This window comes from Arthrobacter sp. FW306-1B-G06A (genome assembly GCF_058781765.1).
On record NZ_JBYSXB010000035.1, the window covers coordinates 1 to 55826 of the forward strand.

Annotated in this window: 40 protein-coding genes and 1 pseudogene; 15 read left to right on the forward strand and 26 right to left on the reverse strand. The window is 60.2% G+C overall.

The window, feature by feature from the left end; all coding sequences use genetic code 11:
• Positions 1–287 precede the first annotated feature (287 nt).
• The 18 genes from AC3WJM_RS17185 to AC3WJM_RS17270 form a co-directional block, all read right to left on the reverse strand.
• Positions 288–1526, reverse strand: a complete 1239-nt coding sequence (locus tag AC3WJM_RS17185; protein WP_492272489.1) for an IS110 family RNA-guided transposase — start codon at positions 1524–1526, stop codon at positions 288–290.
• 517 nt (positions 1527–2043) lie between these two features.
• Positions 2044–2412 (reverse strand): type II toxin-antitoxin system death-on-curing family toxin, encoded by a 369-nt coding sequence (locus AC3WJM_RS17190; RefSeq protein WP_284990456.1) that lies wholly within the window; start codon positions 2410–2412, stop codon positions 2044–2046.
• Positions 2409–2615, reverse strand: a complete 207-nt coding sequence (locus tag AC3WJM_RS17195; RefSeq protein WP_492272481.1) for a ribbon-helix-helix protein, CopG family — start codon at positions 2613–2615, stop codon at positions 2409–2411. Before AC3WJM_RS17195 ends, AC3WJM_RS17190 begins: the two co-directional genes overlap by 4 nt.
• A 783-nt stretch (positions 2616–3398) precedes the next feature.
• Positions 3399–3653 carry a hypothetical protein gene (locus AC3WJM_RS17200; protein WP_492272490.1) on the reverse strand — a complete coding sequence of 85 codons (255 nt, stop codon included), beginning with the start codon at positions 3651–3653 and terminating at the stop codon, positions 3399–3401.
• A 356-nt stretch (positions 3654–4009) separates the two neighbouring features.
• A complete protein-coding gene (locus AC3WJM_RS17205) occupies positions 4010–4864 on the reverse strand; it encodes an enoyl-CoA hydratase/isomerase family protein (RefSeq protein ID WP_492260237.1) in 855 nt (284 codons plus the stop codon).
• Positions 4865–4878: 14 nt separating this feature from the next.
• A complete protein-coding gene (locus AC3WJM_RS17210; RefSeq protein WP_492272482.1) occupies positions 4879–6105 on the reverse strand; it encodes a CaiB/BaiF CoA transferase family protein in 1227 nt (408 codons plus the stop codon).
• Between the two features lies 1 nt (position 6106).
• A complete protein-coding gene (locus AC3WJM_RS17215; RefSeq protein ID WP_492260239.1) occupies positions 6107–7606 on the reverse strand; it encodes an aldehyde dehydrogenase family protein in 1500 nt (499 codons plus the stop codon).
• Positions 7607–7672: 66 nt separating this feature from the next.
• Positions 7673–8449: an enoyl-CoA hydratase gene (locus tag AC3WJM_RS17220; RefSeq protein WP_492260240.1), complete on the reverse strand. Its 777-nt coding sequence runs from the start codon at positions 8447–8449 to the stop codon at positions 7673–7675.
• The gene (gene mmsB, locus AC3WJM_RS17225; protein WP_492260241.1) at positions 8446–9363 is read right to left on the reverse strand and encodes a 3-hydroxyisobutyrate dehydrogenase; all 918 of its coding nucleotides are present in this window, start codon (positions 9361–9363) and stop codon (positions 8446–8448) included. Before mmsB ends, AC3WJM_RS17220 begins: the two co-directional genes overlap by 4 nt.
• Before the next feature lie 4 nt (positions 9364–9367).
• Positions 9368–10429, reverse strand: coding sequence for an enoyl-CoA hydratase/isomerase family protein (locus AC3WJM_RS17230; RefSeq protein WP_492260242.1), 1062 nt, complete (start codon positions 10427–10429; stop codon positions 9368–9370).
• Positions 10430–10431: 2 nt separating this feature from the next.
• A complete protein-coding gene (locus AC3WJM_RS17235; protein WP_492260243.1) occupies positions 10432–11568 on the reverse strand; it encodes an acyl-CoA dehydrogenase family protein in 1137 nt (378 codons plus the stop codon).
• 66 nt (positions 11569–11634) lie between these two features.
• Complete coding sequence (locus AC3WJM_RS17240; protein WP_492272483.1) at positions 11635–12567, reverse strand: cytochrome b/b6 domain-containing protein; 933 nt, start codon at positions 12565–12567, stop codon at positions 11635–11637.
• Between the two features lie 52 nt (positions 12568–12619).
• Positions 12620–13591, reverse strand: a complete 972-nt coding sequence (locus AC3WJM_RS17245) for an electron transfer flavoprotein subunit alpha/FixB family protein (RefSeq protein WP_492272484.1) — start codon at positions 13589–13591, stop codon at positions 12620–12622.
• Positions 13592–13610: 19 nt separating this feature from the next.
• On the reverse strand, positions 13611–14381 hold the full coding sequence (locus tag AC3WJM_RS17250; protein ID WP_492260246.1) for an electron transfer flavoprotein subunit beta/FixA family protein: 771 nt from the start codon (positions 14379–14381) through the stop codon (positions 13611–13613).
• Positions 14382–14714: 333 nt separating this feature from the next.
• A complete protein-coding gene (locus tag AC3WJM_RS17255; protein ID WP_492260247.1) occupies positions 14715–15035 on the reverse strand; it encodes a hypothetical protein in 321 nt (106 codons plus the stop codon).
• Positions 15032–16315 (reverse strand): dihydrolipoamide acetyltransferase family protein, encoded by a 1284-nt coding sequence (locus AC3WJM_RS17260; protein ID WP_492272485.1) that lies wholly within the window; start codon positions 16313–16315, stop codon positions 15032–15034. The genes AC3WJM_RS17255 and AC3WJM_RS17260 overlap by 4 nt, the downstream gene beginning before the upstream one ends.
• A 9-nt stretch (positions 16316–16324) precedes the next feature.
• Positions 16325–17299 carry an alpha-ketoacid dehydrogenase subunit beta gene (locus AC3WJM_RS17265; protein ID WP_492260249.1) on the reverse strand — a complete coding sequence of 325 codons (975 nt, stop codon included), beginning with the start codon at positions 17297–17299 and terminating at the stop codon, positions 16325–16327.
• Positions 17300–17302: 3 nt separating this feature from the next.
• Positions 17303–18460: a thiamine pyrophosphate-dependent enzyme gene (locus tag AC3WJM_RS17270; RefSeq protein WP_492260250.1), complete on the reverse strand. Its 1158-nt coding sequence runs from the start codon at positions 18458–18460 to the stop codon at positions 17303–17305.
• Between the two features lie 572 nt (positions 18461–19032).
• Between AC3WJM_RS17270 and AC3WJM_RS17275 the strand changes: the two genes are divergently transcribed.
• Entirely contained in the window at positions 19033–19542 is a 510-nt protein-coding gene (locus AC3WJM_RS17275; RefSeq protein ID WP_492260251.1) for an Lrp/AsnC family transcriptional regulator, read from the forward strand.
• 266 nt (positions 19543–19808) lie between these two features.
• On the opposite strand, the gene AC3WJM_RS17280 is transcribed toward AC3WJM_RS17275, so the two are convergent.
• Positions 19809–20921 carry a branched-chain amino acid aminotransferase gene (locus tag AC3WJM_RS17280; protein WP_492260252.1) on the reverse strand — a complete coding sequence of 371 codons (1113 nt, stop codon included), beginning with the start codon at positions 20919–20921 and terminating at the stop codon, positions 19809–19811.
• 564 nt (positions 20922–21485) lie between these two features.
• Here AC3WJM_RS17280 and AC3WJM_RS17285 point away from each other — a divergent pair.
• The 5 genes from AC3WJM_RS17285 (at position 21486) to AC3WJM_RS17305 (ending at position 29627) form a co-directional block, all read left to right on the forward strand.
• Positions 21486–24926 (forward strand): serine hydrolase, encoded by a 3441-nt coding sequence (locus AC3WJM_RS17285; RefSeq protein ID WP_492260253.1) that lies wholly within the window; start codon positions 21486–21488, stop codon positions 24924–24926.
• On the forward strand, positions 24919–26079 hold the full coding sequence (locus AC3WJM_RS17290; RefSeq protein WP_492260254.1) for a M20/M25/M40 family metallo-hydrolase: 1161 nt from the start codon (positions 24919–24921) through the stop codon (positions 26077–26079). Before AC3WJM_RS17285 ends, AC3WJM_RS17290 begins: the two co-directional genes overlap by 8 nt.
• Positions 26076–26864, forward strand: coding sequence for a GNAT family N-acetyltransferase (locus tag AC3WJM_RS17295; RefSeq protein ID WP_492260255.1), 789 nt, complete (start codon positions 26076–26078; stop codon positions 26862–26864). The genes AC3WJM_RS17290 and AC3WJM_RS17295 overlap by 4 nt, the downstream gene beginning before the upstream one ends.
• On the forward strand, positions 26861–28009 hold the full coding sequence (menC, locus tag AC3WJM_RS17300) for an o-succinylbenzoate synthase (protein ID WP_492260256.1): 1149 nt from the start codon (positions 26861–26863) through the stop codon (positions 28007–28009). The genes AC3WJM_RS17295 and menC overlap by 4 nt, the downstream gene beginning before the upstream one ends.
• Before the next feature lie 934 nt (positions 28010–28943).
• Positions 28944–29627, forward strand: coding sequence for a GntR family transcriptional regulator (locus AC3WJM_RS17305; protein WP_492260257.1), 684 nt, complete (start codon positions 28944–28946; stop codon positions 29625–29627).
• Positions 29628–29951: 324 nt separating this feature from the next.
• On the opposite strand, the gene AC3WJM_RS17310 is transcribed toward AC3WJM_RS17305, so the two are convergent.
• Both AC3WJM_RS17310 and AC3WJM_RS17315 read right to left on the reverse strand, forming a co-directional pair.
• The gene (locus AC3WJM_RS17310) at positions 29952–30347 is read right to left on the reverse strand and encodes an FCD domain-containing protein (protein ID WP_492260258.1); all 396 of its coding nucleotides are present in this window, start codon (positions 30345–30347) and stop codon (positions 29952–29954) included.
• 9 nt (positions 30348–30356) lie between these two features.
• Positions 30357–30641, reverse strand: coding sequence for a GntR family transcriptional regulator (locus AC3WJM_RS17315; RefSeq protein WP_492272486.1), 285 nt, complete (start codon positions 30639–30641; stop codon positions 30357–30359).
• Between the two features lie 403 nt (positions 30642–31044).
• Here AC3WJM_RS17315 and AC3WJM_RS17320 point away from each other — a divergent pair, with 403 nt between their 5' ends.
• The 9 genes from AC3WJM_RS17320 to AC3WJM_RS17360 all read left to right on the forward strand — a co-directional run bounded on the left by AC3WJM_RS17320 (position 31045) and on the right by AC3WJM_RS17360 (position 43609).
• Positions 31045–32685, forward strand: coding sequence for a peptide ABC transporter substrate-binding protein (locus AC3WJM_RS17320; RefSeq protein ID WP_492260260.1), 1641 nt, complete (start codon positions 31045–31047; stop codon positions 32683–32685).
• An 82-nt stretch (positions 32686–32767) separates the two neighbouring features.
• Positions 32768–33688 carry an ABC transporter permease gene (locus tag AC3WJM_RS17325; RefSeq protein ID WP_492260261.1) on the forward strand — a complete coding sequence of 307 codons (921 nt, stop codon included), beginning with the start codon at positions 32768–32770 and terminating at the stop codon, positions 33686–33688.
• Positions 33681–34610: an ABC transporter permease gene (locus AC3WJM_RS17330; RefSeq protein WP_492260262.1), complete on the forward strand. Its 930-nt coding sequence runs from the start codon at positions 33681–33683 to the stop codon at positions 34608–34610. The genes AC3WJM_RS17325 and AC3WJM_RS17330 overlap by 8 nt, the downstream gene beginning before the upstream one ends.
• Positions 34611–34671: 61 nt before the next feature.
• Positions 34672–35625 (forward strand): ABC transporter ATP-binding protein, encoded by a 954-nt coding sequence (locus AC3WJM_RS17335; RefSeq protein ID WP_492260263.1) that lies wholly within the window; start codon positions 34672–34674, stop codon positions 35623–35625.
• On the forward strand, positions 35612–36673 hold the full coding sequence (locus AC3WJM_RS17340) for an ABC transporter ATP-binding protein (RefSeq protein WP_492260264.1): 1062 nt from the start codon (positions 35612–35614) through the stop codon (positions 36671–36673). Before AC3WJM_RS17335 ends, AC3WJM_RS17340 begins: the two co-directional genes overlap by 14 nt.
• Before the next feature lie 38 nt (positions 36674–36711).
• The gene (locus tag AC3WJM_RS17345; RefSeq protein WP_492260265.1) at positions 36712–37698 is read left to right on the forward strand and encodes a dipeptidase; all 987 of its coding nucleotides are present in this window, start codon (positions 36712–36714) and stop codon (positions 37696–37698) included.
• Positions 37699–38196: 498 nt separating this feature from the next.
• On the forward strand, positions 38197–39441 hold the full coding sequence (locus AC3WJM_RS17350; RefSeq protein ID WP_492272487.1) for an NAD(P)/FAD-dependent oxidoreductase: 1245 nt from the start codon (positions 38197–38199) through the stop codon (positions 39439–39441).
• 1836 nt (positions 39442–41277) lie between these two features.
• Complete coding sequence (locus AC3WJM_RS17355; protein ID WP_492272488.1) at positions 41278–42237, forward strand: ornithine cyclodeaminase family protein; 960 nt, start codon at positions 41278–41280, stop codon at positions 42235–42237.
• 808 nt (positions 42238–43045) lie between these two features.
• Positions 43046–43609: a hypothetical protein gene (locus AC3WJM_RS17360; RefSeq protein ID WP_492260270.1), complete on the forward strand. Its 564-nt coding sequence runs from the start codon at positions 43046–43048 to the stop codon at positions 43607–43609.
• On the opposite strand, the pseudogene ppsA reads toward AC3WJM_RS17360, so the two are convergent.
• The 5 genes and pseudogenes from ppsA to AC3WJM_RS17385 form a co-directional block, all read right to left on the reverse strand.
• Positions 43602–45975 (reverse strand): annotated as a pseudogene (gene ppsA, locus AC3WJM_RS17365) (phosphoenolpyruvate synthase). The gene AC3WJM_RS17360 and the pseudogene ppsA sit on opposite strands and share 8 nt — an antisense overlap.
• Before the next feature lie 190 nt (positions 45976–46165).
• Positions 46166–47608, reverse strand: coding sequence for a Re/Si-specific NAD(P)(+) transhydrogenase subunit beta (pntB, locus tag AC3WJM_RS17370; RefSeq protein WP_492260271.1), 1443 nt, complete (start codon positions 47606–47608; stop codon positions 46166–46168).
• A gap of 29 nt (positions 47609–47637) precedes the next feature.
• Complete coding sequence (locus AC3WJM_RS17375) at positions 47638–49197, reverse strand: Re/Si-specific NAD(P)(+) transhydrogenase subunit alpha (protein ID WP_492260272.1); 1560 nt, start codon at positions 49195–49197, stop codon at positions 47638–47640.
• Positions 49198–50863: 1666 nt separating this feature from the next.
• Positions 50864–51025: a hypothetical protein gene (locus tag AC3WJM_RS17380; RefSeq protein ID WP_492260274.1), complete on the reverse strand. Its 162-nt coding sequence runs from the start codon at positions 51023–51025 to the stop codon at positions 50864–50866.
• A 167-nt stretch (positions 51026–51192) separates the two neighbouring features.
• A complete protein-coding gene (locus tag AC3WJM_RS17385; protein ID WP_492260275.1) occupies positions 51193–54771 on the reverse strand; it encodes a proline dehydrogenase family protein in 3579 nt (1192 codons plus the stop codon).
• Between the last annotated feature and the right edge of the window lie 1055 nt (positions 54772–55826).

The window sequence follows — 55826 nt, forward strand, 5'->3', positions numbered from 1 at the left end:
CCGCGCCCGGTCAATCACTTGCCGCCAACGGGCAACTCAACATGCCGCGCCCGGTCATTTCTAACTTGCCGTTGACAGAAGGTGATCCCCTCTTGTTTTCGCGTCTCGGGGTTACGCCAGCGGACCGTAAAAGATGACGATCCGTCCGATTTTTTGCGCTCCCAAATGCTGGCCATAGCCAAAATTCTAGGCTTCGTGTGCACAGAAAACGAGTTTCTGTGCACACTCACAAGCCTAAAACCGCTCTGACGCGAAGATTGAATTCGCGTCAGAGTCCGCTGCTGCGGTCAGCTAAAGCGGTCGAGGGTCACTTGGTAGCCCATGGTTTCGAGCTGGTGGACCGCCCGGCTCTTTGCCCGTTCCGGCTGTAAACGGGTGTAGAAATCGCTGCCGGGGTCCTCGTAGAGGGTCCCGTCCATGCCCATGTGCCATATCGAGACGAGCATTTTGTGCTGGATCGCGACGTTTGCCTTCTGCGGACCCCGCCGGGAAGCGATCCGACGGTATCGGGCGCCGAGGTAGGTTGTCGGGTTCTGTGCACAGGCCATTGCCGCGGCGCCAAGGGCTCCTTGGAGGTAGGGGTTGCCTGGACGGGTCCTGGTGGATTTGACCCGTCCAGCGGACTCGTTACTGCCCGGGGTCGTGCCGGCCCAGGATGCAAGGTGGCCGGGTGTGGGGAATCTGGACATGTCCCCTCCGATTTCGGCGATGATCACCTCGGCGGTCAAGACGCTGATGCCGGGAATGGTGGTGATCAGCTCTCGGAATCCTTGAAAGGGTTTGATCACCGCTTGGATACGCGCGGTGATGTCCTCGATCGCGGCCGAGTGCCGGTCGATCAGGTCCAAATGCACCTGGGCGAGGAACGCGTGGTGCTCGCTGAACTGGCCGGTCAGCGCCTCGATCAGCTCCGGGATCTTCGAGCGCAGCCGTCGCTTGGCCAGCTCCGCGAGGACGGAGGGGTCGCGCTGGCCCTCGATCAGGGACTCGAGCATCAGCCGTCCGGAAACACCGGTGATGTCGGAGGCCACCGCGGAGAGTTTGATCCCGGCGTCTTCGAGGAGTTTCTCGAGCCGCTGGATCTCACGGCCTCGTTCACGGGTGATCGCGGTCCGGGCCCTGGTCAGGTCCCGTAATCTACGGATCGGCTCCGGTGGAACAAACGAACCGCGCACCAGGCCGTGCGCACCGAGCTGAGCTAACCAGGTGGCGTCGGAGACATCGGTTTTGCGGCCTGGAAGATTCTTCACGCGCCGGGCGTTGACCAACATCACCTCGACGCCCGGCAGGTCTTCGAGCAGGTAGTAGAAGGGCTTCCAGTAGTCTCCGGTCGCTTCCATCACCACACAGGTGACCCTCTCAGCGGCAAGGTGTTCTCGCAATGCGAGGATCTGGTTGGTCATCGAGGCCCAGGTCGTCACTGTCTCGGTTGTTTTGCGACGCCCTGACGCGGCGATCCGGACACAGACCTTTGCGTCCCTCTTGGAGATGTCGAGCCCGGCACAACGGACATGGACCACTTCCATGGCTACTTCCTCCTCCATATCAAACAGGACCATCACTGATGTCCGTCGCGGGGAGGGCAGGGAGAAAAGGTAAGTCTGACGCTCGTGCTCGAAGGCAACAATCCACGGTTCCCGTGGAGCCCATCCACCACCATGCTGACCTACAGGCTCAGCGGCACTACAGAGCAATCGGGGTCGACCACGACGGACCCTTTCAGTGTGCGCCACGTAGGCGAGCAACGACCACAGACCAGCCGCTGCCAAATCTTCGCGCACCACGGCGCGCCCAGGAACGAAGGCGCCGCATTGCTGACCTGCGACAACATTGTGCCCGAGGTGGGACTCGAACCGCATTCCAGGCCGCGGAAACACAGGGAACTCCCGAAAACGTACCGAGTACGGCCCAATCCGACCGATATACGACCCAGTCCGACAGCAAAAGTGTTGACACTGTCAACAGCCCGCATCCGCCCCTAGGACTCCCCCGAACCAAACGCCAGAGAGTTCCAGCCATCAGCTTGGGACCGCTCCGCGGGACCTAGCGTCGAATCAGATGTTTTTCGATCACGATGGCGCTGCGCTGCAAATCGATCTCACCGGCGGCCACGCCCACCACCAGGTCGAAGCCCTCGTCGGAGTCGAAGTCGTGCCGGTAGCCGTTGATCCAGAGCAGGAGCACCATGAGTGTCCAGGCGGTGCGCTTGTTGCCGTCGATGAGCGGATGAAACCTGGCCACGGACTCCAGGAGCGCCGCGGCCTTCATGGCCAGTTGAGGATAGGCTTCAGTGCCCATGACCGTCGTAGCGGGGCGCGCTAGAGCGGAGGCGAGCAGCCCGATGTCACGGATATGGAACCCGTACCGGTCGATCACCTGCAATGCGTCCTCGATTTCGAGGTACAAACTCATGCATCCTCAAGGCGTTTGAGCAGCTCCGCGTCATGGCTCATCACGAAATCCAGACCCTCACTGATCTCGCGACGGCGGCCGTGCCGTTGCAGGACCAGCTCGGCTCCCTGGAGAAGCAGCGCGGACTTGGACGTATGCTCCTCGGCGGCAAGCTCATCGAGACGGCGGTCGAGGTCTTCGGGAACACGTAAATTCATAGCCATACCCCATGGTACCAAATCAGTACCAAAGAGGCTTGAGAAAAGGAGACTCGAACTCCTGACCTCTTCTCATGGAAGGGCATATTTCGCGTCCGCCAAAGGCTTGTGTTGGCTTGAGAATTCTCGGAATCTAGCGGTTTTCTCTGCGATGCTGAGCCTCTGACATGTCAGCGTTTTTCATCATTTCCGTGGGGTAAACGTGTGGCGGACAGTGCCGCCGATCATGCCATCGAAGTGTTCGGGTCGATACCCGCGTAAATGCGATCAGCTTCGTCATAACGCTCAACGTCTCGTAACTAATGGTTAGCACGACTTTTCAACCCCAGAGGTTCAACACATGCTTGTGAGAATCGCCGGCTCGCTTCGCTCCGCTGCTCCTTCCCGACACGAGAACGCGACCGTCGAGACGCCTCGGACCCATAGGGATACAAGACGTCCGTCAATCATCCTTGGAAAGCGTGTAATCCCAGCTTTAGTTGCGAGCGCCCCTGCGGGCCTGGAATCTGGTCGCTTCCCCGAATTCTAGGGGTTTTTGCAGTCAACGACAGGCGATGATTTGTCGTTTTGCAGTTGATTCAGGTGAGTTAAAGGTGAGCCGGTTGCAATGACCGTAGATGACCGGTAAACGAACATCCAAGCGCGGAGCGGAACTGGCGATGGCGGATGCTACGTTAACATAGGTCGATACTCCCATTTCCTGTCGATCAGAAATGACCAGGTAACCCGACCTGCCAGGACCCCTAGTCAACGGATTCTGCCTCCATGTGGATGGGGCCAGATGCGAGACTACGAAGCGGCGGTCGACGACAGGTTTTGGTTGGCGGCCTGCCGCAGCAGGCACTGGAGAGAGCAAGCATCAGCCTGAACGTGACGTTTTTCACCCAAGGCGGGTGAATTGGTCTCCGTGTTTTCCGGGTCGCCGCGATGGATGGGAGTCGCTGCGGCGTTCCCGATCAAGGGGTCGAGGAGGGCGATCGTGGAGGCCATGTCGACCGTGGGATCCAGAAGCCATTGGATCTGCAGTCCATCGAACGCCGCCACCCTCACCGCCCAGGAGAACCGGGCCCGCGAGGTCATCGAGGGACAGAAGACGGCCCGGACCCCTCGTTTCGTCAAGACCACAGGCGGGAAACCCAGCCTGGATGAGGCATCGCTGGCACGGGCCAGGGGGACGCGACAGCGTCTAGAGGAAGCGGGAGCCCCTCCGACCAATGGAAGGGCTCCCCTTTTGTCCAGATTTCGGAGGCCGGTCGTCGCGTCACTGTAGCCGCATCCAAAGATTTGAATGCACGGGTGCCTGCCGCACTGGCTTTTCGGGATTGCTTCGAAAGCTTTGACAGGTTCTCGTCTGGGTGCCGGCTATTTGACGACGAAGAGCCCCGTCAGAACCATTTCGACTACCGCCGCAGGTAGGTGCTCGGCTGGGTGTCATGACCGTGGCGTGAGGACAAGACTGCGGTAAGAGGCCTGGCCCATTTGAAGTTCGGGACCTGCTTTGCCAAGAAGGCCTCAATGCCGATCTCTGGTTCCCCGCTGGTGGCCATTTCTCGCTGCCAAGCTTCGTTGATTTCCGTCAGGTTGCCGCTTTGTTCTGCTATGACGTCGACAATTTCTTTCATCGCCTGGATTGATAGCTGTGAGCGTGATGCTAGACGCTGCGCGAGACCGGTGACCTGGGTACAAAACTCCCCCTGTGGCACGACCTTAGACAGAAGGCCTAGATCCAGGGCTTCCGCGGCCGTCACGAAATCTCCACTGAATAGCAGGTACTTTGCTGTTGCAGGTCCCGCCAGACGGACGAGTCGTTCAATTCCCGACAGCGGGTAAATGATGCCCACTTTTGCCGGGGTTATGCCAAGGACAGCGCGGTCTGAGGCTACGCGTATGTCGCAGGCTCCCGCGATCTGCCACCCGCCGCCCATGCAGTATCCGTCAATAGCGGCGATCGTAGGTTTGTGAAATCTAGCCAGTACCTCTTCTCCTGCCGTGAGGTGACCGCCATCGTGTCGACCTGTTGCCGGGTCATGCAGGATTTCTTTGAGGTCAGTGAGGTCAGCGCCGGCGGAAAAGTTGTTCCCAGCTCCACGCACCACGACGACTTTCACGGTTTCATCAGCACCAAGTTCGGCCAGCAGCGGCGCGAACTGCTGCCACATCGTCTTCGACATGGCGTTGCGCTGGCGTTCATTGTCGAGAACGATCGTTGCTATTTCCCCGTCGTATTCGACTCGAAGAGACCCTGCCGGGGGCACTTTCCGCTCCCTGCTCATGCCTGTACCGCTTCGCCGACAGCTGCTTGATGAACGATCCCTGCGTGAATCAGTCCTTCGATCTGCTCCTCGGAGAGTTGCAAACCAGACAAGACCCGACGGGTATCCTCTCCGAGGGCTGGCGGCGCCTTACGTACCGGCGTCGCTTCTCCGTTGACTGACAAAGGACCCCGCAACAGAGGCAGCTCGCTCCCATCGCTGCGACGCAGGCGCTTGACCATATCGAGTTCTCGTATCTGGGCGTCCTCGAAAACTTGGCGGTAGTTATAGATGGGTCCCGTGGGAATTCCTGCCATTCGGAAGTCTTGGATCCATTTCAAACCCGACTCACAGGCTAGTAATTCTTCGATTTGAAGTTGTAGGGATTCTCTATTGGCTGCACGGGCCACGCCGGTCGCAAAGTGGGGTTCATCGGCCAATTCCGGGGCGTTAAGCAGGGCGCATAGCTGCCGCCATTGTTTTTCGGTACCTACTGCGATGATCACCGGAATGTCTGCTGTCTTGAAGACGCCATATGGTGAAAGCACTGGATGATCGTTGCCCTGAGGCTGTGGCACCTCGCCAAGACTTAGAAACCGCTGGCCCTGGAATGCGGAAATTGCAAGCCCTGCTTCAAGGAGGGAAGTCGACACTTCCATGCCGATTCCCCTGCGTTCCCGGCTCGCCAGGGCTGTGGCGACTCCAAAGGCCGTAAAGACGCCGGCAAAGATGTCTATAACGGGAAGTCCGGCACGACACATGGTGTCTGCGTCCATGCCGGTAACCGACATCAGTCCGGTCATACCCTGGGCCACTTGGTCCAGTCCCGCCGCCTGGCTCAGCGGGCCCGTGGAGCCGAATCCGCTCACAGACGCAATGATCAATTCGGGTCGTTCAGAACGTAGTTCCTTGGGATCAAATCCCATTTCTGCCAAGACTCCAGGGCGAAAGTTCTCGATAAGCACATCCGCTTCGTCGATCAGCTGACGCAGCAGGGACTTCCCTTTGTCGCTGTAGAAATCCACGGCAATCGAGGACTTACCGCGGTTGGCGCTATCAAAATACAGGCTGTGCTTGTCCTCAAAGGGTGGCCACGACCTGCTTGAGTCTCCACCCTTGATGCTCTCTACTTTGATGATTGTGGCCCCCATGTCGGCTAAGAGTGCCGTTGCAAAGGGCCCCGCCAGGGCGCGGCTGAGGTCGACGACGATAACACCTGAAAGTGGGGCAACGGTGTTTTCCACTTTAGACACCCAGCCTTACGTTGATTTGCTTAGTCTGGGTGAACCCGGCAAGCATGCCCTCCAAGGACACCTCGCGGCCGATACCACTCTGTTTGTAACCGCCGTATGATTGACCGACGACCTGGCCTCCTCCTTGGTTGATCTGCACCCAGCCCGCTTCAACGCGATGAGCTGTCTTGAGTGCGCTTTCAAGGTTGTGGCTCCAGATGTACGCGGCAAGGCCGAAGTGAGAGTCATTGGCCATGGCCACGACCTCGTCGACTTTCTTCCAAGGAATAGCTACGAGGACGGGGCCGAAGATCTCCTCCCGGGCCAGCCGGAAATCGTTGCGCGCGCCACTGAATACAGTTGGGAGATGGAAATAGCCCTCGGTCAGCGGCCCGGACGTTGGTAAATCACCCCCCAGTGACACGGCCAACTCCGGATGGTTTCTACCTTCATGCAGGTATGTGGCAATCTCCCGGAACTGTCCAGCGTTTATGATGGCCCCCATGTCCGTGTTCTCATCAAGTGGGTCGCCAACCTTCAGCTGGCTAAGGCGCGCCACAAGCCGATCAAGGACCTCCTCGTATACATCTTCGTGAAGAAACAGTCGTGAACCGGCGGTGCAGCTCTGACCTTGGCGCGTAAAACGTGAGGCGGCCAGAAGGCCGTCGACAAGGTCGTCATCTACAGCGTCCGGAAAGACGATGGATGGGTTCTTTCCCCCAAGCTCAAGGGATACATGGGCTAGTCTTTCACCTGCCTGTTGTGCCACACCGCGGCCCACTTCAGTAGAACCCGTAAACGAGACTTTATTTACGCCTGGATGTGCAGAAAGCGCTTGGCCGATCACCGACCCGCGGCCGGTGAGGGCGTTGAGCACGCCTGCGGGCAGGTGCTTGTTGCAGATCGCGGCAAGCAGCAGGATCGTCAACGGAGCGTCATCGGCAGCCTTCAATATGACTGTGTTACCTGCGGCCAGCGCCGCAGGAACCTTAAATCCGGCAATCATCAGAGGTGAGTTCCACGGCAAGATACAGGCAACAACACCGAGCGGCTCAAGCCTGGTGTACTGGAGCTGATTGTCTCCCGCCGGCAGGGTCGTGCCCTTGACTTCACCCGCCACACCCGCAAAGTAGCGGAAAAGGGATACCAAACTGGCCACCTCGGGTCGCGCTTGGGTTCGTAGAGCGTTGCCAGTATCGAGAGCTGTTAAACGGGCAAATTCTTCTGAGCGGGCCTCGATGTCGTCGGCGATCCGGGCCAGGGCCCTGGCACGCTCAGTGAAGTGCAACGACCGCCAACCGGGGAAGGCTTTGCGAGCGGATGCGACTGCATTGTCGACGTCCTCGGTTCCGGCGGCTGGTACCTTAGCGATGGTTTGCTCGCGTACAGCCGGGTTCCTGACATCGCGCCATTGCCCGCTACGGGCCTGTGTCCGTTCGCCGTCGATCCACATCAACAGCTCTGCACCCTTGAGAATTTCCTCAATGGGACTATTTGTCATTGTTTCGGTCATGCTTCCTCATGTTTAAGTTTTCGGGTGAACCAGTCCAACAGGCAGCGATGGCGTAATGGACGGGCCTCATCGGTGGCTAAATACGGGAGAACGTTTGGCAACGAAGGCCTGCATTCCCTCTTTTTGGTCCTCGGTCGGAAAGCATGAATGGGCAAGACGGCGCTCGGTGTTCACGCCTTCGGCGAGGGACATCTCGAAGGCAGCGTTGACAGCTTCTTTAGCCATCAACACCACCGGGTTCGACATGCTAGCTATCGATTCAGCGGCTGCCAATGCCTCCGCCAGAAGTTCAGCCGCAGGCACAACACGCGCCACGAGTCCAGACAGTTGTGCTTCGTCGGCGCCCATGATTCGTCCAGTGAGTACCATTTCCATGGCCTTGGCCTTACCCACGGCCCTGGTTAGCCGTTGGGTGCCACCCATGGCGGGAATGACGCCAAGTTTGATTTCCGGCTGACCGAACTTGGCGTTGTCGGCTGCGATGATGAAGTCGGCGATCATTGCTAGCTCACATCCGCCGCCAAGTGCGTGACCTGCCACTGCTGCGATGAGCGGGATCCGAACTTTCGCCAGCTCATCCCACTCGGAGAAGAACTTCTGCGTGTACATGTCCATGTAGGTTTGCGGTGCCATCTCTTTGATGTCCGCTCCCGCCGCGAAGGCGCGGTTCGAACCCGTGATGATGATTGCTCCGACACCTGGGTCCTGATCGAAAGCTTGTGCAGCACGAAGAATTTCGACGCCCATCATGGAGTCAAGAGCATTCAGAGCCTCCGGGCGGTTCAACGTGATGACGCCAACGCGTCCCTGCTGTTGCACGAGAATGCGTTGATACTCGGTCATACCGTTTGGTTCACTTCCTCATTTGATCGGACCCGAATTTCATCGATGATGCCGGAGAAGTCTTTACTGCTACCCTCGCCCGCAGCGAAGTGACGGTAAATTTCCGCTGCTAGCACGCCCATCCGGCCTTGGACGCCTGCAGACTTAAGTGCGTGAACCGCAAGACCGAGGTCTTTTGACATCAATGAGCCCGCGAAGCCTGGCATGAAACCCTGGTTGGCCGGACTCGATGGAACGGGGCCAGGCACAGGACAGTTAGTTGTCAATGCCCAGCACTGCCCGGAGGCGTTTGCTGCGACATCAAACAGAGCTTGGTGGGACAGGCCTAGGCGCTCACCCAGGACAAAGGCCTCAGAAACGGCGATCATGCTGATGCCCAGGATCATGTTGTTGCAGACTTTCGCGGCCTGGCCCGCGCCCGGTCCGCCGCAATGGACAATTCGTTTGCCCATGGCTTCCAGCAGCGGCTTCGCCTCGTCGAAATCGGCCATGCTCCCACCGGCCATGAAAGTCAGGGTGCCGGCCTCGGCACCAGCCGTGCCGCCTGAGACAGGAGCGTCCAAAGCCCGATGGCCGGCCATCTGTGCAAGGTTGTGCACAAGTTGAGCGTCGTCGACTGCAATAGTGGAGCAGTCGAGGAATAGTGCTCCAGGCGTAGCAGCCGCGAGTAGTCCTTCGGGCCCGCGATAAACGTCGAGCACATGCTTTCCCGCTGGGAGCATCGTTATCACAACGTCAGCGCCGCGGGCGGCATCTGCCGCAGACAGGGAGACCGCAATTCCCAGTGCTTGCGCGGTTTGGAGAGCCTGAGGCACGAGATCAAACCCGCGCACGTCATAGCCAGCCCCGGCCAAATTCGCGGCCATTGGTCCTCCCATATGGCCCAGTCCGATAAAGGCGACAGTCTTGCTCATCTGCTCAGCTCCTCATTTCTAGTTGTCTCGACAGTCCCAACTCACGCGGGCCTAGGTCGGCAAAGTATTGTTCAACATCATGTGGCGTTACATGCTCGAGTCTTGGCGTGGACCAGGAGGGAGTTCGATCCTTCTCTATGACCTGGGCCCTGATGCCTTCAGTGAAGTCTGCGGAGACCAAGGCACGCAGCGATACCCGGTATTCCTGGTCCAAAACGGCTTCCAAGGAATCCATGCCCCGGGCACGCCGCAGAGATGCCAGAGTTACCTTCAACGCGGTCGGCGATTTGGTCTGGATGCGTTCGGCTGCTTCGCGGGCGGCAGGTACATCGGACCCAAGCAGTGCCTCGACGATCTCCTCCGCACGGTCGAACGCGTAGCACGAGTCGATCCACGCGGCACTTGCGGCTAGGTCCGAGGCTGGAAACCAGCTTCGTTCGATCGAACGCACTGCTTCGTGGGCATCACTCTGAGAAAGAGCATGGGATAGCATGGGAAGATCGCCCGCGTCCACGAAATGATCGGCCAGGCCACAGGCGATGGCGTCAGGACCGGAGACGGTGCCAGCCGTTAGGGCCATGTGGGTTCCCCGCTCGCCGGGCGCGTGGGACAGCAGCCAGGTTCCTCCGACGTCCGGGATGAACCCAATGCCAACTTCGGGCATTCCCAGCTTCGTCCTTTCGGTTACAACCCTTATTGAGGCATGGGCGGACACACCGACACCACCACCGAGAACGATCCCGTCCATCAGGGCAACAATTGGCTTTGGATAACTGGCGATTAGCGCGTTGAGCCGATATTCGTCGGCCCAGAAACTGGCCGTTTCGGTGCCGCCTTGGAGTGCGTCGCGATATATTGCGACGATGTCGCCTCCTGCGCACAGTCCCCTCTCCCCCGCCCCCGAAAGCATGACGGTGCGTACGGTCTCGTCCTCAATCCAGTCTTTCAGTGCGGCGGCGATAGCGGTGACCATTCCATGCGTCAAAGCATTCAGGGCCTTGGGACGGTTCAGAATGATTCTGCCCAAGCTTCCATCGCGCCGAACAAGAACTTCGTTGCGGTACACTCCTAGGCCCCCGCTACAGTGCGACCGACGACTAGACGCATGATCTCGTTCGTTCCCTCCAGGATTTGGTGAACGCGCAGATCCCGCATGATTCGCTCCAACCCGTATTCAGCCAAGTACCCGTATCCACCGTGCAGCTGAATCGCCTCGTTGGCTGCCTGGAATCCGGCATCCGTCGCTACCTGCTTGGCCATTGCGCACAACTTGACGAGATCCGGGGCGCCGCGGTCCAACGCCTCGGCGGCCCGCCACAGCAGCGATCTCGCCGCCTGCAGGTCGGTTTCCATATCAGCCAGCCGGAACAGAAGTGTCTGCTGATTGATGAGAGGCCCCCCAAACGCCGAGCGTTCGTGAAGGTAAGCCGCTGTCTTGTCCAACGCGGATTGGCCGCCGCCCAGTGAACACGCCCCCATGTTTAGCCTGCCACCGTTGAGACCCTTCATCGCAATACCGAATCCATCACCTTCCGCGCCCAGGCGATTGGAAATCGGGACTGTGACCTTGTCAAGGATCACTTGACGGGTAGGTTGGGCGTTCCACCCCATCTTCCTTTCGTTAGGGCCGAAGGACAGTCCGGGAGTTCCGGCTGGAACAACGATGGCACTGATACCCCGGGATCCGTTGTCTGAGGTTCTGGCCATCACGACATAGATTTCCGAGGCGCCTGCCCCGGAAATGAATTGCTTGGTTCCGGATATCACATAAGAATCTCCCTCTTTGACGGCACGTGTGCTGATGGCAGCAGCATCTGACCCCGCACCGGGTTCCGTCAGGCAGTAACTGCCGAGGGATTGCATGGACGCCAATTGCGGAACCCATTTCGCGCGCTGTTCATCGTTGCCGAAAGCATCGATCATCCACACCACCATGTTGTGGATGGACATGTAGGCGGCGATGGTTGTGTCCCCTTTTGCCAGTTCTTCGAACACCAGCACAGCATCCGAGCGTGATAGTCCCGATCCGCCAAACTCTTCGGCGGCGTAAATTCCGCCCATCCCGAGGGAACCGGCCTCCGCGAGCACGTCGACGGGGAAATGTTTGGTCTCGTCCCACTTTGCGGCGTTTGGTGCTAAGGCCTCAGCCGTGAATTCGCGCACCATTTGGATGAGGGAGTGTTGATCCTCGCTGAGTTCAAACATGAGTATTCCTTTCGAAATCCGGCATGGTGGTCCGGACAGAACTAAGTGGAAGTCTCTACTTCCTAGCTAGCGGGAGACGTTGCCCAGGAGGGCTGCGATGGGGCGGAGGAATAGGGGCCGGGCGAGCATCCATGCCGCGGCGATCACCGCAATTGACGCTGCGAAGATCCAGAAACCGGCCCAGTCGCCGTCGTCTCGGGCCGCATACATATGATTCAGGTTTCGCAGAGCTCCTGTGGCGAACACCAATCCGACATGAACGACGATGAAAAGCACGAAATAGGTCATCACCGGGAAATGCACGGCTCTCGCAACTTCAACCCGGTAGAAGCGATTGAGCCCTTTCGTTGTTTTGGGCCATGCTTTGGACATGCGGAGTCCAGTCACCACGGCCAGGGGAGAGGCGACAAACACAGTAGCGAAGTAGGCGATGACCTGAAGGCTGTTGTAGTTGACCCAACCGTTCTCGGTCGGCCAGTCGAGGGATGCATATTGAAGTGCGGCGGAGACTGCGTTCGGGACTACGTCCCCGCTCGTCGGTACGATGCGCATCCACTGACCTGTGACACAAAGCAGTGCCACAAAGACGATCCCGTTGAGGAACCAGAGCACATCCAATGTCAGATGCAGCCAGAGATCGAGACTGATTTTCTGCGGGGGATTCTTTGAGCGGATGAATCCCTTGTTGTTGCGGGTCCAATGGGCCTTCGGCCGGGTAGCGGTCCTAACTTGCCAGCCAGAACGGACGATCAGCACCATGAGGAATGCGTTTAGAGAGTGCTGCCAGCCTAGCCACCAGGGGAGGCCTACCGGGGCGGTTGTCGGCAACTCCACTTGGCCGGGGTAAATAACGAGGAAGGATTCCACGGATGGCAGGGAACGGCACCACCTTGCTAGAAGCATCACAACCAAGAGAGTGCCCACTGTGCAAACCAGGGACTGAAGAATCTTAGTCTTTCTACTCTTGGTTATGGCGACCGTCTTTGCATTATTGGCCATATCCTGAGTTCCTTTCTTCCAACCCTGGAGCGCCTGGCAAGGGATCCAATTTCTACCTTCGACGTTCCTCAATAGCTGAGATGAGCTGTGGCACGACACTGAATACGTCCCCGACGATTCCGAAGTCCGCAACATCGAATATGGGAGCGTCTTCGTCTTCGTTGATGGCTACGATGCTTTGGGCGGAGTGCATACCTGCCCGATGCTGAATGGCTCCCGATATACCGAGCGCGATATAGAGCTGCGGAGACACCGAAACCCCGGTTTGTCCAACTTGGTAGGACTGGGGAACATAGCCGGCATCAACCGCGGCACGTGAGGCCCCTACCGCAGCGCCGAGGCAATCAGCGAGCTGTTCGACAAGTGCAAAGTTCTCTTTAGAACCAAGCCCTCGACCACCCGAGACCACAGTTGAGGCAGCATGCAGCGACGGGCGTTCCGACACGGCGTCGACGCGGTGTACATGTTCTATCCACGCGGGATTCCGGTCTTCGGGGCTCAACGCGAGAGTGGTCACTTCCGGCAACCTTGCCGGTGCCCGGTCATCCACCGCGCCGTGACGCAAGGTGATAATGGCCGGCACTTCGGAGGAAGTTGCTAGGACATCGAATGAACCCCCAAATACTGAATGAGCAGCGCTGGGGGTCTCATCGCGAAGTTCAACATCAACGGCGTCTGCAAGTAGGCCGACTCCTGCACGGACGGCGAAACGGGCCGCTGCGGTGCGGCCTTCCACAGAATTCGCAGCAACGACCGCAAAAGGGGAAAAGACGCTGGCGGCGCTACTCAGTGCGGCGACCTCAAGCGTGCCGAACACCTGGCCAACTTGCTCACTCTCGGCCACAAATACGTGGGAAGCTCCCATCTCACCGAGTGTAGCCGTGACGTTACTGCCGTTCCCGGGCCTGACAGTGACCACGGCAACCGGGGTGCCGAGCTTGTCGGCCGCTGCCAAGATACTTGTGGCGCTGCTTCCAATAGTTCCGTCAGAGGCCACTTCGATAAGCGCCAAAACATTCGACATGGTGATGTATTTCCTTTGCTCAGATCAGGCGGCTGGCGGTCAGGTATTCGGCGAGCTCTGCTGCGGCGCGGCCGTCGTCCTGAATCTTCTTGCCACCTGTTCGCGCGGGGCGCGCGGATGTTGCGACTACCACCGTGCCTGGCGCGGTATGTGCCAGTGCGAGATCATCCAAGGACATCGTGATCAGTGGTTTGCGTTTGGCCGTCATGATGCCCTTGAAACTAGGGAATCTTGCTTCAGCAACTCGCTCGGTAACAGAGATGACGGCGGGCAGCGACGCTCGAACGGTCATGAGCCTGTCTTCCAGGCTGATCTCGCCAGTGACTTGTTGGTTCTCAAGCTCAACGGAGTTGAGATAAGGCAATATGGGCAGGCCCAGATGCTCAGCGATCATTGAAGGAACCGCTCCACCACGTCCGTCTGTAGACTCATTGCCGGCGATTAGCAAATCAAAGCCTGTCCGCTGGGCCACTGTCGCGAGAACAGCCGCGGTCTGGGCCATGTCAGCTCCGGAAAGCTTGCCGTCAACCACATGCACCGCCGAGTCCGCTCCCATAGACAATGCCTTACGCAGAGTTTGAGAAGCCTGCTCTGGGCCCATTGTCACGGCAACGACCTCAACGCCCTTGTTATCGCCGTCCTTATGACGCAAAGCAACCTCAAGGGCGCGCTCGTTGATTTCGTCGACAATGCTTTCGCTGGCCGACCGGTCCAAGAGCCCGGTTGACGGATCGAGCAGTCGCTCTTCGCTTGTGTCCGGCACATGCTTCACCAAGACAATGATTTTCATGGAACCGTTCCTCCGCTTCCGCGTAAATTAGACGTTTTCACAAAAGATACTTGGACATCCAAGTATCTACTAGGTAGTCCTACGATTTCTCGATGGGCGCTCTCAGGCCGCCCTTGGCCATCTCGCCCCGATGCGGAGCTTGAGACACCGGCCTTGGACGCGGTCCCGGCGCCGGTTGAAAAAACATGCTTGGAGATGCCCTGGGATCCCTCAATACACCCCGCCTACACCACTTCCAGATGGCTTGGCCGGGGTAGTTCAAATGAAAGTGACCCACCCTCGCGCACTGGTCACAGCGCACTATAACCCCGACGGAGCTGGTGATTTGTGAGATCAGGCCGGGACGGCTTGATGAACTTTATAGACGTCGACAATTCTGTCGAACAGTTTCCTGATCTGTTCGAGCTCGGCATCGTTGGGGATGTAGGCAATCAGTGACACGCGCAGCAACATCTCCTCCGACCCCTTGAATTCGCTGGCATCAGGTTCTACGAAATCTGCCATGATTTGCCGAACGTCGACCTGCCGACGGTTGAGTTGCAGAAGGATTCGATTGAGCACGTTCAGGACCGGAGCGGCAAATATGGTTATCTCCAGGAGCTGAGGATCATCTAGATCTTGCTCGTGTGCAACGGGTAGGCGTGTCTCGATCATGAGAGGGTAAACGCTTCGCTCGGGTCGGTCAGCAGGCGACCGAGGGTGCTTAGCACCTTTGATCCCAATTCGCCGTCGACGAGTCGATGATCAAATGAGAGTGCCAGCTGGGTAACTTTCCGTGGTACGACACACCCGTCGACAACCCATGGCATGTCTCGAACGTTTCCGAACGCCAGGATGGCGGCTTCGCCAGTGTTGAGGATGGGCGTCCCTGTATCCACTCCAAGTGCACCGATATTCGTGATGGTGATCGTCCCCTTCGACATCTGCTCAGGGGTGGATTTGCCAGCTCGCGCTGTAGCAACGAGCGTCTCAATTTCATTGGCTAACTCGAGGAGGGTCAGGTCTTGGGCCTCCTTGACGTTTGGCACAATCAGTCCCCGCGGTGTTGCAGCGGCCAGACCGAGATTCACGTAATCGGGCAGCACGATTTCCTGGGCGCCCTCGTCCCAACGGGCGTTGATCCCGGGGAAACGGCGGATGGTTAGAAGGAGCGCCCGCGCGACAAGTACCAGCGGGGTGAGCCGCACACCTCTCCATGCGTGGTCTGCTTTGAGCCGGTCAAGCAGATCCATCGTCATCGTCACATCAATGGTGAGGAACTCAGTCACGTGCGGGGCCGTGAAGGCGGACTGAACCATGGCGGCAGCAGTCGCCCTGCGGACACCCTTTATAGGGATGCGTACCTCGCGACGGTGGTTGTGTCCTTCTGAGCCGGATCCGGCGGTTGATTCGGGCCGGGAAGCTAGTTCAACATCGCTCCGGCTGATAATGTCGCCCGATGATGGTCTGACTTTGGACAGGTCCACCCCCAGTTTTCTGGCCAAAGCGCGAACTGGTGGCTTTGCACGGATCGCCTGCGGGACTGGCGCCATCTCGGTCACCTGTGGCAAAGAACGAGATTTTCCGAGTCGGACCGTTCTGGCGACGGCTGGCTTTGGCCCGGTGCCTACAAGTACGAGAGGTTGCTCTTCAGTTGTAGAAACATCTGCCGTGTCCTCCATGGACGGGTGATCAAGGACTGAAGTCGCCGTCGACGCCAATGGATCAACGATTGTTACGATCACCGTTCCTACGCCAACTGTCACGCCTGGTTCAATGTGAATCGCCTTAATCACGCCATTGACTGGCGACGGCAACTCCACAACGGACTTGGCAGTCTCGATCTCGACCAACGTCTGGTTGACAGCTACCTCGGCGCCAACGGTGACGTGCCAGGCCAAGATTTCCGCCTCAGTTAGGCCCTCCCCCACATCTGGAAGCTTGAAATCAATCACTGAGGTCTCCTAGTAGTTAAGGCTGGCATCGATCGCTTCCAGCACACGGTCAACGTCGGGCAGAAATTGGTTTTCCATGTGCGCTGGCGGGTAGGGGAGGTTGTATGAGCCGACACGAAGGACGGGGGCCTCCAGATCGTAAAAACAGTCCTGAGTAATTTGGGCCGCAATCTCGGCGCCGATTCCGAGGAACGTTGAAGCCTCATGAACAACGACAAGCCGATGCGATGTTGCCGCTGCCTTGCGCAGCGTGGCCATATCAAGCGGAGCAATGCTGCGCAGGTCTACTACGCCGACCGAGACCCCGTCTTCTGCGGCCGCCTCAGCGGCAGCAAGCGCCGTCGCCAGGCTTGGACCGTGTGCCACGAGCGTGCAATCGGTTCCTTCACGTCGAATGGCAGCGTCATGCATGGAAAGGGAAGCCGTATCGTTGATCGTTCCCTTATCCCAATAGCGGCGTTTGGGTTCATAGAAAATTACGGGATCGTCACACGCAATCGCCTGCTGGATCATGTGGTGGGCATCGTCAGGCGTGGCACAGGATACGACCCGGAGACCTGCCGTGTGAGCGAAGTAAGCTTCATTGGACTCCGAATGGTGTTCGACCGCTCCAATTCCGCCTCCGGCGGGGATTCGAATCACCAAGGGAAGCTTCAGCCGTCCTTGAGACCTGGCGCGCATTTTGGCTAGTTGACTAACGATTTGGTCGAAGGCCGGGTACACGAAGCCGTCAAATTGAATCTCACAAACCGGGCGATAGCCGCGCAGGGCCAATCCGATTGCCGTTCCTACGATTCCTGACTCAGCCAGTGGAGTATCGACTACCCGCTCCGGGCCGAAAGTCGCTGAAAGTCCGTCGGTTACGCGGAAGACTCCTCCAAGAGTTCCGATGTCCTCGCCCATGACAACGACGCGCGGGTCTCGTTCCATGGCTGCGCGCAAACCGGAGTTGAGGGCAGCCCCCAATGAAGAGGTAGTAGCCATTCGCTATGCCACCGACTTTCGTGAACGTGCCATGTAAGCCACTTTTTCTTCTCGCATCACTGGGTGCGGATTGACATATGTTTGGTCGAAGACTGCATCGAGGTCATCGCCTTCAATTGAGCGACACTGCTCGCGCACTGTTGCAGCAAACGCTTCTTCCCGGTCAGCGAGATCCTTGAAGTAAGACTCCTCAAGCCCTGAGGAACGCAAGAACTTTTCCACTCGCGCCAGCGGATCTTTTTGCTGCCAGCGAGTTAGCTCCTCATCGCTTCGATAGCGCTTTGGATCATCAGAGCTGGAGTGGCCACCGACTCGATAGGTTTGTGCTTCGATCAAGGCCGGGCCGCCGCCAGAACGGACTCGTTCTACGGCCTGTTTTGTTACGGCGTGCACGGCGAGCACGTCGTTACCGTCGACGTGGTAGCCAGTTAGCCCGAAGCCTGCCGCGCGGACGTGTACCGGTGTAAGCATTTGCGTCGAAGTCGGCGTGGAAATAGCCCATTGGTTGTTTTGACAGAAGAACAGGATGGGTAGGTTGCCGGCCGCTGACCAGTTGAAAGCCTCGTTGACGTCGCCTTGGCTCGCCGAGCCATCACCAAAGTAAGTCAGTACAACTTCGTCCGCACGGTCCATCTTGACTCCTGCGGCGTATCCGGTGGCATGCAGTGTCTGTGTGCCGAGTACTAATGAGTTGATATGAAAGCGATGTTCTGCTGAGTCCCATCCGGAATGTGAGACACCACGCCACTGACGCATCACGTCCGCGGGAGATATCCCGCGGCAAAGTGCAGCGGCGTGTTCGCGGTAACTCGGAAAAACCATGTCGTTGGGTCGAATCGCACGAACGGAACCAACCTGCGCCGCCTCCTGGCCCCAGGACATGAGCCATAGGTGAAGCTCGCCTTGCCGTTGAAGTGACAGCGCCTCATGGTCAAGCCGGCGTGCCATAACCATATCTTCGTAGAGATCCTGCGCCAGCTGAGTGCTAACGTCCATCGTCTTTCCGGCAGCCGTCAAAGTTCCGTCTTCATTGAGAATCCGAAAAGGCTCTGTTGGCTGTAAGGGACTTTGACAGGCCGAGTCCAGAGGGTCAACTGAGGATACTGCTGCGTTCATCTCTTTCCACAGCTCTGTGCTGTCAGTCTGGTCAGACAATGTCATGGATGCTCCGAGAGGTTGGGTGTTGGAAAAGTGAGGAAGTTAGGGCTTCGATGGGCCTGATGTCGAAGGAGTGTTTTGGATCGACACACAGGAGGCTCTGACGCCTCATCACGATGCGGGCTTTGCATAGCTGACGACGGATGCCTCCTCCGTCAGCAGCACCCAGAGCAGAGCTTTCGGCGGCGCTGCCGTTTCAAAGAACGTGATGCGGGGGCCCGCCGTGGCACCTCAACCCGACTGGGAGTGCCTGCGTGGTTGCATTTGCCCTCTATGCGAGGGCCGCCGAAATGCGCTTCAGCGCGATAATAGTCTGACGTCGCACGCGTAGGTATCGGCGGGTCGTGTTTCCCAGGCAGGGAACATTGACATGGGAACGTTCATGGTGTCGGTACTTTCGTGAGACAGGCACCCAACGCTTGTGGCGTCTTCGCCCATGGTCAGCAATCGGCGTGTTTCGCTGATTGATTCGTTGATCTATAGTGAAATGAACGGACTAATACGTCAAGTGATTACGAGTCAACTATGCAAAACGCCCAGATCAATCACAGCTCACTTTCAAGGAGATTATCAAAATGGCAAGCATTGACCGGCTCGACGCTCGAATACTAGGACTGCTGACCGATGATGCGCGGGCAGGCACCGCTGAACTGGCGGAGCATCTCGGGGTCAGCCGCAATACAGTGCAAGCACGTATTAAGCGGCTGGAGGAGGCTGGCATCCTTCGGGGATTCCGCCCGCTCATCGATTTCGCGGCAATCGATATGCCGATACAGGCTGCCATGAGCGTCGAGTTGGATCAACGGTTGCTCAAGGAGATTGTCGCTGGACTGGCTGCCCTCCCTGAAGTCCTGGAAGTAAAAATCCAGGCCGGCCGAGAGGACATCCTCGTACACGTGGCCCTGGCCTCTTTAGAGGCCCTGCAAGACCTGACCGCGTCGATTGTCACCATCGAAGGCGTGCGCAAAACGACGTCTACTTTTTTCGTCTCAACTCCGGTGCCCTACCGTGTCCAGCCTCTTCTTCAAAAACTCACAGATGGCACTGGCTGGGGTCGATCCACCCCTGCGCCTTCGGTTGGTTGACTCTCAGAATCAAGAGCCGTTGTTCGATCAAGGAAGTCTCCACGGGCAGCGGGCTATAGGTGCATCGTTGAGCAGGGGGCCGCGGAGCTGGCGTCAGACCCGCGAGTTGTCTCCTTCGGCTTCCTCCCTTTGAACCCTGCTTGGATTTGAGTCGAGATGAAAAGGTGGCAGCCACTTGGTGCAGGAGCCTCGGGCGGCGCCCGCATTGTCACCCTAGGCGGGGGCCGCAAGTCGTGCGTTTGAGTTGCGCTCGCCGCGGCGGGGACCTAGATCAGGCGGGTCAGCCAGCCGTGGCGGTCCTCGACCGTTCCGGTCTGGATGCCGAGCAGTTGCTCGCGGATGGCCATGGTGGTTTCGCCTACCTTGGCGTCCTCGGAACCGATGAACTCCGTTGCGTCCTTCAGGACACCGATCGGGGTGATCACGGCCGCCGTACCGCAGGCGAACACCTCGGTGATCTCGCCGGAGGCCATGCCGTCGCGCCATTCGTCTAGGGTGATCTTGCGCTCTGAAACTTCGCGGCCCATGTCCTTGGCCACCTGGATGACCGACGAACGCGTCACGCCCTCAAGGATGGTGCCGCTCAGGGCCGGAGTCACCAGCGAGCCGTCCTTGAAGACGAAGAAGACGTTCATGCCGCCGAGTTCCTCGACGGCGTCGTCATTGAAAAGGTCCAGGAAGAGGACCTGCTTGCAGCCGTTGGCTTCGGCTTCCTGCTGCGCGATCAAGGATGCTGCATAGTTACCGCCGCACTTGGCAGCGCCGGTCCCGCCACGGCCGGCGCGGGCATACTCGCGGGAGATCCAGATGGACACCGGCTTGAGTTCGCCGCCGAAGTAGTTGCCAGCCGGCGAGGCGATCACGCGGAACGAAACCTCACGGGCCGCCCTGACACCCAGGAAGGCCTCGGTGGCAATCATGAACGGACGCAGGTAAAGGGCCTCACCGTCGCCGGAGGGAACCCACTCCTTGTCCGCCTGGACGAGCTCACGGATGGCGCCGAGGAAGTACTCCTCGGGAAGTTCCGGCAGTGCCAGGCGGCGGGCCGACTTGTTGAGGCGGGCAGCGTTGGCCTCGGGACGGAAAGTCCACACCGAACCGTCGGCATGACGGTACGCTTTGAGGCCTTCGAAGATCTCCTGGCCATAGTGCAGCACGGCGGCCGAGGGGTCCAAAGTGATCGGGCCGTACGGTTCTACGCGGGCATTCTGCCATCCGCCCTTGCCTTCGGCGTCGACCTTGTAATCGACGAGGGCGGTGTGGTCGGTGAAGTAGTCGCCAAATCCCGGGTTCGCCAGAATGGCTGCACGCTCCTCAATAGACTTCGGGTTGGCCGAACGCTGCTGGCTGAATTCGACGCCATGGGCAGTCTGAGTCATGTTTCCTCCACAATCTGCCACGGATTCGGCAATGGATCCGTGGCAACATCTGATGATCTGGGACAAGTTGATTTAACAGGGCGAATCGTGAACGACCAGCGGGCCGAGCACGTTCTGTGATTCTGCGGGGCGGTAGCTGTGTGAAACTCCTGCGCCAACCTCCAGACACCGCAGGAGCAATTCTTGACGTCGCTAACCCGAAGCGCTCATGAGTAAGGTCATCCGTCTCACCGGCATCAGTCTGCCATGAGAGAACTCAATTTCAGCTTCCTGCCGAGCTTGGCAGCTCGGGTTCTAAGAATTCTTGGGCTCTAAGCCGGGTCTGGGAACGAAAAGCCTAGCTCTTCGGGCCTGCGCGGCCAACTGTCAACAATTCGTCCTCAATAGTCGCCTAGAAAGTAGGATTCATCTAAGTCTTCCCTCTGCCGGTCAAACAACGGGAGGGGAAGTAAGCTTCGAGAACTGCAGTCAAGCTTCGAGCTGCAGCGCCTCGGGGGCGAACGTGCTATTGTGAGGTATTACACCTAATGCCCCAGAATCTTGGAAAGGAAGGGGAGTTCGACGATGAATTCGACGCGGACCCGTCAGTCCCAAGCACCACTTCGCACGCGATCTGATGCCCACTCTTCTACATCTTGGGGAGACGGTGAGCCGGGCAGCCAGACCTTTTCCGCCGGCACCGAAGCTCCGACGGCGCGCCGCGCGAGGATCGCCGACTACCTGTCGGTAGCGGTCCCGACGGAACCGTGCACCGCTGCGGACGGCACCACGGTGTTCGTCTGCCAAGCGGCGGATGCGCAAACTGACCGCGGTACCTCTGAACTGTGGATCGTGGACGCTCCCGCCGGTTCCGTCCCTCGCCGCCTCACTTGCGGCCCGGCGGACTCCAACCCCCGCTGGCATGAAGCTACCGGAGACGTACTCTTCCTCCGCCCTGACGCCTCCGGAGTCCCGCAGCTGCACTCAATCTCCCCGTCCGGCGGAGAGGCCCGTGCGCTGACTACCGCGAAAGACTTCCCGCGCGGCGTCGGTACTCCGGTGGTCTCGCCCGACGGCAAGCGGATCGCTTTGACCGCGGCGGTGGACCGGCGGGCCGCGCGGGAGGACGTCTTCGTCACTCGTGGCATTTCATACAAGATCGACGGTATAGGGATGCGAGGGAGTCAGCGCACCCACCTCTTCCTTCTCACGGTCGACGAGGGCGCCGTAAGCCGGGTAACTGACGGCGACTGGGACGCCTCCGAGCCGGCATTCTCCGAGGACGGCGCGCAGCTCGCCTTCGCCGCGGGGATCGAGCCCGACTCGGCCGGGCGATTGGCCAGTCGCGTGCATGTCATCAACCTGGGCCTTCCCACCTTCCCGGTCCGCTCGGTTGGCACCTCAGCCGCGCTACATGCTCCCTTACTGTGGCTGCCCGGCGAGGCCGGTATCCTGGCCGTGGGCGCCGCCAAGGCCGGTTCCCACAACGCCGAACTGCTGCTCGTGGACCCTGCCGGGGTGCGGGAGGACCGGTCGCTGACTGCGTGCTTGGACCGCAATGTCATGGCGGGCGGCGTCGGCTACCCGGGCGGACGTCCCGCTCTGACGGCTGGCGGGGAGATCGTGTTCGCGCTGCGGGAGGGCGGATCCACCCACCTCTGGATCGCTCCGCTCGGCGGCGGCGCGCCTCGCCCCCTGCTGAGCGGCGCCCAGCGTGTAGTATCCGGCCACGCGGTAGGAAGGAACTCCGTCCGGGCTGCACTGAGCACGGCATCCAGCTTCGGGGAACTCGTGGAGATCCCGCTTGACGGCTCGGACCCGGAGGCTAATCCCATGCAACTCACCGCCTTCGGAGCGGGGCTGGGCGGCGTCGACTTCCCCATTCCACAGCGGCGCCATTTCACTATCTCTGACGGCAGCGAAGTAGAGGCGTTCGTGCTGCGCGACCAGTCTCTCACCGGCCCCGGCCCGCTGGTGCTCGATGTGCACGGGGGTCCTCACAACGCCTGGACCGGCACGCAGTCGCTCATGCAGCCGCACCATGCCGAGCTCGTCGCCCGCGGCTACACAGTGCTAATGGTCAATCCGCGCGGCTCCGATGGCTACGGTGAGGCGTTCTTCACGGCCGTCCATGACGGCTGGGGTGAGACGGATAAACCGGATCTGCTCGAGCCAGTGCAGCAGCTGGTCGAGGAAGGCATCGTCGATCCGGCCCAGCTGCTGATCACCGGATACAGCTACGGCGGCTTCATGACCGCGGCACTGACATCCCAGAGCGGCATCTTCGCGGCCGCCGTCGCGGGTGGACTGCTCTGCGACCTCGCCCACATCGCCGGGCCATCCGACCACGGCATATTGTTGGAACGGTTCGAATTCGACCCAACCACCGGCAACTCCCGGCGCCTCTCGCCGATCGAGAACGTGCACAAAGTCACCACACCAACGCTCGTCCTGCACGGCGATGCGGACCTGAGCTGCCCCTTGGCGCAGGCTGAGCAGTGGCACGCGGGCTTGGTACTCGCGGGTGTTGAGAGTGAATTGGTCCTCTACCCGGGCGCTTCCCATGCATTCGTGCTGACCGGCCGGCCCTCGCACAGAATGGACTACAGCCGCCGCCTCATCGACTGGTTCGAGCGCCACCTCTCTCCCACCCCCGCACGTAAGACTGTCGACGAGGCCTACTGGCAGCGACGTCTGGAGAGTGTCATCGCAAAATACGGGATCCCTGGAGCCTCCCTGGGCATCCTGACCACCACGCGCTCCGGGCCCCAAGTGATCACCGTCGCCGCGGGCGTGCTCAATACACTCACCGGACAGCCGGTGCACCCCGACTCGCTGTTCCAGATCGGCTCCAACACGAAGGTGTACACGGGGGTGATGATCCAACAGCTCGTCCAGGAGGGCCTGCTGGACCTGGACGCCCCGGTGCGGGCGGTACTGCCCGAATTCACCGTGGCCGATGAGACGGTCTCCGCCACGGTGACCCCGCGGCACCTGCTCACCCATAGCTCCGGCATCGATGGCGACGTGTTCCGGGACACCGGCGGCGGGGATGATGCGGTGGAGAAGTTCGTGGCAGGGCTGGCGGACGTGCCACAGAACTTCGCCCCTGGCGAGGACTGGTCCTACTGCAACACGGCGTTCGCGATCCTGGGCCGCATCATCGAGGTGCTACGCGGTGAGACGTGGGACCGGGCCGTGTACACGCATATCTTCGAACCGCTCGGGCTGAAGCACTCCACAGTACTTCCCGATGACACCATCCGCCTGTCCTCCGCCGTGGGGCACGATCCGGACGGGCCGGTGAAACACGTGCTGCACGGCCGTTTCGTGGGACCGGCCGGTCTGATCAACGCCCGGGTGGAGGACGTGCTGCGCTTCGCCGCAGACACGATCTCTGACTCCCCCGTGCTGCTCAGCCGGGCCAGCTACGACGCCATGCTCACGGACCAGGGGGTCTCCGGCAACGAGGCCGCCTCCGATCAACAGGGACTGGCCTGGCTCATCAACGTCTGGGACGGCAAGCGCGTGCATGGCCACAGCGGCGAGACGCTCCGCCAGCAGTCGTTCCAGCGGATCTCGCCCGACGCGGGCCTGGCGTTTATGTTTGCGGCTAACGGCGGCCTGATGGCCCCGGCCGCGGATGAGCTCATCGCCGAGGTCTTCGGCGAGCTTGGCGGAATCAGGGTCCCCGAATCGTTCGGGCCTGAGCCGGACAGCGCGCCGCTCACAGACGAGGAGGCTGGCACATTGGTGGGCAGCTATGGAGACGCCCAGGCGCAGATCATCGTGACTTGGGCCGATGGGGTCCTCACGGCGTACCGTTCCGATTCCCTGGACGTCAACGGGCGGGGCCCCATCACGAGCGAGGCGGTGTACACGCTGGTGCGCGGACGTAACGGCCGCTTCGCAGCGGGCATCCCAGGGCTTCCGGGCTGGCAACAGGTGTGGCGCCGCGATCATCGCGCCGGAACCGTACTGCATTTCGGCACCCGCGCCTTCCGCAGGCGGGTCGCAAATGACTGAGCGTCCACGCCGGATCAGCCTGCTTAGCCAGGCTGAGAGCCGCCTAGACACGCTGCTCGACGACGCGGTCCGGCTGCTGCGCGTGGAGTCGCCGTCGTCCGATCCTGCCTCGGTTGCCGCTAGTGCGCACGCCGTGGCAGCCTACTTGGAGGAGCGACTCGGAGCCGTACCGGAACGCCTTGTGATCGACGGGGTGAGCCACCTGAGGCTCAACTTCGGTGGGCCCACCCGGGTTCTCATCTTGGCCCACCACGACACGGTCTGGCCGCGGGGTAGCCTGGACAGGCTGCCTGCCCGCGTGAGCGACGGTGTGCTGCGCGGCCCCGGGTCCGTGGACATGAAGACTGGGATTGCCGTTGCTGTGCACGCGCTGAAGATCCTCGTGGAGCAGGGTCGGAGCCTGGACGGGGTCACAATTCTGGTCACGGGTGACGAGGAAGTCGGCTCCGTCACAAGTCGGGCCCTCATCGAGGAGACCGCCTCCGGCGCTGCCGCCGTCTTTGTCCTCGAGGCCGGCGGTGACAGCGGTCAGCTCAAAACCGAGCGCAGGGGCGTATCCATGTATCGGATCACGGCACACGGGCGCGCCGCGCATGCGGGGCTCGCCCCGGATGCGGGAGTGAACGCGACCGTGGGTCTGGCCCAGGTGGTGCTGAGCCTCGCCGAGATGCACGGTTCGGAACCGGGTCTCTCTGTAGTGCCCACGATCATCCAGGGCGGAATCACCGCGAATACAGTCCCGGCCAAGGCTTGGGTAGATGTCGACATCCGCGCCACGACGGTGTCCTCCCAGCTTCGCTGCGACACGGCGATCCGTGCGCTAAGAGCGGATTTGCCTGGCATCGAACTGACAGTCGACGGCGGCATCAACAGGAAACCTCTGGAAGCGGGGATGAGCGCTGAGCTGTTCGCCCGTGCCCGGCGGCTCGCGGAGCTTCACGGTCTCGGGACCGTGGAGCCGTTGGCCGTAGGGGGCGCCTCTGACGGCAACTTCACGGCGGCGCTTGGTGTGCCCACCCTCGACGGTCTGGGAGCATGGGGCGGGGGCGCGCACGCCGAGGACGAGCACGCCGTCGTCGCCGGTCTGGGGCCGCGGGTAGCCTTGCTTGCCGCGCTCATCGATGACGTGTTGGCCGAGGACGGCACTCTATGAGTGGCGACGTCAGGATCCGGCTGTTGGACGGACCCCAGGAGCTCGCCGCGCTCATCCAGGTCTTCGATCGGATCTGGGGCCCGACTGGCCACACTATGATGGACGTCCCCGCCCTGGTGGCGCTGCGCGCCGGGGGGCATTTCGTGTCCGGCCTATTCGTTGACAACGAACTGGTCGGAGGATGTATCGGGTTCCATGTCGAGCCGCTGGGTCGGACGCTGCACTCGCACATATCCGGAGTGCTTCCCGCACACGCGGGCGCCGGGCTGGGACGTGCCCTCAAGAGACATCAGCGGCAGTGGTGCCGCGAACGAGGGATTGACACGATCCGCTGGACGTTCGACCCGCTTATTTCGCGCAACGCGCACTTCAATCTGACGTCCCTCGGCGCGGCGCCGACTGCTTACGCCGCGAATTACTACGGCGTCATGTCGGACGGCATCAATAGGGGTGATGAGAGCGATCGCATGACTGTCTCTTGGCGCATTGACGACGACGGCTCCCGCACCCTCGGCACGCTGTCTGCTGATTGCGACGCCGGGCTCCTCCTCAAGGTCAACCCGGAGGGCCATCCGACAATCGATAGATCAGTGCTGGCTGGGGCGATGGTGGCACTTCAGATCCCGACCGATATCGAGCGCATGAGGCTCGAGTCACCCTCGTTGGCCCGTTCCTGGCGTCTCGCCCTGCGAGAGGCCCTCAGTCCCCTACTCGGCTCGGAAGACTGGACCCCGCTGGGGTTCAGCCAGACCGGCACCTATGTCTTCTCCCGGAGGTCCGCATGATCATCGAATCCATCCAGCTGCGTGAACTGGCCCTGCCCCTTGTGGCCCCCTTCACCACGTCGTTCGCAACGCAGACCCTCAAGCGTACCTATCTCCTGCGAGTGGCCGGGACAGTACAGACTGGGACGGGTGCCGTGGAGACGGTGGGCTGGGGAGAGTGCGTCTCCATGGCCGATCCGGTGTACTCCTCCGAGTATCTAGCCGGAGCGCGGGCGGTCACCGAGCAGTACCTTCTCCCGGTCTTGAAAGCTGCCCAAGAATCGGGTGCGGATCTGACGGCCGAAACCGTGTCGGCACGCCTGGAGCACATTCTGGGTCACCGGATGGCGAAGGCGGCGCTCGAGATGGCGGTGCTGGACGCCCAGCTGAAGGCGCACGGCATTGGCTTCGCCACGTACCTGGGGGCCACGAGGACCGAGGTACCGTCTGGCGTGTCGGTTGGGATCGAGGATTCGATAGAGGATCTGCTGCGCACCGTGGGCGGATACCTGGATGAGGGCTACGTCCGGATCAAGCTGAAAATCCGGCCGGGCTGGGATGTCGCGCCTGTGGCCGCGGTGCGCAAGGAGTTCGGGGACGAGGTCCCGCTGCAGGTGGATGCGAACGCTGCGTATACTCTTGTGGATTCGCGGCAGCTGCGCAGACTGGACGATTTCGGGTTGCTGCTGATCGAGCAGCCGCTCGCGGAGGACGATCTACTGCAGCACGCTAAACTTGCTCAGCTCATGAATACGCCCCTCTGCCTGGATGAGTCAATCGAGTCGGCCAAGGACGCGGCGGATGCGATCTCTCTGGGGGCAGCCTCGATCATCAACGTCAAGCCGGGGCGGGTGGGCGGCTACTTGGAGGCGCGCCGTATCCACGATCTGGCGCGGGCGAACGGGGTGGCCGCATGGTGCGGGGGGATGCTGGAGACGGGACTTGGCCGGGCGGCCAATGCAGCACTGGCGGCCCTGGACGGCTTCACGCTACCTGGTGACATCTCTGCATCCGGGCGCTTCTACGCCGAGGACGTGACAGAACCGATCGTGCTGCGGAACGGCTCTGTCGCCGTGCCGACCTCCCCGGGCCTCGGGGCTACGCCTATCCCTGAGATGCTTGACCGCTATGCCGGCCCGCCCGCGGAGCTCTGGGCGCAGGGGTGACACGTGCCTCCGCTGTCGACGGAGCCTGGTCCCTGCTGGGCCGGGCTCCGTCGGCTTGCTGCTCTCCGCTTGGTGCCTTGTCTTAAAATTGGCCCGCTTGCACCCCCTGTTACTCGGCCATGCGCTCGACGCTAACGGGCGGTTTGAGGGTAGCCCCTGTCGAAAGAATGAGAGACTTGTCGAGTCGACATTCGCTGGCGCTCTCAAGGCATGCGCGGTCCGCAACACTGGACGGAACTGGTTCCTCAGGGCTTCTGCCGATAAGCAACAGTGATGAACGTATACAGTCGTCGTGGAGCTTCGGCGATCACTATCTCAATCCGCTCTGGAACCCGTCGATCCATAGAGTAGTTTTGGTCAGGGAACTTCCGTTTCGAGTCGAACCAAAGAAACGGGCGTAATCCCGCGATTGCTTCTGTGGGGCCTGATTGCAGGATGACACGGGACCTTCCGGAGTCCGCATCCTGCTGGGCACCGAAGTGAGCGACCACACCCCTGAGGATGCCTTCCTCTAACAAACCGACGTCCTGTCAGCGGTTAGTAATCAATTGAAGGCGGACCTAACTCCCAAGAACGCACGGGCTGTGGGACCTGGGTCCATTCAACCGCCCGGTTTTTCCTGCGGGGCATCAAACTTCCCTTGATGACGTCTATTGGTTGGGGATCCTCCGTGTTTGGAGCCCACCAACCACTTTTCGGGCACGGCTTGCCGCTTCGGGCAAGGTTCCGTGAGTTGACCGCCTCAGATGCTGCGTGTTGCACCGACGCTTTTGCCTTCATCGGATCCCGCTCCTTCCCAGTAAAGCCTTGGTATAAGGTGTCATACCTTACTCTACAATATCCACCGCCCAGTCGTACATCCTTGGCACAAGGCCTTGCAAGCCGCCAACGCACTATGATGAGGTATGAAACCTCATCTCGTGAAGGAGTGACCGTGACATCAGCATTAGCTTGGAACGAAGGCGCCGGGCAGGAAGTGCGCACTCAAAACTTCCGTGAGCAAGCGATACGCATCCTTCGTTCGCAAATCGTTTCCGGGCGCTTGGAGCCGGGTTCCATGCACTCGATCGGCGCCATTGCTGAAAGGCTGAACGTATCGATCACTCCAGTGCGAGAGGCGCTTCATGACCTGGCCAAGGAAGGTCTGATCGAGATGAAGCGCAATCGCGGATTTCTTGTGCGGCAACCATCAAACAAAGAACTGGATGATATCGTGCAGATCCGCGCCATGCTCGAGGTGTCCTCCGTTCAGGAGATCGCCAGTCGGTCGCTGATCGCCGATTTCGCACCCTTGCGGCAACTCTGCAGGAAGACGGACGCGTTCGCAGCGTCAGGGGAATGGGAAGAATTTGTCGACGCCGACCGCGAGTTCCACCTAACCATCCTTTCGGCGCTGGACAACAAGAAGCTCCTCGAAATGGTTGGGACGCTTCGCGACCAAAGCCGCCTGCTGGGTTTGGGACCGCTTGCGGGAACGGACATTTTCGTTCGATCGACTAGAGAACATGAACTTCTGTTGGACGCCATGGAAGCTGGCGATGCTGTAAAAGCAGCCGAAATTATGGCAACCCACCTGCGGCATGTCCGCGGCATTTGGGCAGGACGAGAGGAGCCCTAACCACGGAGTGCCGGTCCCGTTCTGATCCAGCAACCGCGGTGTTGGCCCCCAGGGGTTCGGTATTAGGTCGTAAATGCTGGACCGTAGAATAATCTCCAGGCTGCGGGCTGAGCCACTCTCACGGGCAAGCCTGCCGGACAGTTCGGTCCCTCACTTGGCGACGAGGAAGTACACATATCGACGGACGTGCATGTTCGATGATTTGACACCGGCTAGAAACCCACACCGGCGACATGGGGGTCGAGTTTTGGGTTCGCTGCCGTACCAGTTGGCGGATTGAGCTGCTTTTGAGATCGCCCACCATGGATGGGTCGCCCCACATAGTTACTCGGTTTCCACTGGCTGACCGGCCCAAGTTCCCCGGGTATGGCTAGGGTGGCAATCCATGAGCGTGGCGGCCTCATCGGCGCGACCGTTGCACAGGGCCTGGCGCATTTTGTCGTGCTCACGGGTTGTCTCGATCAATTCGCTGGTTCTCGCAAACTGGTCGAGACCGTAGAGACGGCTCTGATCGCGTAGCGCTCCCACGAAATGCAACAAGCGCGCGTTGCCAAAATTGCGTAGCTGCGCCAGGTGGAAAGCACGATCGGTATTAAGGAATCCAACCCAGTTCCCGTCATCCGCGCACTCCTCTGTTGCGATCGCAAGTTCTTGCAGTTCCGCCAGGTTTGCAACCAGACGCTTCTCTGCGATCCTCCACACGGCAGGGACTTCCAACATACGGCGGAGTTATACGATTTCATCCAGATCATGGTCATCCAAAAGCTGGACTGTGAATCCGCGATTGCGCGCAATCTTGACCAGACCGTCATTGGCTAGATCATGCAGCGCCTCCCGGACGGGAGTGATGGACACACCGAGCTCTGCCGCCAGCGGCCCGACTGCGTACAGCTTGCCCTGGATAAGCGGCCTGTAATAATTCGGGCTCGGAGAATGCGTGTTGCCTGGTGCCGAAGACTGGACGTATCGAACGTCGGCTGTCTCACGAGCCAGGGTCAAATGAGACTCTGTCATTGGGCCTCCTTAGTTTCGTAAGAATTGAGTGCCGTTCTGGACGGGTATCCAACCCACCTCCGTTGACTTGTAAGGTGTGAGGTGTTACACATATTACATGCACTTTGTATGTTCTGGAGCCCCGCCCACAGGTCGGGTCAAGACCGGCGGGCGGCGAGTCGCAGAGCGAGAGCACGGAGTTCGCTCTCCACTGGATTGAGCAGTAAGAGAAGTGCCGGACACAGATAAATGCGGAGCGCGGAGCGCCTGAAGATGCTTACACGGTGTAGCCATCCAGGTGCTTCGGCGATTGCACTTCTAAAAATGGGCATTGCACCCATCGACAAAATCTGGTGTGATGTCTCGCCGGCGGCTGGACATCACATAGGGAAGGACGTTGCATGAAACCTGAAGGAGACGTCAAATGACCGGAAAGCAACACATCGTCACCACCGCAAGAAAAGGAATTCGGGCGGGAGCGGTGGTAGCAGTAGCAGCGACGGTATTTGCTTTAACCGCATGTGACACGTCGGGCAGCGGCGTGAACTCGGGATCTTCCGGCGGAAGTGTGAGCATCTCCGAATTTGAGATGGACCACCTCACTCCTGGCTGGGGCAGTGGCTACAACAACGATGCGGTAAATGCGCTGTTCTCACCGCTCGTCACTTTCGACACGGACAACAATCTGAAGCTCGTCCAAGCGGAGAGCATCACCACGCCTGACAACAAGGTGTGGACCGTAAAAATCAAGCCGGGCTGGACCTTCCACAATGGCGAAGAAGTCACAGCACAGAGCTTTCTTGATGGTTTGAACACAGCTGCGTACGGCCCGAACGCATGGAGCCAAAACTACCAGCTGACAAACATTGAGGGCTATGACGAACTGAACCCCACAACCGGCCAGCCCACCAGCAAGACAATGTCAGGATTGAAAGTCATTGATCCTCAGACATTCGAGGTGACTCTCAAAGCGCCCGATAGCCAGCTCGAAATTGAAATGACAGGTGGTTACACCGCTTGGTCCCCGCTACCGAAGTCTGCACTCTCCGATTTGGCCGCATATGACAAAGCACCAATCGGTAATGGTCCCTTCCAGATGGAAGGCACCTGGGAAAATCCCAGCAGCAACGTCAAGGTGAAGGCCTTCGGGGGATACAAGGGGACCAAGCCGAAAGTCAACAGTATCGAGTTCAAGACCTACAGCAGCGCCGACACGGCCTACACCGACCTGCTGGCAGGAAATATTGACCTTAACGGCACCTTCACGAAGCCCCCAAGCACCAAGCTGGCACAGGCGAAGTCGGACTTCTCGGGACGCGTTGTGACAAGCCAGCAGGTATACCCCTCCTGGATTGGCTTCCCCCACGGGGACCAGCGTTTCACGGACATCCGCGTACGGCAGGCCATCTCCATGGCAATTGACCGCAATGCCATCGTTTCAAAAATCTACGGTGGCCTGTATACCCCTGCAACCGGCTTGCTGGCTGCCGGCACCGTCGGTGGGGGAACTGACAGCTGCGGTGAGAGCTGCAAGTTCGACCCGGCAAAGGCCAAGGCCCTGCTGGCCGCAGCAGGTGGATGGTCTGGTCCTTTGGAGATCCAATATATAACGGGCAAGGGAGACGAGCCGTACGTTCAGGCGCTTGCCAATAACATCCGCCAGAACCTAGGAATTTCCGATGTTGTTCTCACCGGCTTGCTTTCGAGCGAATACGAAGCCTCTCTCAAAACCGGACCGAAAGGCCTTTTCCTCACCGCCTGGAGCTCCACCACGCCGACACCGCTGGACATTCTCGCGGGCGCCTTCCAAAAGGGCAGTTCCTACAACCCACGGTCGGCATTCTACGAGAACGCGACAGTGGACTCCCTCCTCGAACAGGCGAAGCGAACAAAATCGTCCCAGGAGGCCACGGACCTGTTCCACAAGGCTGAGGCCCAGGTCATGAAGGATCTCCCGGTGACACCGGTGTACGTTCTCCAGGGCGTGACCGCATACAGCGACCGGATTGAGAAACCGATGGTCAACCTGAACGGACTTATCCTCGATCAGATTGCGCTCAAGTAGCTGCAACCGGGGGCTGGCGGGTATGACGCCAGCCCCCGCATGGATCGAAACCCACGACTATTTATTATCAGGAGGTGACTAAATGGGACGATACACGCTCCGTAGAATCATCCAAATGGTGTTCGTTTTCTTCGGCGTGACACTTATAATCTATGCCGCCGTATGGGCCCTTCCAGGAGACCCGATTCGCGCGCTCAGCGGAAGTCGCCCGCTGTCCGAAAGCACTATTAATACGCTCCGGGAACAGTTCCATCTCAATGACCCGTTCTACAAGCAATACCTCGCCTACATCGGGAACCTGCTACGGGGCGACCTAGGTACCGACTTCACCGGCAGGTCAGTTGCTCAGCAGATGGGTTCACGCTGGCCGGTCACCATTAATTTGGCGCTGACGGCTATGCTCTTTGAGGCGGTCCTCGGAATCGCGTTAGGAACAATAGCGGCAATTCGAGGGAAGGTCACTGATTACGTAATTCTATTTTTCAGTATTTCAGTTATTTCGCTGCCGATCTTCGTTTTGGCTTACACCGCTCAGATCCTACTCGGAGTCAAAGCTGGCATCTTCCCGGTTTCGGGTATCGACAAAGGATGGATCAGTTACATCCTCCCCGGCTTCATCCTCTCCACCTACGGCATGGCATCCGTGGCCCGGTTGGTTCGCTCCAGCGTGCTCGAAAATCTCCGGGCCGACTATGCCCGCACCGCCCATGCCAAAGGGCTATCCAACTTCCGCGTGCTCACGCACCACGTCCTGCGTAACTCCCTGGTGCCGGCCATAACGTTCCTGGCCATTGAACTGGGCTACCTCCTGGGCGGGGCAATAGTTATAGAAGGCGTGTTCAACTTACCGGGAATAGGCCAGCTTTTGTTCAGGTCCACAGCGGCGCACGAGGGAGCGGTTGTCGTTAGTATTGCCAGCCTCCTCGTTCTGATATTTCTGGTGACGAACCTGCTGGTTGACCTTCTCTACGCTTTCTTAGACCCAAGGATCAGATATGAGTGACCATACAGTTCTTCAGGACAATCCCCCGGTCGCCGCCGGGCTCGGAGCCCAAGAGGACGGACACACCCAATCAAGCCTGGCCCGAGATGCATGGAACGACATGCGCCGGAATCCGGTGTTCCTGCTCTCGGCCGCAGTCGTGCTGATCATGCTCATTATGGCGGTGTGGCCTGGAATTTTCGCTGGCTTGTTTGGATCCGGTGATCCACGTCAGTGCGACCTCGGGCTAAGCAACAACGGCCCTTCCCCCGGACATCCATTCGGACTCGATACCCAGGGCTGCGATGTGTATGCAAACGTCATCTATGGGGCGGGCGCTTCGATCAGCGTTGGGCTGTTGGTCACCCTCTTCTGCCTCGTGCTTGCAGTCGTTCTTGGTTCCATTTCAGGATTCTTTGGAGGCTGGCTGGACGCGGTCATCTCAAGACTCAGCGACGTTTTCTTCGGCTTTCCGTTCCTTCTGGGTTGCCTTATCCTCCTCACCACCCTCACTGATCGAAATATCTGGACGGTTTCGCTCGTGCTCGCGATTCTGGGTTGGCCGGTACTCGCAAGGCTCATGCGCTCGACCGTAGTCTCCATCATCAACGTCGATTACGTGCTTGCCGCCCGTGGCCTGGGTGCCAGCAATTGGAGAATCATCACGCGTCATATACTGCCGAACGCCCTCACTCCGGTCATCGTCCTATCAACCCTGAATATCGGCGCATACATTGTCGCGGAAGCTACATTGACCTTCCTGGGCGTGGGCTTGCAGTATCCCGCCATCTCCTGGGGACTGCAGTTATCCGCCGCCCAAGCCGCGTTTACAGTCAGCCCCCATTTGCTGATTTTTCCCTCACTGTTTCTCGGGTTAACGGTTCTAAGCTTCGTCCTGCTGGGCGATGTCATCCGTGACGCCTTTGATCCGAAACTGCGGTGATCTGATGCACAACGAAACAAAGTGGAGCAGCAACGAATTGTTATCCGTCAAGGAACTACGGGTGGACTTCACCGTCCACAAACAGGCGATACATATCGTGAAGGATGTCTCGCTGACCATTAATGCCAATGAGACAGTCGTTGTCTTGGGTGAGTCCGGGTCCGGAAAGAGCGTCACGTCGCTGGCCATCATGGGACTTCTGGGGAACACGGGCGCGAAGGTCACTGCTGGCGAGGTGAACTTTGAGGGCGTAAATCTGCTTGCCCTTCGGGACGACGAGCGCCGGAAATACCGCGGTGGGAAGATTTCGATGATCTTCCAGGACGCCCTATCTGCCCTTAACCCAGTGCACAGGGTCGGGGACCAAATCTTGGAAGTCATCCTGGAGCATGCTGATATCAAGAGGAAAGACGCTCGTCAGCGCGTGCTGGAACTTTTGGAACGTGTCCGCATCCCCAATCCAGCCTTGAGGTACCACGATTACCCACATCAGTTCTCGGGCGGCATGAGGCAGCGCATCATGATTGCGATGGCACTTGCAATGAACCCTTCGCTGCTGATCGCTGATGAGCCTACGACCGCACTGGACGTTACGGTCCAGGCTCAAATCATGCAGCTGCTGGTTGATTTGCAACAAGAGCACCAAATGGGTCTACTGCTCATCACCCACGACCTTAAGGTCGCGGCAGAAGTGGCCGACCGGATTGTGGTGATGTACGCCGGCCGCGTTGTGGAGTCAGCGCCCGCCGACGCCATCTACAGCGCACCGGCCCACCCCTACACCGCTGGTCTGCTGGCCTCCATTCCTACCCCGGAGGACAAAGGCAGCATGTTGCGATCTATCCCCGGCTCCCCTCCCAGTCCGGCCAACGCCCCACGAGGCTGCCCATTTAACCCCCGATGTCCCAGGGCCCGGGACATCTGCCGAGTGGAAGAGCCACCGCTTGTGTCAATACCTGGCGGCCGGACATCGGCCTGTCACTTCTGGGAGGAGGTTCTCGATGAATCAAATTAGAAACGCTGCCGCCGACATTTCCTCGGGCGGAGACGCTCGGTCGCCTGACACCATTCTGGAAGTGCGGGACGTAGTCCGACATTTCCCGGTAACCCGGGGGGTCTTCAAGCGGACGACCACCGTTGTGAAAGCAGTTGACGGTGTTAGCTTGAGTTTGAACAGGGGCGAGACGCTGGGGCTCGTTGGCGAGTCAGGATGCGGCAAATCAACTTTGGCAAAGCTTCTGATGGCCTTGGACCGTCCAACCTCCGGTGAGGTTCTTATGGACGGCAAAAACCTTTTCGACATGGGTCGGGCAGACCTTCGTCGCATGCGGCGAAGGATCCAGATCGTGATGCAGGACCCCTATGCCTCGCTCAACCCCCGGATGACCGTCGGCGAGATCGTGGCCGAGCCATTTGAGATCCATGCGGAGGTCCTAGACAAGTCCAAACGCAAGGCGGCGGTGAAAGATCTCTTGGATGTCGTCGGGCTCAATCCCGACTACCTGAACAGGTATCCGCATCAATTTTCGGGAGGTCAGCGACAGCGGATTGGGATTGCCCGGGCACTCGCGCTCAAACCCGAAGTGATCATTTGCGATGAACCCGTTTCCGCCTTGGACGTTTCTGTCCAGGCTCAAGTGGTTAACCTGCTGGCAAGCCTACAGAAAGAGTTCAACCTCTCATACATCTTCATTTCACATGATCTCTCTATTGTTCGGCATGTTTCCGACAGGGTGGCCGTCATGTATCTCGGAAAGATCGTCGAGAGAGGTTCGGAGAGGGAAATCTACAGTCACGCAACTCATCCATACACCCAGGCGCTGATCTCGGCGGTGGCCGCTCCGGATGTTGCCCGACATGGAGCACGTGAGCGAATTGTGCTTGCCGGTGAAGTCCCCGGTGTGGCCAGCAAACCGACTGGATGTGCTTTCCGGACACGTTGCTGGAAGGCACAGGATAAATGCGCCGAAGAAGTTCCTGTCCTCGTAGCGCGGCCCGGTTCAGAACACCCGAGCGCCTGCCACTTTGCAGATGAGGTAACGCCCATGGGCATTTCCGAATAGAACTGTATTGAACAAGCAACCGATTGGATATTCATAACGTGAGCTCACAATTAACTGCCAACACCGAGCCGGTCTGCGTGGACGGCTGCGCACCTGGGTTTACACCGCGCACGCTTTCGGCGCAGGCCCCGAAGCTTCGTGCCGGTGGCATCCAGGCTGCCCTCGTCACTGTGGCATCGGTGGAAACCCGCGAGACAGCAATCAATGCGCTCAATGACTGGTGGATTGCAGATAAGCGCCCGAATACAGGCGTTAGAGTGGCAACCACCGTGCCCGAACTCCGAAAAATAGTGCAAGGAGGTGACCTGGCCGCGGTGATGCACTTCCAGGGCACCTCCCCGATCGGCGACAGCCTGGAGATGGTAGACACGTTTCACCGCTTGGGTGTTCGCGTCATGCAGGCGACATACAACTATGCCGGCTACGTTGGTGACGGTTGCCTTGAGGAGCGCGACGCCGGACTCAGCCACTTCGGGCGTCAGGTGATTACCCGGATGCAGGAAATAGGCATCGCCGTCGACCTGTCTCACGTCGGCCGCCGGACATGTTTGGATATCCTGGATATGGCACAGACCCCTGTGATCGCGTCACATTCGAATGCCCGTTCCGTTTGCGACAGTCCGCGGAACCTTACTGATGAAGTCATCGATGGCGTGGCCCGAAGCGGGGGGGTGATGGGACTGTGTGCCTACCCAAGGTTCATTTGCGGCGACGATCACGCGTCGCTGGAACAACTACTCGATCACGCGACGTACATTGCTGAGCGCGTTGGTGCCCGCCACGTTAGCATCGGTCTCGACTTCAACGAGGAGGACGAGTACGACTTCGACTTCTACCAGTACGATCCGCGCTACTACGCGCGAGCCTACGAATGGCCAACAGGAATCTCATGGTGGAACGAATTCACCAATCTACGTCCGGCACTGCGTGCCAGAGGGTTCTCAAAAGAAGAGACAGACGGAATTCTTGGTGAAAACCTGCTGCGTACCCTCGACACCGCGTGGAGCACCAAAGCCGTGTCTTGAGCATGTAGCAGGACTTAGCGATGCAGCACCTCAACCGGACGATCAGAACTTGGTCGCGCGAAACTCGTTCCGGCGCCGTCGTCAACCCAGGCTTTGACCTTGCGAGAGGACGGCGCCATTGAGAGTTCGCGGCATTTCTTGAGCACTGTCCAAGTTTCCTTCGAGGTGAGCAAGGTCCATGTTCGCTGTGGTTCGCTAAGTAGGCCGGACGAGTTAGCCTTTCGTGCCAAACGACGCGGCATCGGCTCCACGCACGACGAGCAGATGATCCGGGAAAACGCTGCTGTCGCTATCCCTTTGAATGAATCGACAGCCTGTCATCAAGGCAGAATCGGGCCAGCACCGAGGATGCGCACACACCAAGAAACCCCACCTTGTCCATGTTCGGCACGTCAAAAAACGGCGCAGAGGCGCCTCCTGCCCTTGGAGGACCTGAAACCAGGAACTCCATCGCGGTGCTTGCCCCAAGGCGAGGAACAACTACCACTTGGAAAGACTATGAAGACGATTGTTATCGGTGCCGGGGCGATTGGGCTGGCCTCTGCATACTACCTGCGTAAAAAAGGCTTCGAAGTAACTGTTATCGATGCCGGAAACCCGGGCTGCAAGGCCTCTGGCCACAATGCCGGATGGGTCGTCCCGAGCATGTCCGTTCCCGTTCCCACTCCTGGCATGCTCCCCCAAGCACTACGCTGGATGCTCAGGCGGGATAGCCCGCTCTACGTCTCACCGAGCTTAAGTCCACGCTACATCGGTTTCATGATGGAGATGCTGCGGAACTGCACCAGCGCCCGTTTTGAGGCCGGGTTGAAGGTGCTCGCACATCTCAGCCGCGAAACGCTTCAGCTTTTCGACGATATGGCCGCGGACGGCGTCCATTTCGAGACGCACAGCGGCCCGCTCACCATGCTCTACACCAGCGTGGCCAACTTGGACAAACATGCGACTGAATTGCAGACCATGGGAGCGCACATCAGCGGCTTTAAATGGCGTGCAATCGATGGTACGGACGTGTCACGGGAGTTGCCACAAGCAACAGCAAATGTGGTCGGCGCCCTACAAACTTACGGTGACCGCTCGTTGGACCCCGGCACCTTCACTCGCGGATTAGCGGCGGCATGCCAGCGCGACGGAGTTGAGTTTCGACTTGGCCACAGGGCCAAACTCCACATCGAAGATGACGGTTCCGTTGCCGTTACGGTCGATAAGGAGAAACTCAAGTCCGATAGAATCGTGGTTGCTGCAGGTGTCTGGACAAATGAAGTCCTAGCTGGCATTGGGAGCCGTATCTCACTGATATCAGGCAAGGGTTACGGTTTCGACCTTCCGCTCCAGCATGGCGGTCCCGATCATCCGATGTATCTGGCCGAAGCCAAAGTCGCGATTACACCACTGAATTCGAAGGTACGTATCGCTGGCACCATGGGGTTTGGCGGTATCAACGAAAACATCAGAAAGGCCCGGGCCGAAGGACTTCTCAAAAGTCTCCCGACCTACTTTAAGGAATGGCCTTTGCTGCCAAGTGCGCCGAAGCCGTGGACCGGACTTCGCCCGATGACCCCGGACGGGTTGCCCATTATCGGCCCCTCAGGCCGGCGCACCGATGTCCTGATAGCCAGTGGTCATGCGATGCTGGGAGTAAGCCTGGCGCCGCCCACCGGGCTACTCATTGCTGAAATGGCCGCGGGGGAAGCGCCAGCCCGTCATCTATCCAGTCTCGCAGCGGACAGGTTCCTCTCTTGACAAACCATAGCTGAACCAAATCCCGCTGCAATTGATCTGATGGCCTCAGGTGGACGCTAATGCGGCCCTTCGCAGTTAAGCATGGTTGGTCAGTTGGCTCCGATAGTGCGGATTGACCCACCGTGTTGTTGAAACCAAAGACCGGGCACCGGGAAATCGGGAACCTGGCGTTGGAAGCTGCCGTTTCGTCGCTGGCTCTGGTCCCCTAAGTTCTGCCGGGCCAACCGGCCGCCAGGATTTCGACCCCGAACTGACCATGCCGGCGGCTACCGCTCCTCCTTCCACGCCACCACGGCAGCTGGCCTGTCAAAAGTACTGATCACCCCCTGAGAGTGAGGACTCATCATCATGCACACAGCACCCAGTTGTCTCGTCGTAGCCGTTCAAACCCGAATGGAACTGGACGCCGCCATGGATGAGGCGGTGGATCTCCTGAAGCCGGCGGCGATGACTGAAGACGTCGGCATCTCCGTGACTCGGCTGGCCGCAGGCCGCTATGAAGCGCGCTTGAACAGCAACGTCCCCCCGGGTGTGACACTCGAAAGGTGGGGGTGTGAGCTGCGATAAGCGAGGGATGAGCGGTGACTCCGGGGCGCCGGCCAGCAGCACGTTTAATATGGTCTGCCCTACTGCCCGCCGGGCCGGCTGTTCGCTGCGGGCGGCGGCTCTCGACGCAGGGCCGGGGAGAAACGGGTCGAAAGCGTCGCTGACAGAATGCGAAATTGAAATTTTCTTGTCACTGGCCCGCGGCCACCTCATCGCCGTGAGAGATCACGAAACGGGCGCATTGTGGCGCGGGTGGGTTGACATGACGTTTCCCGAACACGGATTTGTCTGGATTATCACGGACGTCTGCGGTGAGCGGAAGCTGCTCGACATTGGTCGGCACACGGTCTGGCGGCCAGACCAGTCCGGACCCTGCGGCAGCGTTCACCGGGAAGCGGGTTGACGTCCGGAGTCCGGAGCGCGGCGCGTGCCGCTGGGCACGCGTCAGCCGGCCCTAACCATGCTCATCTGCGAAGGGCCGCTAATGCCGCAATTCGCCGGGCGACAAACTAGTCCCCTGATTTCGCTAGGAGTCTTTCCCCACTGCGGATCCTACTGCTGTCGAGGGACAGGCTATATAGGACGGCGCTACGACGGGGACAGAGGCTGGAAAGCTTCTCGGGCTACCGCCATTCCCTATGGAAAGTGCGCCTAAATCGGCCCGCCCCTAGCGGCCATCCTTGGATAATGCGGTTTTCTGAAAAGGCGCTGTCCGGCAGATTGACGTTACAAACTGTGGAGACCTGCGTTCTGTCACCGTTGGCCCACGTCACCAAGTCAATAGTGGCGGCAACCAAAGCCCCAACGATTACTAGCTGCGCGGGCGGCCACTTCTTGTCCCTCGCCGCTCCAGATCATCGTCGCCGCCTTTCGCCTTCTCTTCTTTGCTGGGTCTACCCGCCGCCTCGAAGTCGGGCCGGACGTTCCCGTACCGTTCATCGTTGATCCCGTTCATCTGGCGCCCCCCTTCGGCGGGCAATGCAGTTAGTGCGGTTTGGCTGGCGCGAACACCAACTTCGGTCTACTATCAGGTGTAATACCCTACCGAGCCGAGGTGGGGTTAGCAATGGACAGGCCAACGACCGGGTTGCTCCGTTCTCCCATGGCCAAACTGAGTTGCGATCGGTTCCTCCACGGTTGATGCACCTCGGCTTCCTATTCACAGATGTCTCGGCCCGGACTCACTCGCTCAGGTGTCACCATGTGGCGCCGCAAGACACAGGTAAACAATTTTGATCCCAGAAACGAAAACAACCCGCTCCTCTATTCGCCGGGATTGCGGTGAGACCAATGCAGCTTGAGTTCATAAGCGGCACTGAGGTCCGCGACCTTCTCGGTCCTGCACAAGCGACCGCTGCTATTACGGATGCCTTAGTCGCAGGACTGAATCCTGCTACGGATCCGCCACGGGCAATCGTCCCCCTGAACCAGGGACAGTTCCTAATAATGCCAGCGGAGACTGCCCATCATGCCGGTGTAAAAATAGCTACTGTAAATCCCGAAAATCCAGATAGGGACCTTCCGCGAATTCAGGCGCTCTACATACTCTTTAACGCTCTTACGCTCACGCCGGAGGCAATCCTGGACGGCGCGGCTCTGACGACTCTCCGTACGCCCGCCGTGTCCGTGGCAGCAATCCAGCCAGTCCTGGCCCGGCGATCCACTCCCCTGCGGTTGGCCATCTTTGGCGCTGGCCACCAGGCCGTTGGGCATGTCAACACCATCATTGACGTCATGGACGGCCGACGAGAAATAGAAAATGTGACCTACATCGTCCGCAATCCAGATCGCGTCAGCTTGCCGCCCTTTGCAGCAGGACAGGTCGTCGAATCAGGGTCACAGGCAGCATCTGCTGCAGTGGCCGCTGCCGACGTAATAGTTTGCGCGACCTCCGCAAGTAGACCCCTCTTTGACTCCTCCGTGGCACGGAGTGATGTCATCGTTGTCGCTGTAGGTTCCCACGAACCCCACATCCGAGAAGTGGATGGGGCGTTCTGCGGCCGTGCGCAGGTAATCGTTGAAGACGTACCCACGGCTCTCCGTGAGTCAGGGGACATCATTATGGCCATTGCGGAAGGACATCTAACTGAGGACGCGCTGATCCCGATGAAAGACGTTGCCAACGGTGCCGCGTACTTGGACCTGGATCGTCCCGTCCTATTTAAAAGTTCGGGCATGTCTTGGGAGGACTTGGTCATTGCAACGGCAATCATCCAGGCATTTACAGAAAGTCAAGCTGTAGCGCGATAGACACCCGCCTGCACCTCAAAGAATATCCGCACCATCGAAAACTATCGGACACATGACTTCGGCGTTGACGATGGAGGGCTCACAGCCAACAAAATTCACTTTGAGAGTACTTGCATAAGTAAGACTGAGAAAAGAGCAGGAAGTGGTCCGACCAGCCGATTTGGCCGAGGAGGCCGTGGCGCTCATCCGGTGGTGGCTGGCCGAGGGGCACCGGTGCTCGCTAATACCGGCGCTACCAGTTAACCGGGGCACTGAAGGGCCCGCGGCGGACCGGATTTCACAGTGAGTTCGTCGACGGTGTCACCACTCCCCCGGACAGAGCAGTGGCAGCAAACAACCTACGGCTGGCCGCTGGCCACCGGGGAACCAAGTTACAACAGACCCGGCCATCAAATTAGCCACCGCCCCCAGCCCGGTAGGCCTCGAAGAAAGTCCCTCCATGTTGCGAATCTACTTCCCGGTCAATCTTCTGCTCACACTTTACGGAGTCATCGGAGCTGTCTCCGCTAGTTCCACACTTGGCCTAGGCCTCGGACTGGTCCTCTTGAGTGTGGGTGCGGGCGGTGTCTCTGCCGGTGTCATGGCCTTAGCCACCGAATCAAAGCCCCAAAACCAGTAAACACACGCCAGATCCAATAACTTATGAAAAAGTTCGTTTCGCTCAATACTCTCCCCAGCAGACGAACTCCACAGCGGAGGACGCTGCTGGACCTGCGTCCTCGGCAATGTCGTAGATGACCTCCTCACCAACCCCGCCACGGGAACCATCGCCAACGATCTGATCCCGCTGGCGGCGGCGCTGAAGTCGATGAAGCGGGCCAACTGCGGCCTGACCTGGATCCGCCAAAAACACGTCACCGCGTTCCTAAGCAATCTGGCGGTCGCACCCGAGATCACCCATGAAGCCCTCGACGGACTGCCCGACTCACACACCCGCGAATACGTCCGCGGACTCCTCTCCGAACACGGGGTGCTCCCCCGACGCGACGAACTCCGCAAGCGCTATGACAGCTGGGCGGCTGAAGCACTCGAACGGGTCAGTGACCCTCGGGACAGTGAGGTGATCCACCGCTACATCCGCTGGCATCACCAACGACGGATGAACCACATGGACGAAGTCACCCGCGGCACCTTCCTCCGCGCCAAACAGGAAGTCGCCGTCGCCATCGACCTCCTGAACTGGCTCACAGGCCACGGCATCAAACTGCCCGAGCTCCAGCAATCCCACCTCGACGTCTGGCAAGCAGAAGGGCTAACAACCCGGCGCATCGCCGAGCGCTTCCTCAAGTGGGCCACTACGACGAAGGCCGCCCCATCCGGGCTCACCATCGTTCCTCTACCAGTCTTCCCTCGGCGCCGTACCGTCAGTTGACCTCGGCGCCGACCCCTGCCTTGACGGCCGGGCTGGCGAGCCGGAGCCAGGTGTCCACCACGGTGTCGGGGTTCAAGGAGACGGAATCGATGCCTTCCTCGACCGGCCACTCGGCGAAGTCGGTGTGGTCGCTGGGTCCTTGGCCGCAGATCCCCACATACTTGCCGCGCTTCTTGCAGGCCTTGATGGCCATGCTCAGGAGCTGCTTTACAGCTGGATTTCGTTCATCAAAGCCTCCGGATACGGCCGCCGAGTCCCGGTCCAGGCCCAACGCCAGCTGCGTCATGTCATTGGAACCGATCGAGAATCCATCGAAGTAGTCAAGGAACTCGTCGGCGAGCAGCGCGTTGGACGGAACCTCGCACATCATGATTACCTCGAGGCCATTGTCGCCGCGTTTGAGGCCGTTCTCGGCCAGCAGCTCAAGGACGCCTTTAGCCTCGTCCAGGGTCCGCACGAACGGGATCATCAACTTGACGTTCGTGAGCCCCATCTCGTTGCGGACAAAGGACAGGGCCTCGTACTCGAGATCGAAGCAGTCCCGGAAGGAAGGCTCCAAGTATCGTGAGGCGCCGCGGAACCCGATCATCGGGTTCTCTTCGTGTGGTTCGTAAGCGGGTCCGCCAATCAAGTTCGCGTATTCGTTGGACTTGAAGTCGGACATCCTGACAATGACGGGTTCAGGTGCGAAGGCCGCAGCAATGGTGGACACGCCCTCGGCCAGGCGCTTGATGTAGTAGTCGCGGGGGCCATCGTATGCGGAGATCCGCTCCCGGATCGCCGCTGCGATGTCGGCAGGCTGGTCGACGAGGTTCGGCAACGCCTTGGGGTGGATACCAATCTGCCGGTTGATGATGAATTCCAGGCGGGCAAGCCCCACCCCGTGGTTGGGCAGCTGCGCGAAGGTGAACGCCTGTTCCGGGGTGCCTACATTCATCATGACCTTGACCGGCGCTTCAGGCAGTTGGGTGATTTCCGTTTCCTCAACCGTGAAATCCAGGAGCCCTTCGTAGATCATGCCGGTCTCACCATCAGCACAGGAAACGGTCACCTCGAGGCCGTTGCTGAGTGCATCTGTGGCATACCCGGTGCCGACGACGGCGGGTATGCCAAGTTCACGCGCGATGATGGCGGCGTGGCACGTGCGCCCGCCGCGGTTGGTCACGATGGCCGAGGCGCGCTTCATGATCGGTTCCCAGTCCGGGTCGGTCATATCGGCGACGAGGACGTCTCCGGTCTTGAAGGCGGCCATCTGGTCGATCGCGGTGAGGATGCGGACGCTGCCGGCGCCGATCCGCTGGCCGATGGCGCGGCCCTCAACCAGCACGCGGCCTTCGCCGTTGAGCCGGAAACGGCTCAGGTTCCCCGCAGCACGTCGGGACTGGACGGTTTCCGGGCGTGCCTGAAGGATGTAGAGTCCACCATCGATCCCGTCTTTTCCCCATTCGATGTCCATCGGGCGGCCATAATGGTGTTCGATGGCGACGGCATGCCGGGCAAGCTGCTCGACGTCGTGGTCGCTGAGACTGAAGCGGTTCCGTAGCGCGGCTTCCACCGGTACGAAATCAATGGTGCGTCCGACTTCAGAAGAGTTCGTGTAGGTCATTTGGAGGGCTTTCTCCCAGACCGCGTTTGAGAACTGCAGGTCGGCCAGCCTGCAGCGCGGGTTTGTAAACGTAGAACTCGTCCGGATTCACGGCACCCTGGACGACGGCCTCGCCCAGACCGTAGGAAGATGTGACGAAGACGGCGTCCTGGAAACCGGATTCGGTGTCCATAGTGAACATGACACCGGAAGCGCCAATGTCTGAACGCACCATTCGCTGAACGCCAGTCGACAATGCGACGTCGGCGTGTTCGAACTTGTGGTGAACGCGATAGGCGATGGCCCGGTCGTTGTAGAGGGACGCAAACACGTCCTTAATCGCGAGCAGGATGTTCTCGATGCCACGAATGTTCAGGAAGGTTTCCTGCTGCCCGGCGAACGATGCTTCCGGCAGGTCTTCTGCGGTGGCGCTGGAACGGACGGCCCAGGAGAGGTCCTTGGAACCGCCGTGCTTGTCCACCAGCTTCTGGTAGGAGTCCCGGATCTGCACCTCGAAGTCCGGCAGGAACGGCGTCTCACGCATCATTGACCGGATATCCTGTCCGGCAGAGGCAAGGGCTGTCACGTCATCAGTGTCCAAGCCGACCAGCCGGTCGGCGATCTTCTGATCCACGCCGGAATCAGCCAAGAAATTGCGGTACGTATCCGCGGTCGTGGCGAAGCCGTCCGGGACCTGGACCCCGGCTGAGGTCAGGTTCTGAGCCTACTCACCGAGCGAGGCGTTCTTTCCGCCCACCCGGACAACGATGCTCACGAACAGGGGGACCGCCTGTAGGCGGTCCCCCTGTTTCGCTTCCGTGAGCTATCTCGGGTGCCTTGTGAAGGCGAAACCTGCACAACCATATTGAGAGCAGGTCGAGTTCAAGGTTGAGGTCGAACGCTGCATTGGGGTTGAGTGCGACCTCGAACGTCGAGTGTCCGACGCTGGCTATGCCAGGAGGCGTTCGCGCTTAGAACGCCCGGAGGATGTCTTCGACGCGTTGTTTGGCGTCGCCGAAGAGCATCTGGGAGTTCTCGCGGTAGAACAGGGGGTTCTGGACTCCTGCGTAGCCGGCGGCCATGGAGCGTTTGAAGACGATGACGTTGTCGGCTTCCCAGACACGCAGGACGGGCATGCCGGCGATGGGGCTTCCCGGGTCTTCGGCGGCGGAGGGGTTGACAGTGTCGTTGGCGCCGATGACGAGGACGACGGAGGTGTCGCCGAGGTCTTCGTTGATTTCGTCCATTTCCAGGACGATGTCGTAGGGGACTTTGGCTTCGGCGAGGAGGACGTTCATGTGCCCTGGGAGGCGGCCGGCGACGGGGTGGATGCCGAACCGGACGTTCACGCCGCGTTCGCGGAGCTGGTGGGCGAGTTCGGCGACGGGGTATTGGGCCTGGGCGACGGCCATGCCGTACCCGGGGGTGATGACCACGGACGAGGCGTTGGTCAGCATCTCCGCGGTGGCTTCCGCGGTGATTTCCCGGTGCTCGCCCTGCTCGACGTCGCCCCCGGTGCTTGGTGCTGCGATGCCGAAGCCGCCGGCGATCACGGAGATGAAGGACCGGTTCATGGCCTTGCACATGATGTAGGACAGGTAGGCGCCGGAGGAGCCGACGAGGGCGCCGGTGATGACGAGGAGGTCGTTGTTCAGCAGGAATCCTGCGGCTGCTGCGGCCCAGCCGGAGTAGCTGTTCAGCATGGAGACGACGACGGGCATGTCGCCGCCGCCGATGGAGGCCACGAGGTGCCAGCCCAGCCCGAGGGCGAGGAAAGTGACAACGATCAGCAGCCAGAGCTGGGAGTCGTTGACGTACCAGACCGTCAGGACCACGAACGCGGCGAGGGCCCCGAGGTTGATGACGTTCTTGCCCGGCAGCATCAAAGGCGTGGATTTCATCCGGGCCGAGAGTTTCAGGAACGCCACGATCGATCCGGTGAAGGTCACCGCGCCGATGAACACGCCGATGAACACCTCTGCATGGTGGACATTCATCAGATCCGCGGACAGGGCGGGGGCTTCGAAGTGGCCGTTCCAGCCGACCAGGACCGCTGCGAGGCCCACGAAACTGTGCAGTAGGGCGATGAGCTCGGGCATCCCGGTCATTTCCACGACCCGGGCGCGCCAGAGCCCGATCGCGCCGCCGACCAGGACCGCTGCAACGAGCAGGCCCAGGCCGGTCAGAGCGTGCCCGGTGCCCCAGGCGCCCTTGACGGTCAGCCAGACTGTCGCGGCGAGGGCGATGACCATGCCGGTGATGCCGTAGATGACCCCGGCGCGGGCTTTCTCATGCCGGCTCAGCCCGGCAAGGCTGAGGATGAACAGCAGGGCCGCGACAATGTACGCCGCTCCGGCGATGGAGTCGGCGGTCAACGGACCGAAGACGGTATCAGACACGGTAAGGCTCCTCATTAGAATTCCAGCTGCTTCGGATACGGCGCTCATGAACGGGCCTTCCCGGCGGAGAACATCGCCAGCATGCGCCGGGTGACGGCGAAGCCGCCGAAAATGTTGATGCTGGCCAGCAGCACCGCGACGGCGGCGAGGACCTGCATGACGGGGTTGCCGGAGGTGACCTGCAGCAGCGCGCCGACGACGATGATCCCCGAGATCGCGTTCGTGACAGACATCAGCGGGGTGTGCAGGGCGTGGTGGACCTTCCCGATGACGTAGAAGCCGACCACGATCGAAAGCATCAGCACCGTGAAGTGCTGGGGCAGAGGCGCCGGGGCGACCGCGTTGATCCCGAAGAGCACCGCAATCTCAGCGGCAAAGAGCCCGGCCTTACCCGCAGGGCTGAGGCCCGTCTTTTTTGCTGCCTTGTCTGCGGAGCGCTCCGCCGCACGCGTAGTTTCGCTCTGAACAGGGGCGGCTGAGACCTGGACAGGGGGCGGGGGCCAGGTCTTCTCACCGTCCCGCACCACCGTCACGGAACGCTGCACCACGTCATCAAAGTCGATTCGAAGCTGCCCGTCTTTGTCCTTGGTCAGTAGTTTGAGCAGGTTCACCATGTTCGTCCCGTACAGCTGGGACGCTTGGGCCGGCAACCGGGCCGGTAGATCGGTGTAGCCCAGGATCACGACCCCGTTGTCCGTTACGATCCGTTCCCCTGCGACGGAGCCTTCGACGTTGCCGCCCTGCCCGGCGGCCATATCAACGATGACGCTGCCGGATTTCATGCCGGCCACGTCCTCGGCCGTGAGCAGCTTCGGTGCCGGGCGCCCCGGGATCAGGGCGGTAGTGATGATGATGTCCACATCGCGGGCTTGCTCAGTGTAGATCTCCGCGGCCCGGGCGTTGTAGGCCTCACTCGTGGCTTTGGCGTATCCGTCCGTGGACTCCATGACTTCGGCGACCTCCACCTTAAGGTAGATTCCCCCGATGGACTTCACCTGATCCGCCACCTCGGGCCTCGGGTCCGTCGCGCGCACGATCGCGCCCAGGCTGCTCGCAGCACCGATCGCTGCGAGGCCGGCGACGCCGGCGCCTGCGACAAGGACTTTCGCCGGCGGAACCTTGCCCGCGGCAGTCACCTGCCCCGTGAAAAACCACCCAAATTCGTGTGCCGCCTCAATCACGGCCCGGTAACCGGCAATGTTCGCCATCGAACTCAAGACGTCCATCGACTGCGCCCGGGAGATCCGAGGGACGGCATCCAGTGCAAGTGCAGTGATGGGCCGTGCCGCCAGGGCCTCGACGAGGTCTGGCCGCAAACCCGGGCTCAGCGACCCGATCAGGGTTGCCCCTTCGGCCAGACGGCTGATCTCCTCCTCAGTGGGCGGATTCACCCTCAACACCACCTCGCTGCCCCATGCCTCGTCGGCGCCTACAATCATGGCCCCCGCCGCCGCATAAGCGTCGTCTGCAAAAGATGCCGACTCCCCCGCGCCCTTCTCGACCACGACGTCATAGCCCAACCCCGCCAACTGCCTCACGGTTGTGGGCGTCGCCGCCACTCTTGTCTCACGGCCCAACTCGGCCACAATTCCGATACGTGTCACTATTTCTCCCTCTAACATGTATGTTTTGGTGTACTCAGCTGCGGACGAAAACCTGCGTCCTTTTTCGATGAAGAGTGGCGCTCACGATGATTCCGGGGCTTGAGCGCCCTTCCCCGAATTTCAGATTGCCAAGTCTGTAGCTCCAGCCGGCCCGGCGGGAGGTAATCTCCGGACTTTACGATGGGTAAGTTCCTCCACGGTCACCTTTTCGGGGCCAGGAGTTCTGGTATGGACCAGGTGGCGAGCCTGTGGAGCCCGTACCTGACCATGGCCGAAGGCATAAGACGCCGCCCAGTCCTTCACCACTGGCGTCTCCGGGCTCTCCTGCTGCGCCTCCTGACCAAGGTCCCGTTCACACCGGAAGAACCCTGCCACGGCCAACGATGTGATTCGACTCACCGACCTTCCGGCCACTCCGCCACCTCAAACCAGGCAAATACGGGCCGCTACGACGCCCGACAAATCCCTAGCGTCGGATATTTCACTTTTTCACAAGCCACCCGAACTAATGGTTGTCGCACAGCACGGGAGAGCGTGACGGGGTCGTGGGTCGCATCCGGAGGTGCGGCTTCCCAACGTCGATGGCTATGTTCTGCCGGTCGCCGAATGGCCGCCCAGGGTTATAGCGGGCCCCCTCTTCCGAACCGGCTGCTTCGCAGGTCGGTGCCGCTGGCGCTGCCGTTTGCTACGACGGACTTGCCAAGAGATTCCCCGAAGATGGGTCAGTTCGCGATCTCGGGCTTCTTGCTTTTGAGTTGCGCAAGAAGCCGGAGATCGCGGGACACCTGAGCGAGGGCATCTTCTCGGCTCTTCCGCCAATGTGCCGACCTCCTGGGCGACGGGCGCTGTTGCTGAGGCCCACCGGGTGCCTGACGGGCCGGCAATCGATGGATCTGATGATCGGAGTCTGCTCCTGTCAAAGGGTCATGAAAGAGGTCATTCGGGGAAACGCAAAACCCCTGTTCGGCCGCGCGCATGTCCAGGTCCTTTCTAAAAAGACATCAGTGTGCTGATGGATGAAACCAGGCCTCCCCGGTTGCGAGGACACCGAACGGGTTGTCCTTGCCTGCGGATCCGGACACTCCGGTGGGCAAGGAGGCTCCAGTCCTCGCACGTGAAACGTCACGGCGTACATTCTTCTGGCCAGGGACTCGAGAGCATTGGCTTAGCCATTAGTCAGTTTCCGGCCCGTTGCAGTAGTGGCAGTCTTCAGAACAATCTTGGCGGGAGTAGCTCGATGGAAAGTTGAGCTGGTATTCCGTGATCAGTGCAGTCGGCGGCTGCCCAGTCTTGCCCTCCAGCGGGCGCTGCTGACCCGCCATGAGGTCTTTGCGGGGTGGGTTAGAAATTGTCAATGAAGGCTCCTACCGCAGGGTTGCGATACTTGGACTTTTGAGTGCCCGATTGACGCGCGGGCAATGTCCAGACCATAGACCCTCCCCAGTTGGCTGGCATGATGCTTCCTCCGCCGACGAACAGGGGGTCTCCTTCCTGGTTGGACGGCACCCACCATCCGTTGAGCGGGCAGTCTTCGCCGGTTTTCGCTTCGAGGACCCTGTCGGGATGCGCTCGGGGTGTGCGGGGGTCCTGATCGTGGGAGATACGCTTCTTCATCACTGCTTCCGATCTGCGGTTCGTCGGGAAGGCGGGCAAAGCCGGCCGGTCATCATTTGGCTCCGCGTGTCATCAACCCGGCAGAAAGCCCTCCTGCACCTGTGGTGAGCGGGATCAGTCCCGCGCCAAATATCAGCGTGGACGTTGCCGAGACCATGCAGATGGTGCCGGCGGCCAGGAGGAGCAGCATCACTGCGAAGTAGGGGGAGAACATGTAAGCCTTTCCGGGGCGGATGCCCCATGGTGTCTGGGTGTCTGCTGTTCGGGATGATGATCGTCGTGACTGACGCATGTTGGTCCACGATTTTGATGAGGGGAGTTTGGTGGGCTGGGTCCTTGAAACTGCGATGCCAGTGGTGGACCCGGACCGTGTCGACTGGGTTAGATGATCGTGTCTGAGAGCTGGTTCGGGGTGCCGAACCGGTGTGCTGTGATGGAGACTGCCTGCTCCTGCAGGAAGGTCAGCAGTTCGACCCTGCTGGCGGCGACGACCCGGTTGGCGTAGATGGCCACGTCGGGTTTGCCGCCGGCTGCGTCGGCTGTAGCAGGCGTGGGCGCACCGATCAGGCGGATGCGGACTCCGGAGTCCGGTCCGGTCTTGCCTGCGTACCGCTGGACCCTGGCGAGCCAGGCTGTTGTGTTTTCGACCGCCATGACTACTCCGGAGTCCCGGAGAGCCCGTGCGATCGTGTCCGTGAGCGGTTCGGCGGTGCTGACCGTCAGGGCGTTCAGCGGGGCGCTTCCGCCCCAGGCGGTCAGGCCGGCCGAGACGACGCGCAGCAATTCGGCAATACCGTGCCCGGATGTTGCCTCCTCGTAGCGGACAGTGACCGGTACCGGCTTGTAGCGGAAGAGGTTCCGCTCGGCCCGGAGCCCTGACACGTCGCGGGTGGCACCGAAATCGGTCCGCCAGGCTTCGACATCGGAGCCGAGTGCTGATTCAAGCCAAGTGACATCTGCGGCGCTGATGCTGCAGCTGCTGGCTACGTCAGCAGCTGCAGTCAGGATTTGCCGTGCCGGTACGGAGAGGTGAGCCACGGAGATGTCCTTGATGGGGGCGTCTTTCCATGCACCGAGGCCGACCAGGTAGTTGGGCCCGCCGGCCTTGGTGCCGGCGCCGACTGCAGACTTCTTCCAACCGCCGAAGGGTTGGCGGCGCACAATCGCTCCGGTGATGCCACGGTTGATGTACAGGTTTCCGGCCTGGATGTTTTCCAGCCAGTACTTCAGTTCCGTGGGGGCCAGGGAGTGCAGGCCGGATGTGAGGCCGTAGTCGATATCGTTGACAATGCTGACCGCTTCTTCCAAGGTGTCGGCGGTCATGATTCCCAGGATGGGTCCGAAGTATTCGGTCTTGTGGTACTCGCTGCCTCGCTGGACACCCGTACGTACGCCGGGGCTCCAGAGCTTGCCGCTGTCATCGAGTTTGCGCGGCTCGAGTACCCATTGCTCTCCGATACCGAGTTTGGTGAGTCCATTCAGGAGCTTCCCATTGGCCGGTTCGATAACCGGTCCCATCTGGGTCTGCGGGTCAACCGGATATCCGACTTTCAGGGACCGGGCGGCGTCGATGAGCTGTTGGTTGAAGCGGCGCGACGTTGCGACGGATCCGACGAGGATGACCAGTGAGGCGGCGGAGCATTTCTGCCCGGCGTGCCCGAACGCCGACTGCACGACGTCTCTTGCGGCGAGGTCGAGGTCCGCGCTCGGGGTGACGATGATGGCGTTCTTGCCGCTGGTCTCGGCGAGCAGGGGAAGGTCCTTGCGGAAGGAACGGAACAGTTCGGCCGTCTCGTACCCGCCGGTGAGGATGAGCCGGTCCACAGCGGGGTGGGATACCAGGGTGGTGCCCAGTTCCCGTTTGGCCAGCTGCACATACTGGAGCACGTCCCGGTCAATCCCTGCTTCGTCGAAGGCTTCCCAGAGGGCTTCGACCATGACGGCACCGCAGCGACGTGCCTGCCGGGCAGGTTTGATGATAACGGCGGAGCCAGCGGCCAGGGCTGCGAGGACGGAGCCGGCCGGAATGGCGACGGGGAAGTTCCACGGGGGAGTGACGACGGTCAGCTTCGACGGGATGAACTCTGCACCATCGACCGTGTCCAGCTCCTTGGCCAGTTCAGCGTAATAGTGTGCGAAGTCGATGGCCTCGGAGACTTCGGGGTCGCCCTGGTCCAGGGTTTTCCCGCATTCTGATGCCATAACTTCCAACAGATCTGCCCTGTGTGCCTCCAGCCGGACCCCTGCCCGGTGGAGCACAACGGCGCGTTCCGCCCCGGTGAGGGCACCCCAGGCAGCACCGCGGGTGACGGCCGTTTCGATGACGGTTTCGAGTTCGTCCGCGGTGTCCAGTTCACAGGTGTCGGCCGTTGCTTCGCCCAACAGTGAGAACGGGACCTGGTTGAGGATGCCCCGGCCCCACGAGCGGTTGGCAGGCAGGTCAGGGTCCGTGTCAGGGGTATTGGCGAAGCTGGCAGTGGGCCCGCCATGACCGATTCCGCCCATTTCCAGTCCCGACCGGGACATCGCTTCGGCCAGGGTCTCGTCGGCGTCAAAGCGGGTCCGGTCCTGGCCGCGGTTCGGTCCGGGAACCGTATCGGTCAGGGCAGCCAGGGAGGCGAGGAAGCGCTGTTTTTCGCGTTCGAACAGGGCTTCGTTTTTGTCCAGTTCGAAGACTGCGGACATGAAGTTTTCCTGGCTGGCGCCTTCTTCCAGGCGGCGGATCAGGTAAGCGATCGCTACGTCGAACTCGCTAGGATGTACGACCGGGGTGTAGAGGAGCAGGGAGCCGACGTCGCGCTTGACGGCTTCGGCCTGTCCGGTGGCCATGCCGAGGAGCATTTCGAATTCGATGCCGGAGGTGATTCCGCGGGCCTTGCCCAGCAGGTGGGCGAGGGCGACGTCGAACAGGTTGTGCCCGGCGACGCCGATGCGGACGTTCCGGATTCGTTCGGGCGTCAGGGAGTAGTCGATCACGGCTTTGTAGGATGTGTCGGAATCCTGTTTGGTGCCCCAGGTTGCCAGCGGCCAGCCGTGCAGGTCCGCGTCGACTTGTTCCATGGGAAGGTTGGCGCCCTTGACGACGCGGACCTTGATCGGTGCACCGCCATTTGCGGTGCGGGTAGCGGCCCATTCCTGCAGCCCGATCATAGCGCTCAGGGCATCGGGCAAGTAGGCCTGCAGGACGATACCTGCTTCGAGGGTGCGGAATTCGGGCATCTCAAGCAGCCGAGTGAAGACCGCGATGGTCAGGTCGAGGTCTTTGTATTCCTCCATGTCCAGGTTGATGAACTTGCGCGGGGAGGAGGAGGCAGCGAGTCGGTACAGCGGGGCGAGCTTCTCCACGATATGGCCGACGGCATCGTCAAAGGCCCAGTGGTTGTGAGGGGCCACGGTCGAGGAGACTTTGATCGAGACGTAGTCAACGTCCGGGCGGGCCAGTAGCTTTCTTGTGCCCTCAAGCCGGCGGGACGCTTCACCCTCTCCGAGGATGGCCTCGCCAAGCAGGTTTACGTTCAGCCGGATGCCGTCTTTTTTGATCTTTGCAATTGAGCGGCCGAGCTTTTCGTCGGTTGCGTCCACGATCAGGTGGCTGACCATTTCCCGGAGCACCTTGCGAGCAACCGGGACTACGACACCGGGAATAGCGGGAGCCAGGGAGCCCCCCACGGCCACAGCGGACTTCATGTACCACGGCAGGAAGGCCGGGACGCTCGGTGCCAACATATTGAGGTTCCTTGCAGCGACCGCCTTGTCTTCAGGACGGACAACGCCGTCGACGAAACCTACCGTGAAGCCCAGGCCGTTGGGGTCTTTCAGGACACCGGCCAGCTGGGCCGCGGCTGCGTCGACGGGCACCCTTGCTCCCTCGGCGAGCCAGCGCCGGACCAGCGCGACGGCATCCTCAGCGAGATCCTCGGGTCGGACCAACTCAGCGCTGATCCCTGCAGATTTAGTCATGGATGTACTCCTCGAATATGGGTTTTTTGACACTCATCCGGCGTACGCGAAGCCCGGAATACACTTCTTTGGCTCGACCGTAGAGCCATCCTTGATTCCACGTTTAAAAATAGTATACTATGAGGTATTACACCTGATACCTATCATGCGGGTGGAGTAGGTGACTTCAGGACTGATTCCGACAACCCGGATAGGAAGGGAGACTCTAATGAAGGCGATATCATCGGTCCGGCACACAGCAGCCCGGTCGGAGTCCAGGGAGATCTGGGCCCGCAGCGGAAATCCGTGCCCGAAAAGCGGTTGGTGGGCACCGAATACCGATGGAGCACCCCCCATAGACATCGTCAGGGGAAGCCTGATGCCCCGAATGCAAGACCGCTCGGTCGAATGGAGTGAAGTTGCCCAACCCATGCGCTCCATTGAAATGGGTCCACCCACAACAGGCTAGACCGGCTGCGCAAAGCCGCGCTAGGCCCCCGCGGCCGGAACTCTGTCGTCGCGTCAACGTGCCGACGGGAGCCGCCCGACGCGGGCCGGATGGCCCGCGCCATGACGATGCGCGTTGTCACTGAGGATGACGCGTACGTCGTCAAATAACGTGCACGGTAACACATGCGGTGCCTCGCTTTCGTATCCTGCAGCTTCCACCTCATGGAGACGCTCATGCGTTTCACAGCTTCGCCGGAGGACGAGTAACGCCGGAAATCCCGCAGCACATACCGGGCCAACGAAAACAGTGGGCCACCCGTAAGGGTGGGACCCACCGCCGTCGAGATCTTTTTCGGGAACGTGCGTACGGGTCACGCAGGTGACCGGCCACCCGCGTTCGACCGCGGCACTCAGGAAACGCCAGAAGCAAACGAAATCCAGGATCATCCTGGGCAGCTCGCCCGGATCCACGCAGAACGTTAACCGGGCCCCTCCTCTGGAAACCCGCCGACCGAGAGATCCTAAACAGAAATAGAGGGCGTGCAGGAAGCGAGCCTCCGATAGTCCGTTGTGCGTGGTTCTCCGATCGTGGGTGGAGTTTCCAATGTGGAAGCCGCGGTCGGCGA

What these genes read in the sequence shown, in the direction of transcription:
- AC3WJM_RS17185 (WP_492272489.1), bottom strand. Translation starts at nt 1,526, where the DNA reads ATGGAAGTGGTCCATGTCCGTTGTGCCGGGCTCGACATCTCCAAGAGG.
- AC3WJM_RS17190 (WP_284990456.1), bottom strand. Translation starts at nt 2,412, where the DNA reads ATGAGTTTGTACCTCGAAATCGAGGACGCATTGCAGGTGATCGACCGG.
- AC3WJM_RS17195 (WP_492272481.1), bottom strand. Translation starts at nt 2,615, where the DNA reads ATGGCTATGAATTTACGTGTTCCCGAAGACCTCGACCGCCGTCTCGAT.
- AC3WJM_RS17215 (WP_492260239.1), bottom strand. Translation starts at nt 7,606, where the DNA reads ATGACCGAAACAATGACAAATAGTCCCATTGAGGAAATTCTCAAGGGT.
- AC3WJM_RS17220 (WP_492260240.1), bottom strand. Translation starts at nt 8,449, where the DNA reads ATGACCGAGTATCAACGCATTCTCGTGCAACAGCAGGGACGCGTTGGC.
- mmsB (WP_492260241.1), bottom strand. Translation starts at nt 9,363, where the DNA reads ATGAGCAAGACTGTCGCCTTTATCGGACTGGGCCATATGGGAGGACCA.
- AC3WJM_RS17235 (WP_492260243.1), bottom strand. Translation starts at nt 11,568, where the DNA reads ATGTTTGAACTCAGCGAGGATCAACACTCCCTCATCCAAATGGTGCGC.
- AC3WJM_RS17240 (WP_492272483.1), bottom strand. Translation starts at nt 12,567, where the DNA reads ATGGCCAATAATGCAAAGACGGTCGCCATAACCAAGAGTAGAAAGACT.
- AC3WJM_RS17245 (WP_492272484.1), bottom strand. Translation starts at nt 13,591, where the DNA reads ATGTCGAATGTTTTGGCGCTTATCGAAGTGGCCTCTGACGGAACTATT.
- AC3WJM_RS17250 (WP_492260246.1), bottom strand. Translation starts at nt 14,381, where the DNA reads ATGAAAATCATTGTCTTGGTGAAGCATGTGCCGGACACAAGCGAAGAG.
- AC3WJM_RS17255 (WP_492260247.1), bottom strand. Translation starts at nt 15,035, where the DNA reads ATGATCGAGACACGCCTACCCGTTGCACACGAGCAAGATCTAGATGAT.
- AC3WJM_RS17265 (WP_492260249.1), bottom strand. Translation starts at nt 17,299, where the DNA reads ATGGCTACTACCTCTTCATTGGGGGCTGCCCTCAACTCCGGTTTGCGC.
- AC3WJM_RS17270 (WP_492260250.1), bottom strand. Translation starts at nt 18,460, where the DNA reads ATGACATTGTCTGACCAGACTGACAGCACAGAGCTGTGGAAAGAGATG.
- AC3WJM_RS17275 (WP_492260251.1), top strand. Translation starts at nt 19,033, where the DNA reads ATGGCAAGCATTGACCGGCTCGACGCTCGAATACTAGGACTGCTGACC.
- AC3WJM_RS17280 (WP_492260252.1), bottom strand. Translation starts at nt 20,921, where the DNA reads ATGACTCAGACTGCCCATGGCGTCGAATTCAGCCAGCAGCGTTCGGCC.
- AC3WJM_RS17285 (WP_492260253.1), top strand. Translation starts at nt 21,486, where the DNA reads ATGAATTCGACGCGGACCCGTCAGTCCCAAGCACCACTTCGCACGCGA.
- AC3WJM_RS17290 (WP_492260254.1), top strand. Translation starts at nt 24,919, where the DNA reads ATGACTGAGCGTCCACGCCGGATCAGCCTGCTTAGCCAGGCTGAGAGC.
- AC3WJM_RS17295 (WP_492260255.1), top strand. Translation starts at nt 26,076, where the DNA reads ATGAGTGGCGACGTCAGGATCCGGCTGTTGGACGGACCCCAGGAGCTC.
- menC (WP_492260256.1), top strand. Translation starts at nt 26,861, where the DNA reads ATGATCATCGAATCCATCCAGCTGCGTGAACTGGCCCTGCCCCTTGTG.
- AC3WJM_RS17310 (WP_492260258.1), bottom strand. Translation starts at nt 30,347, where the DNA reads ATGTTGGAAGTCCCTGCCGTGTGGAGGATCGCAGAGAAGCGTCTGGTT.
- AC3WJM_RS17315 (WP_492272486.1), bottom strand. Translation starts at nt 30,641, where the DNA reads ATGACAGAGTCTCATTTGACCCTGGCTCGTGAGACAGCCGACGTTCGA.
- AC3WJM_RS17320 (WP_492260260.1), top strand. Translation starts at nt 31,045, where the DNA reads ATGACCGGAAAGCAACACATCGTCACCACCGCAAGAAAAGGAATTCGG.
- AC3WJM_RS17325 (WP_492260261.1), top strand. Translation starts at nt 32,768, where the DNA reads ATGGGACGATACACGCTCCGTAGAATCATCCAAATGGTGTTCGTTTTC.
- AC3WJM_RS17330 (WP_492260262.1), top strand. Translation starts at nt 33,681, where the DNA reads ATGAGTGACCATACAGTTCTTCAGGACAATCCCCCGGTCGCCGCCGGG.
- AC3WJM_RS17340 (WP_492260264.1), top strand. Translation starts at nt 35,612, where the DNA reads ATGAATCAAATTAGAAACGCTGCCGCCGACATTTCCTCGGGCGGAGAC.
- AC3WJM_RS17350 (WP_492272487.1), top strand. Translation starts at nt 38,197, where the DNA reads ATGAAGACGATTGTTATCGGTGCCGGGGCGATTGGGCTGGCCTCTGCA.
- AC3WJM_RS17355 (WP_492272488.1), top strand. Translation starts at nt 41,278, where the DNA reads ATGCAGCTTGAGTTCATAAGCGGCACTGAGGTCCGCGACCTTCTCGGT.
- AC3WJM_RS17360 (WP_492260270.1), top strand. Translation starts at nt 43,046, where the DNA reads ATGAAGCGGGCCAACTGCGGCCTGACCTGGATCCGCCAAAAACACGTC.
- pntB (WP_492260271.1), bottom strand. Translation starts at nt 47,608, where the DNA reads ATGAGGAGCCTTACCGTGTCTGATACCGTCTTCGGTCCGTTGACCGCC.
- AC3WJM_RS17380 (WP_492260274.1), bottom strand. Translation starts at nt 51,025, where the DNA reads ATGTTCTCCCCCTACTTCGCAGTGATGCTGCTCCTCCTGGCCGCCGGC.
- AC3WJM_RS17385 (WP_492260275.1), bottom strand. Translation starts at nt 54,771, where the DNA reads ATGACTAAATCTGCAGGGATCAGCGCTGAGTTGGTCCGACCCGAGGAT.